Source organism: Rhizobium sp. P1_E1, from assembly GCF_056406015.1.
Genome location: NZ_JBFUAY010000046.1, coordinates 1 through 42,287, shown reverse-complemented (window position 1 = coordinate 42,287; position 42,287 = coordinate 1). Strand labels below are relative to the sequence as shown.

Below are 42,287 nucleotides of genomic sequence, written 5' to 3'. Positions count from 1 at the left end.
GTTTTGTTTGTCTGCTGGACAGTGGCGGGGGCGAACGTTAAAAGCCGATGAATTTAAATTTACCTGCCTCCGGCAGCATTGAAGGGCATAGCATGAGCGGTGTGAATGATATCCGGTCGACCTTCCTCGACTATTTCAAGAAGAACGGCCATGAGATCGTTCCGTCGAGCCCGCTCGTGCCGCGCAACGACCCGACGCTGATGTTCACCAATGCCGGCATGGTGCAATTCAAGAACGTCTTCACCGGCCTCGAAAAGCGTCCCTATTCGACGGCGACGACTTCGCAGAAATGCGTGCGGGCCGGCGGCAAGCACAACGACCTCGACAATGTCGGCTATACTGCACGCCACCTGACCTTCTTCGAGATGCTCGGCAACTTCTCCTTCGGCGACTATTTCAAGGAGAATGCGATCGAGCTTGCCTGGAAGCTCGTCACCGAAGGCTTCGACCTTCCGAAAAACCGCCTGCTGGTGACCGTCTATTCCGAGGATGAAGAAGCTGCGACGCTGTGGAAGAAGATCGCCGGCTTTTCCGACGACAAGATCATCCGCATCCCGACCTCTGACAATTTCTGGCAGATGGGCGATACCGGCCCCTGCGGCCCGTGCTCGGAAATCTTCATCGACCAGGGTGAGAATGTTTGGGGCGGCCCTCCGGGCTCACCGGAGGAAGATGGCGACCGGTTCCTGGAATTCTGGAACCTCGTCTTCATGCAGTTCGAGCAGACCGAACCCGGCGTTCGCAACCCGCTGCCCCGCCCGTCGATCGATACCGGCATGGGGCTGGAGCGCATGGCCTGCATTCTGCAGGGCGTTCAGAGCGTGTTCGACACCGATCTCTTCCGCACGCTGATCGGCACCATCGAGGACACGATGGGCGTCAAGGCGGAAGGCAGCGCCAGCCACCGCGTTATCGCCGACCACCTGCGCTCCTCGGCCTTCCTGATCGCCGACGGCGTGCTTCCGTCGAATGAGGGCCGCGGTTATGTGCTGCGCCGCATCATGCGCCGTGCCATGCGCCATGCACAGCTGCTCGGCGCCAAGGAACCGCTGGTCTACAAGCTGCTGCCGACGCTGGTGCAGCAGATGGGCCGCGCCTATCCGGAACTGGTGCGCGCCGAGGCGCTGATCTCGGAAACGCTGAAGCTGGAGGAAAACCGCTTCCGCAAGACGCTGGAACGCGGCCTGTCGCTTCTGTCGGACGCGACGACGGATCTTTCCAAGGGCGATATGCTGGATGGTGAGACCGCCTTCAAGCTCTACGACACCTACGGCTTCCCGCTCGATCTGACGCAGGATGCACTGCGTGCCCGTGAGATCGGTGTCGACATCTCCGGCTTCACCGATGCGATGCAGCGCCAGAAGGCCGAAGCCCGCTCGCACTGGGCCGGTTCCGGCGAGAAGGCGACGGAAACCGTCTGGTTCGAGCTTAGGGAAAAACACGGTGCAACCGAATTCCTGGGCTACGACACCGAAACGGCTGAAGGCGTCGTGCAGGCGATCGTCAAAGAGGGTGCGGTTTCGACCGAGGCCAAGGCCGGCGACAAGGTGCAGATCGTCGTCAGCCAGACGCCGTTCTACGGCGAATCCGGCGGCCAGATGGGCGATACCGGCGTGATCTCGTCCGACCACGCCAAGATCGAGATTTCAGATACGCAGAAGAGAGGCGAAGGCCTGTTCGTGCATCAGGGTATTGTCATCGACGGCGTGGTCAAGGACGGCGATGCGGTCGTGCTGACGGTCGATCATGCCCGCCGTTCGCGGCTGCGCGCCAACCACTCTGCGACCCACCTGCTGCACGAGGCTTTGCGCGAAGTGCTCGGCACCCATGTGGCGCAGAAGGGTTCGCTGGTCGCGCCCGAGCGCCTGCGTTTCGACGTCTCGCATCCGAAGCCGATGTCGGCTGAGGAACTGAAGATCGTCGAAGACATGGCGAACGAGATCGTGCTGCAGAATTCGCCGGTTACCACGAGGCTGATGAGTGTCGACGATGCGATCGCCGAAGGCGCGATGGCGCTGTTCGGCGAGAAATACGGCGATGAAGTCCGGGTCGTGGCGATGGGCGAGGGTGTACGCGGCGCCAAGGCCGGCAAGCCCTATTCGATCGAACTCTGTGGCGGCACGCATGTCGGGGCCACCGGCCATATCGGCCTGATCCGCGTTCTCGGTGAAAGCGCCGTCGGTGCCGGCGTTCGCCGTATCGAGGCCGTCACCGGCGAATCGGCGCGCGAATATCTGGCCGAACAGGACGAGCGTGTGAAGACGCTTGCCGCCTCGCTGAAGGTGCAGCCGGGCGAAGTTCTGTCGCGTGTCGAAGCGCTGATGGACGAGCGCCGCAAGCTCGAAAAGGAATTGGCTGACGCCAAGCGCAAACTCGCTATGGGCGGCGGGCAGGGCGGCTCGGTCGATGCCGTGCGCGAAGTTGCCGGCGTCAAGTTCCTCGGCAAGGCGATTTCGGGCGTCGATCCCAAGGATTTGAAGGGGCTTGCCGATGACGGCAAGACCAGCATCGGCTCCGGCGTCGTTGCTCTCGTCGGCGTGTCCGACGACGGCAAGGCAAGTGCTGTCGTGGCGGTGACACCGGATCTCGTGCAGCGCTACAGCGCCGTCGATCTCGTCCGCATCGCATCTGCCGCCCTCGGCGGCAAGGGCGGCGGCGGCCGCCCCGACATGGCGCAGGCCGGCGGCCCCGACGGATCGAAAGCCGATGAAGCGATCGAGGCGGTTGCCGTGGCACTTGCCGGCTGAACTGCAGCCTGACAACAGTTTGAAATTCAAACCGGCTGCGAGATCACGGATTTCGCAGCCGGTTTTGTTTTCAACGACGGTGGTCCCTCGATGTTCAGTTTCGCGGCTGCAACGCAAGGCGACAGGCGAGCCCGGTGAAGACCGTTGCCAGGATATATTGCGGCAACCTCGGGAAACGGCTCGCCGATTGAAGTCTCGAACGGATCGTGCTTCCGAGGAAAATCACGGCGCCATTCACGACGAGGCCGATACCGTTCAGGACGCTTGCAAGTATCAGCATCTGCATCGTCAGCGATCCGGCCGACGCATTCACGAATTGCGGAAAGAGCGCCATGACGAAGAGCGTCATCTTCGGATTGAGCAGATTGGTGGCAAGGCCCGCAAAGAAGATACGCCGGCCAGACAGCCGCTTCAGCGTCGATGCCGGCTGAAAGGCGGCGCCTTCCGAGCGGACCGTCTTGTAGGCGAGATAGAGAAGATAGCAACAGCCGGCCCAGCGCACTGTTTCATAGGCGGCAGGCACGGTCATGAAGAGCTGTGACAGCCCAAATGCTGCGGCAAGGGCGTGGCAATAGGTGCCGAGCGCGATGCCGGCATAGGTCAGGAAACCGGCAGCGCGTCCCTGGCCGATACTGCGGGAGGCGATCAGCAGCATGTCGGGGCCGGGCGTGGCTGTCAGCACCAGCGCTGCGGCGGCAAAGAGCATTAATGTTGAAAAATCCGGCATCTATCATTCCTTTTGGGTTCGAGCCGGAATTCCGGTCTACGCAGGATTCGCCGAAGGTTCAAGTCCGCAGGATTTGTCAAATCGGGTTATGGTTCTCTCAAGCCGATCGATTTGCACGAGGTTTTGACATGAATGGCGAAACGGCATGGGCACTTTATGAAAACCGTCTGAGACGGGTTTCGGCCTATATTCACGACCACTTGGATGAGGAGCTGGACATGGAGCGCCTTGCCGAGATCGCCTGCATGTCGAGCTATCACTGGCACAGGATCTACCGGGCGATCTACGGCGAGACGCTGGCGGCAACCGTCAAGCGGCTCAGGCTGCATCACGCGGCGGGCGAGATCGTCCGCACGGAACTTGCCGTCAGTGAAATTGCGAAGCGATCCGGCTATCCCAATCTCCAATCCTTCAATCGTATTTTCAAATCGGTCTACGGCATGCCGCCAGCCCGCTACCGGAAAGAGGGAAGCCACACAGCCTATGAGCCCTCACCTAACGGAAAGACCAAAGTCATGTTAGACGTTACCATACGCGAGATCGCGCCAATCGAGCTGATCGGCGTTGCCCATACCGGTTCCTACATGCACATCGACAAGGCCTTCGAGACGCTGTTCGGCACGCTTTACGCCCGCGGCCTCGCCAAGCCCGACATGCGGATGATCGGCGTCTATCTCGACGATCCCGATCTTGTGCCGGAGGAAAAGCTGCGCTCGATCGCCTGCGTCACCGGAGCTGCCGACGTGCCGGCCGATGCGCCGTTCGAGCGGCGCAAGATCGAGGGCGGCGATTATGCGGTGCTGCGCCACAAGGGCCCCTATGCCAATATGCCCAAGTCCTATCAGTGGCTGTTTGCCGAATGGCTGCCAAAATCCGGCCGGCAGCTGAAGGACAGGGTCATGTTCGAGGAGTATCTCAACAATCCGCGCGAGGTGCCGCCGACCGAGCTTCTGACGGATATTCACATGCCGCTCGTCTGAGGCCGTCGATGGGTCGCGGCGTATCAGCCGCGTCCCCAAGATGCTCAAGACCACGCTCAGGCGGCCTGCATGGTCTTGATGGCTTCGTCATCAAGGGCGTTGGCCCGCTTGTAGGCCTCACGCTCGCTGATGCGGCCGACATAGTCGAGGAAGGCCTGGCGTCTTTCGATGCCGCCGAATCCGAGGCCCCAGCCGATATGGGAGCCGACATAGACGTCGGCGGCGGTAAAGCGCTCGCCAGCGACGTAGGTGGAGCCGGAGACGGCTTTCTCAAGCGTGTTCATGACGTCTCCGAAACCGCCGCAGCCGGCCATGCGCAGGCGTTCCTTCGGAATTTCGAAGCCGAGAGCCTTCATCGTCACCGCCGATTCGAGAGGACCGGCGGCAAAGAACATCCAGCGGTAATAGCGGGCGCGCTCCTCCGGCCTCGGCGCCAGCGCCTTCTCAGGAAAGGTTTCGGCCAGATAGGCGCAGATCGCCGCGCATTCGGTGACGATAGTATCGCCGTGGCGGATCGCCGGCACCTTGCCCATCGGATTGACTGCGAGATATTCGGGCGCCTTCATGGTTTCGCCGAAGGTCAGGTATTCGGTGCGGTAGGGTTGGCCGATCTCCTCCAGCATCCAGCGCGCGATGCGGCCGCGCGACATGGGGTTCGTATAGAATACCAGTTCTTCAGTCATGACATCCTCCTCGTGTTCCCGTTATTCTACGGCCTTGCCGTTCCCCGGAATCAATAGTGCGGCCGGGCCTTTGTGCAACCCCAGGCCTTAAAGCGCCTTGCGGTACTGGATAAAACCCGAGCGCTCAGCGATCCTGTCGTAGAGCCGCCGCGCCGTTGCATTCGTTTCGTGCGTCATCCAATAGAGCCTGCCTGCGCCGTTTGCGCGGGCGAGGTCGGCGACGGCCTCGATCAAAGCGGCACCGGTGCCGAGCCCGCGCTGGCTGTTATCGACATAGAGATCCTGCAGATAGCAGGTCCATTGCGGCAGCCAGCAGGAACGGTGAAAGATGRCATGGACGATACCGACGAGACGGCCATCGTCGTCAAAGGCACCGAGCGCGTGCATCGGTTCTTCAGGATCGTGGAAGCGAGTCCAGGTGAGGTCCGTGGTTTCAGGCGGGATGACCACTTCGTAGAAGCGCTGATAGGCCTCCCACAGGGGCTCCCAAGCGGCGCGGTCCGAGGCTTCAAGCGGCCGCAGGATGACCGTCATCGGTTCATTCTCCCAAAATGAAAACGGCGGGGAAATCCCCGCCGCTTCGATGTTATCTTGGAAAGGCGGGCTTACGCCATGGCCTTCTGCAGGTTCTGGTCGATCTTGTCGAGGAAGGCGGTGGTCGAGAGCCACGGCTGGTCGGGGCCGATCAGCAGCGCCAGGTCCTTGGTCATGAAACCGGATTCGACAGTGTCGACGCAGACTTTTTCGAGCGTCGAGGCGAAGCGGGCGAGCTCGGCATTGTCGTCGAGCTTGGCGCGGTGCGCCAGGCCGCGGGTCCAGGCGAAGATCGAGGCGATTGAGTTCGTCGAGGTTTCCTGGCCCTTCTGATGCTGGCGGTAGTGACGGGTGACCGTGCCGTGAGCGGCTTCGGCTTCGACCGTCTTGCCGTCGGGCGTCAGCAGAACCGAGGTCATCAGGCCGAGCGAGCCGAAGCCTTGGGCGACGGTGTCGGACTGGACGTCGCCGTCGTAGTTCTTGCAGGCCCAGACGTAGCCGCCGGACCACTTGAGCGCCGAGGCGACCATGTCGTCGATCAGGCGGTGTTCGTAGGTGATGCCGGCTTCCTTGAACTGATCCTTGAATTCGGTCTCGTAGACTTCTTCGAAGATATCCTTGAAGCGGCCGTCATAGGCCTTGAGGATGGTGTTCTTGGTCGACAGATAGACCGGCCACTTGCGCATCAGGCCGTACATCATAGAGGCGCGAGCGAATTCGCGGATCGACTCGTCGAGGTTGTACATGGCCATGGCGACGCCGGCGCCCGGTGCGTTGAAGACTTCCTTCTCGATAACGGTGCCGTCCTCGCCGACGAACTTGATCGTCAGCTTGCCCTTGCCGGGGAACTTGAAATCGGTGGCGCGGTACTGGTCGCCGAAGGCGTGGCGGCCGACGACGATCGGCTTGGTCCAGCCGGGAACCAGGCGCGGCACGTTCTTGCAGATGATCGGCTCGCGGAAGATGACGCCGCCGAGAATGTTGCGGATCGTGCCGTTCGGGCTCTTCCACATTTCCTTGAGGTTGAATTCCTTGACGCGAGCTTCATCCGGCGTGATCGTCGCGCACTTTATGCCGACGCCGTACTTCTTGATGGCGTTGGCGGCATCGACGGTGACCTTGTCGTTGGTGGCGTCGCGGTTTTCGACGGAGAGGTCGAAATAGTCGATGTCGAGGTCAAGATACGGATGGATCAGCTTATCCTTGATGAGCTGCCAGATGATGCGCGTCATTTCATCGCCGTCGAGATCGGCGACGGGATTGGCGACCTTGATCTTGTTCATGTATCTGCCTCGTTCGAGCTTGAATGGGGACGGGGTCCCGGGTGGGTGATATGATCCGGAGCGCTATAGCATTGTGAACCGGGAACGCAAAGCTGCAAGGGGTTCGACAATGCGTTTTTGCCGCCATTGCCAAGCGCTGAAATTTAGCTAGTGTCCGCCGCGATCTGCCGCTCCGGACATTCGACCATGAAGACAATCGCCATTGTTATCGCAAGCCTTATGGCCTTTTCAGGCACCGGCCACGCCGCCGGCGGCATCGGTGATGCCGCCGACATTACCGCTCCTGTGAAGGAGATCATGGAGGCGACAAGGAGCAACTGGGCCGACAACAACAGCGACTGGACCGACATCTTCGATGCGGGCCGGCTAGAGCATCTCTATAGCCGCGATTTCGTCGCGAAATACCAGGCGGCGGCGCAGTTTCCCGCCATCGACGACGACGGCATATCGCCCTTCGACTACGATGTCATCGTCAACGGCCAGGATGCGTGCCCGCTGGAGGATCTGACGATGGCGGCAGCGCCTGTGGTCGACGGCGTGGCCGAGGTGACGGTGCGCTTCAAGAAATCCGCCTGCTCGGATGCGCCCGATGCCAAGGACTATACGACCGTTCATTTCGAAGTGGTCGAGGAAGGCGGCAAGCCCGTCATCGACGATATCGTCACCGAGAATATCGAAACGCAGGCGCGCGATTCCCTGAAGACGACGATGGCGCTGATTGCCAAGGGCCAATAGGCGCGCGACATTCGAGAGCATCGAGATTCGATCTCGGGCAGTTTGATTTCCGCTGTTGCGGCGGTATCTGTTGATCCCTGGGCGGCATGAGGGGCTCTCGCATTTGTTTTCCGGTTTTCAGTTCCGCGACTGGCTGCTTGCCAACGATCCGGCGCTTTCGCGTCTGCGCATGGCCTCGCGTGTAACGCTGACGATCGTTTTCTCGTTTTTAGTCCTTCTCGCCATCCAGATGTTCATTCTGCCTTTGCCGACGGCCGCCTTCGGTCTTGGTATCGTGCTGTCGATCGAGGGCGGGGTGGCGGTTCGCGACAAGGGCAATACGCGCCAGCTGGTGACGCGGCTCTTCGGTTGCGTCGCAAGCCTTGGTGTCGTCGCCATCGCGGCGGGCCTCGAAGATCAGCGTTTTCTCTCCGATCTCGTCTTCCTGGTGGTGATCGCGCTCGCATCGGCGGGCCGCGTGTTCGGGCCGCGCGGTTTTGCGATCGGCATGTTCGCCTTCACCTCTTATTTCATGGGGTCTTATTTCCGGCCTTCCCTTGCCGAGCTGCCTGATGTGGCGATCGGCCCCGTCGTCTCGGTGCTCGTCGGCCATCTGGTGAGAGCAGTGCTGCTGCCGGACGACTGGCGACGGGACCTGCTGCGCTCGCTCGAAAGCGTGCGCGGCCGGATCAACCAGGTCCTCTTCAAGCTCGCCGCCCTTGCCGGCGGCGCTGAGATCGGCGAAGCCGACCGGCAGGAGCTGCGCCAGCTGGAAGACCGGCTGAAGGAAGTGGTGCTGATGGCGGAGACCTTTATTCCGCGCCCGCCCGGCGGGGTTTTCGATGCCACCGCTGATCCCGCCGCAGAGCTGGCGATCCGGCTCTTCGATGCGCATCTTGCTGCCGAGAGCGCGATCGTGCTGAGCTTCCAGAGTCCGCCGCCCTTTGCGCTGGTGCATGCCGTGATCGAGGCGGATGCGGTGGAACTTGGAAGATATGAGGAAATGGCCGAAACCATCAAGGACCAGCCGCAGGGCGAGACCGTGCGTGCGCTTCTCTGGCTCGGTAAGGCCCGGCAGGAACTGACGCAGGCGATCGGCGAGGGGCAGGCCTCCGGTTTCTCCGGCATTGACGCCGTCATGGATACGGCGCAACCTCAGCCTATCGACTTTTCGTTCGCCAATCCGCTGCTGCGCTTGGCGCTACAGATCACGCTCGCCTCGGCGATCGCCATGGGTTTCGGTCTGCTGCTGTCGCGCGAGCGCTGGTTCTGGGCGGTGCTCGCCTCCTTCCTCGTATTCACCAATACCAATTCGCGCGGCGATACGGCGATGAGGGCCCTATCGCGCTCACTCGGCACGGTATTCGGCATCGCCATCGGCCTCGTGCTGGCAACGATGATTTCGGGCGAGCCTGATATCGCCATTCCGGTCGCCGCCATCTGCATCTTCCTCGCCTTCTATTTCCTGCAAGTTTCCTATGCGACGATGACCTTCTTCATCTCGATCGTGCTCTGCCTGGTCTACGGGATGACCGGCGTGCTGACGCTCGATCTGTTGAAGCTGCGCATCGGGGAGACCATGATCGGGGCGGCGGCCGGAACGGCGGTCGCCTTCGTCGTTTTCCCCACGCGCACGCGCGGCGCGCTCGATACTGCACTCGCGCACTGGTTCCAGGCGCTGCGCGACCTGCTTGCCGGGATCGGCGAGGGCAAAAGCGGTTTCGAGTTGATGGCGCTGTCGCAGACGATCGATGCCTGCTACCGCGACGTAACGGTGGCGGCGCGCCCGCTTGGCTCGTCCTGGTCGGTGGTGACGCGCCCAGGCCAGATCCGCCAGACGCTGGCGATCTTCCTCTCTTGCACCTATTGGGCGCGTATCCTGGCGAAGAGTTATGACGCGCCGGCCGCCGACGCCAATCTGAAGACGCTGATCGCGGCGGATCTGGCGCTGATCGACAATGCAGCGCCGCGCGGCTCGACCTGTTTCCTCATTCAGCGCAAGGCATCGCGGACAACAGGCCGGCACCTGCCGCTGTCGCGCGAGGGCGCGAGACTCGGGCTCGAAATGATCGGTTCGGCGCTGGAAAGGCTTTATCCTGACGCAGACGTCTTGCCGTTTGCAGCAGGCGAGGCTATTGCGCGCTCGAAACAGGGATAGGACCATGGCAGGCACGAACAGCGAGCGTCAACTTCTGGCCGAAGGCCCGGCCATCATCCTGGTCGAGCCGCAGATGGGCGAGAATATCGGCATGGTGGCGCGCGCCATGGCGAATTTCGGCCTTGCTGAACTGCGCCTCGTCAATCCACGCGACGGCTGGCCGAACGAGAAAGCCCTGGCGACTGCCTCCAAGGCCGATCACGTCATCGAGGCGACCAAGGTCTACGACACGCTGGAACAGGCGGTCGCCGATCTTAATTTTGTCTATGCGACGACCGCGCGCGAGCGCGACGGCTATAAGCCGGTGCGCTCTCCCGTCATCGCCGCCGAGACGCTCCGGGCGAGGTTCCGCGCCGGTGAGGGCACCGGCATCCTCTTCGGGCGTGAGCGTTGGGGGCTGACCAACGAGGAGGTGGCGCTTGCCGACGAGATCGTCACCTTTCCGGTCAATCCGGCCTTTGCCTCGCTGAACATCGCCCAGGCGGTGCTGCTGATGTCCTATGAATGGATGAAATCCGGCATGGAGGATCTCGGCGCCGTGCCTTTTCAGGCGATGGGGCAGACGCCTTCGACCAAGGACCAGCTGTTCGGCCTGTTCGATCAGCTGGAAGAGGCGCTCGATGCGCGCGGTTATTTCCATCCTGCCGGGAAAAAGCCGAAAATGGTCGACAATCTGCGCGCTGTTCTATCCCGCCGGGCCTTCACGGAGCAGGAAATCAGCGTGTTGCGCGGCGTCATCTCCTCTCTCGACCGCTTCTCGCGCAAGAGCCCACGCGGCGGCAGGTTCCCGACCGCGACCAAGGAAACACCGCCAGATGACAGCGCCGACGCATGAGCTGAAACCCGTCCTCGTCTTCGATTCCGGCATCGGCGGCCTGACCGTCTTGCGCGAAGCGCGCGTGCTGATGCCGGAACGCGGCTTCATCTATGTCGCCGACGACGCCGGCTTTCCCTATGGCGGCTGGGAGGAGCAGGCGCTGAAGGAACGGATCATCGGGCTTTTCGGCCGGCTGCTCGAACAACACGATCCCGAGGTCTGCATCATCGCCTGCAACACCGCCTTCACGCTGGTTGGCGCCGATCTCCGCGCCGCCTTTCCTCAGATGACCTTCGTCGGCACCGTGCCGGCGATCAAGCCGGCGGCGGAGCGCACGCGCTCCGGCCTGGTCTCGGTGCTCGCGACGCCGGGTACGGTCAAGCGGGCCTATACACGCGATCTCATCCAGTCCTTCGCCCAGCAATGCCATGTCCGCCTCGTCGGCTCGGAGAACCTTGCGCGCATGGCAGAGGCCTATATACGCGGTGACGCCGTCTCCGACGACGCCGTGCTTGCCGAAATCCACCAATGCTTCGTCGAGAAGGACAGTCAGAGGACCGATATCGTCGTGCTTGCCTGCACGCACTATCCCTTCATGGCCAATCTATTCCGCAGACTGGCGCCTTGGCCGGTGGACTGGCTGGATCCGGCAGAAGCCATTGCCCGGCGGGCGCGCACACTCGTTCCGCAGATCGCCGATGCCGTTCACCCCGATAATTTCGACTTTGCCGCCTTTACATCCGGCAATCCCGACTTTGCGACGCGCCGACTGATGCAGGGTTTTGGTCTCAGCACGCGATAAGGCTCTGCACGCTTTATTTCACTGATCTCATCGCGCAAGATCTCCGCGGGGAATCGCGGGCGGGTGTTTACCGCTCAAGACTTAAAAGGGATGCGCCGTGCCGCTGCAAAGACTTGTCATGCTGATCTTTTTTCTGCAGCCGATAGCCTTTGGCGCCTGGTTACCGCGCATTCCTGATATCCAGGCGAAGCTTGAACTCGGCACCGCCGATCTCGCCGTCGCACTTCTGGGATTGCCGATCGGCACGCTGATCACCCTGCCGTTTGCCGGCCGCCTCGTCTCGCGCATCGGCGGGCGCATGGCGATCATCTATGGTTTCATCTTCTTTCTTGCCGTGGTTTCGCTTCCAGCCTTCGCGCCCAGCGCCATGCTTCTATTCTTCGCCTTGATTGTCGTTGGGGTCGCGCTTTCGACGGTGGAACTCGGCATGAATGTCGAGGCCGATGTGACGGAGAAGGCGACGGGGCTGATCATCATGAGCCGCTGCCACGGCTTCTGGAGCTTTGGCATCATGGCCGGCAGCCTGATCGGCGTTGGTGCCATAGCCATCGGGCTTTCGCCGCACTGGTCGATTCTGATCACGGCGCTCGTCATCCTGCCGGCTGCGCTGATTGCCAGCCTGCGCCTGCCGAAATTGCCGGAAAGTCACCATGCGGAGAATTCGCAGGCAATGACCGGCTTCAAGCTGCCCAGTCTCGCTCTGCTCGGGATCTGCGCCTTCGTCTTCGGCGTGACGATGACGGAAGGTGCGATGGCCGATTGGTCGGCGGTCTACCTCCGCGATGTCATGAATGCAGAAGGCGCGCAAACCGGCCTCGGTTATTCGGTTTTCGCTTTCATGGTTGCGGCGGGGCGCTTCAGCGGTGATTACATGAAAGGCCGTTTCGGCGCGATTGCCATTGCCCGTGGCTGCGGCATCGCCTCGCTTGCCGGCATGCTCGTCGTTCTCCTTGCACCGGCGACGCCGCTTGCGCTACTCGGCTTTGCCGCAGTTGGTGTCGGTGTCTCGGTCGGGTTTCCGCTTGCGGTGACGGCCGTTGCTTCGCTGACTGACCGCCCGCCCGCTTCAAGCGTTGCGACGCTCTCCTTCGCAGCCCTGACCGGTTTTCTCATCGGGCCGCCGATTATCGGCTTTCTCGGCGAACTCCTGGGCTTGCGCGCGGGGCTTGCGGTCTTGCTGGTACCGCTTTTCGTCAGCCTGCTCTGCACACGTTTGCTGATTCCGACGCAGAAGGACATGGCGGGCGACCTCATCGAGCGCGAGGCGGTGTGAAGCCTTATGTCCCTAGAGCGCAGAGCCGATGCTATAGGGCTGGGTTTCCCTGTGGGTTCTTGAAGGTTTGACGACAACAGTGCCTGCGAATCTGCTACAGACGGGCCGGGAATTTGTAAGGGGAATGGGACGTGCAGGTTGGCATCGATATGGGATTGGCGTCCGGCAGCCCGGCGACGCTCGATATCGAGGAGCTGCTGGCGACCCGTCTGCTCGTGCAGGGCAATTCCGGATCGGGCAAGTCACATCTGTTGCGCCGCCTGCTCGAGCAATCGGCACAATGGGTACAGCAGGTCATCATCGATCCCGAGGGTGATTTCGTCACGCTCAGCGACAGGTTTGGCCACGTCGTCGTCGACGGTGAGCGCACAGAGGCGGAGTTGGCCGGCATTGCCAACCGCATCCGCCAGCATCGCGTTTCCTGCGTGCTGACGCTCGAAGGCCTCGATCTCGAAGATCAGATGCGTGCTGCCGCCGCTTTCCTCAACGGCATGTTCGATGCCGATCGCGAATTCTGGTATCCGGTTCTCGTCGTGGTCGACGAGGCGCAGATGTTTGCGCCGTCGGTTGGCGGCGATGTCTCGGAGGATGCGCGCAAGATGTCGCTCGGCGCGATGACCAACCTGATGTGTCGGGGCCGCAAGCGCGGCCTTGCCGGCGTAATCGCGACACAGCGGCTTGCCAAGCTCGCCAAGAACGTCGCCGCCGAGGCCTCGAACTTCCTGATGGGCCGCACCTTTCTCGATATCGACATGGCGCGCGCTGCCGACCTGCTCGGCATGGACCGGCGCCAGGCCGAGATGTTCCGCGATCTCAAGCGCGGCAATTTCGTCGCTCTCGGACCGGCGCTGTCACGCCGGCCGCTGCCGATCCAGATCGGCGCCGTGGAGACCTCGGCGCGCTCTTCCAGCCCGAAACTGATGCCGCTGCCGGATGCGCCTCAGGATGTCGAGGACCTGATCTTCACGCCCGATCCCGAGGAATTCCAGCGCCCGCCCGTGCGCCGCGCCCCGCCGGCGCCGCGGCCGACGACCGACATACTGGCCGAGCTCTCGCGCTCGACGCCGGCGGCATCGGCAGCACCTGCCGAGGCGAGGGCGAGCCAGGTGGAAGTCTCCGCCGAGGAGCGGGAGGAGCGCCTAGCCGGCGTTCTTGCCGAAATAATCGACGATCCCACCTCCGCCTTCCGCACCGATTCGGTGCTCTACCAGGATTTTCTCGTGCGGCTGCGCATGCGCCGCGTGCCGGGACCGCCGATCGCGCTGCCGGATTTCCGTCGGCGGGTGGCGATCTCACGTTCCGGCGTCGATGCGACGACAGCTGCGACTGTTGCCTGGGCGACGGCGCTGTCGCTGTCATCGGGTGTCACCGACGACCTGCAGGGCGTCTTCCTGATGCTCGCCAAGGCCGCCGTCTGCGGCGAGCCGTGCCCGTCGGATGCGCGGATCGCCCGCGCCTACGGCACCCATTCCGCCCGCCGCGCCCGCCGCCTGCTTGGTTATTTCGAGGAGCAGGGCATCATCGTCGTGCACGCCGATTTTTCCGGCAAGCGTATCGTCGCTTTTCCTGATATGGACTGCCAGACGGCGCCGGGCGACGCCAACGCCCCCGACACGGGCGACCAGCCGCTGGCGGCGGAATAGTGGCGCTTTCGGGGGTTGCCGCTGTTGACATTTTCATGACGGCCCTCTAAAGACCGCCGCAAGCACCGGGCAGCAATGTCCGGTGTTTCATTTGACATGTCCCGTGGATCGTTCCTGTTCGCTAACCGGAACATCCTGTCAGATCTCGGCAGAGATCAGAGGAGGGCGTGTTTCCTTCGTGCGGTTTGGTAACAAGCCGTCATAAACCTTTGAAAGGAAATACGATGAGCAAGCGCGAATCGTCCAAGTACAAAATTGACCGCCGTATGGGCGAAAACATCTGGGGCCGTCCGAAGTCCCCGGTGAACCGCCGCGAATACGGCCCGGGCCAGCATGGCCAGCGCCGCAAGGGCAAGCTTTCGGATTTCGGTGTGCAGCTGCGCGCCAAGCAGAAGCTCAAGGGTTACTACGGTGACCTGCGCGAGAAGCAGTTCCGCGCGATCTTCGCCGAAGCCGACCGCCGCAAGGGCGACACCTCTGAAAACCTGATCGGCCTGCTGGAGTCGCGCCTCGACGCAATCGTCTATCGCGCCAAGTTCGTTCCGACGGTCTTTGCTGCCCGTCAGTTCGTCAATCATGGCCACGTCACCGTCAACGGTGTGCGCGTCAACATCGGTTCCTACCGTTGCAAGGCTGGCGACGTCATCGAAGTTCGCGAAAAGTCGAAGCAGCTGGTGACCGTTCTGGAAGCCGTCAGCCTCGCAGAGCGCGACGTTCCCGACTATATCGAAGTCGATCACAACAAGATGGTCGCAACCTTCGGCCGCGTTCCGACGCTCAGCGACGTTCCGTTCCCGGTCGTCATGGAACCGCACCTGGTCGTCGAATTCTATTCGCGTTAATGCATTCGTCTCGCAGTCGAAACCGATTGCGAGACAACAGCATGCGTCGATATACGGAAAGCCGCTCTTTCGAGCGGCTTTTTTGCGATCTGGAGAGAAGCGATGGCAGATTTGCAGGCGATCCTCGATAGCATCTACGCCGATATCCAGCCGCGGATCGGCGAGGGCAAGGTCGCGGACTATATTCCCGAGCTCGCCAAGGTCGACCCGAAGCAGTTCGGCATGGCGATCGTCACTGTCGACGGCAAAGTCTATCGCGTCGGCGATGCCGACACTGCCTTCTCGATCCAGAGCATATCGAAGGTCTTCATGCTGACGCTGGCGCTCGGCAAGGTCGGCGAGGGGCTGTGGAAGCGGGTCGGGCGCGAACCCTCCGGATCGGCTTTCAACTCGATCGTCCAGCTCGAGCATGAGAGCGGCATCCCCCGCAACCCCTTCATCAATGCCGGCGCGATCGCCGTCAGCGACGTCGTCATGGCCGGCCATGCGCCGCGCGAGGCAATCGGGGAGCTGCTGCGCTTCGTGCGTTATCTGGCCGATGACGAGTCGATTACCATCGATGACAAGGTGGCGCGCTCGGAAACGCAGACGGGATACCGCAATTTCGCGCTTGCCAATTTCATGCGCGCCTATCGCAATCTCGACCATCCCGTCGACCACGTGCTCGGCGTTTATTTCCATCAATGCGCCTTGTCGATGAGCTGCGAGCAGTTGGCCCGCGCCGGGCTGTTCCTGGCGGCGCGCGGGAGCAATCCGACGACCGGCCATTCGGTGGTTTCGCCGAAGCGGGCGCGGCGTATCAATGCGCTGATGCTGACCTGCGGCCATTACGACGGCTCGGGCGACTTCGCCTATCATGTCGGCCTGCCCGGCAAGAGCGGCGTCGGCGGCGGCATCTTCGCAGTGGCGCCCGGTATTGCCTCGATCGCGGTGTGGTCGCCGGGGCTGAACAAGGTCGGCAATTCGCAGCTCGGCGCCGCGGCGCTGGAAATGCTCGCAGCGCGCACCGGCTGGTCGGTTTTCGGCGATTGATGCTGTGTTGCGAGGCGCGTTTCTGCTAGAGCAAATGTGGAATTTCTGTAGGACGAAGCAATGAATATCGCAGCCAATATTGCCGACGAGTTGGAGAGTGGCGAGGCCGATAGCAGCGGCCATGCGCTGTTTGCCGACGCGCCGCGTTCGGTCTCCTTCAACAAGCTGCGCAAGCGGCTGCTGCGGCAGGTGCGCCAGGCCTTCGACGATTTCGACATGCTGAAGGGCCAGAAGCGCTGGCTGGTCGGCCTTTCCGGCGGCAAGGATTCCTACGGGCTGCTGGCGCTGCTGCTCGATCTCAAATGGCGCGGCCTGTTGCCGGTCGAACTCATCGCCTGCAATCTCGACCAGGGCCAGCCGAACTTCCCCAAGCACGTGCTGCCGGATTATCTCACCAAGATCGGCGTTCAGCACCGGATCGAGTATCGGGATACCTATTCGATCGTGAAGGAGAAGGTGCCTGAAGGCGCCACCTATTGCTCGCTCTGTTCGCGGCTGCGCCGCGGCAATCTCTACCGCGTCGCGCGGGAAGAGGGTTGCGATGCGCTGGTGCTTGGCCACCACCGCGAGGACATTCTCGAAACCTTCTTCATGAATTTCTTCCATGGTGGCCGGCTCGCCTCGATGCCGGCGAAGCTTCTGAACGACGAGGGCGATCTGATGGTGCTCCGGCCGCTCGCCTATGCCGCTGAGGACGATCTCGCGAAATTCGCCGTCGCCATGCAGTTTCCGATCATCCCCTGCGATCTCTGCGGATCGCAGGACGGGCTGCAACGCAATGCGATGAAGGACATGCTCGCCGATATCGAGCGGCGGATGCCGGGCCGCAAGGAAACAATGCTGCGGGCGCTTTCGCATGTGAACCCGTCGCATCTGCTCGACCCAAAACTCTTCAACTTTTCCACCCTTGGTGTCACCGATCCTTCATGAAGGGCCGGCTATGGAGGCTGGCTATTGAATGAAGGCAGGATTTCGCATGACTATTTCAGACCAGGATATTCTCTTTCTCGGCGACTGCGTCAGGGAGGCCGCGCGTGCCGAGATCATGCCGCGTTTCCGCAATCTCGGCGCTGCCGATGTTTCGGAAAAGACTTCGGCAATTGATCTGGTGACGCAGGCGGACGTGCTTGCCGAACACCGGATCACCGCGGCGCTGAGAGAGCGCTTTCCCGCAGCACTCGTCGTCGGCGAGGAGGCTTATGATGCCGACCGGTCGGTCGTGCCGGCCCTTGCCGATGCGGAGCTCGCCTTCGTCATCGACCCTGTCGACGGGACGTTCAATTTCGCCGCCGGGCTTCCCGTTTTCGGGACGATGCTGGCGGTGACGATCAAGGGCGAGACGGTCGCCGGCATCATTCACGATCCCGTTCTCGGCGATACAGTGACCGCGATCAGGGGCGCAGGCGCCTTTCTGACGCGTCGGGACGGGCAGTCGACAAAGCTGAAGGTCGCTGAGCCTGCTAGCCTGAACCAGATGGTCGGTGGCCTGTCATGGAGCCACATGGACGAACCGGATCGCGCGCGTATCTGCGCCAACATGGCAAAGATCCGGATGACCTTCGCCTTCAACTGCTCGGCCTACGAATATTGGATGGTCGCCTCCGGCAAGATGCATTTCATCGGCCATGCGAAGCTGATGCCCTGGGATCACCTGGCCGGCGTGCTCGCGCATCAGGAGGCCGGTGGCCATACGGCGAAATTCGACGGTACGCCCTATCGCCCCGGCGAGACGACGGGTGGCATCATCTCTGCGCCCGACCGGGAGTGCTGGCAGCTCATCCGGCGCGAGATCGTCGGCATCTGATTCAAGGTTCTCCGGAGAGACCTAAGCGTGAGGATTTGACATGACTTCGACTGTTGACGTGACCGTTCTGGCCGATCTGCTGCGCCGCGCGGCGAAGGCAGAGATCCTGCCACGCTTCCGCCGGCTCGGTCAGGACGATGTGCGCGCCAAGAGCGAGGCGACCGATCTCGTCACCGAGGCAGATGAGCAGGCCGAGCGGATGATCAAGGCGGAAGCTCAGCGGCTCTGGCCGGGCGCGCTGTTCCTTGGCGAAGAATCGGTCGCGGCCGATCCTGATTTGCTCGGCAGCCTCGAACATGCCGATCTTGCGATCGTCGTCGATCCGGTCGACGGCACGTTCAATTTTGCCGCCGGTATCCCGGCCTTCGGCGTCATGGCGTCCGTCATCTCCGGCGGCGAGACGGTTGCCGGTATCATCTACGATCCGATGGGCGACGACTGGGTGATGGCGGAAAAGGGCGGCGGCGCCTGGCTGCGGCGGCCGGAAGGCGGCGCCGAGCGGCTCTCGGTCGCAGCGCCCGTGGGACTGGAGCATATGGTCGGCATGGCCTCGACCGGCTACCTGCCGAAGGAGAAACGCGCCGAAGTGCTCGGCAATCTCGCCAAGGTGCGCTTCCTCACCAATTACCGCTGTGCGGCCCACGAATACCGCGCCTTTGCCGGCGGCCATGTGCATTACCTCATGTACAACAAGCTGATGCCCTGGGATCACCTTGCCGGTACGCTGATCTCGCAGGAGGCAGGCGCTTATGTGGCGCGCTTCGACGGCTCGCCCTACCTGCCGCATCATCTCGATGGCGGGCTGCTGATTACCCCCGACAAGGCCTGCTGGGAGGTGCTGCGGCGTGAGGTGTTCACGGTCTGAACAACCGCTCGACCTGCCGCATACTACTGGTAGAGCTTTTCCATGAGAAAGTTTTCCAGGCCTTGCCCACGCTTCTCGACGATTTGCTTCATTATGACGCGGAATCCTTTGCGCTCAAAAAACGGTCGGGCCGTTCGGCTGGCTTCGGTATAGATTCGGCAAAACCCCAGTTTCAGAGCTTCGCCTTCGACCCTGCTTAACAGGTGGCTTGCTATTCCAAGCCCCTGAAACTCGGGGTGCACAAACATCATGTCCAGGCATCCGTCGCCGGTCAGGTCGGAAAAGCCGGCAGGCTGTCCGTCAAATTCTGCGATCCAGGCAGGCCTGCTTGTCCTTCGCTCTGCCCATAGTCCGCGATCTTCCACCTTTGCCCAAGCCTGGATCTGAGCGGGTGAGTAGTCTTTCGACGCGACCTCTCGTATGGCGCTCAGAAAAATTTCAATCGTCGCGTCCACGTCGCCTGGCGCGTAAGGCCTGATCAGAATTCGGTCGTCCATCGAGAGCGCCTTTCGCGCAATGCTGCGCCAATCCGATGGATTGAACCATCGATCAAATCACTGCAGCGCTCACGCTATAGCATCTCAAGAATATGTTCCCAGGCGAGTCGTCCCAATTTGGCGTCGGCCTCGTCACTTCCACCATGAGCGCGCAGCGATGATCGGGGAGTGGTTTCGCCCGGCAGCAGAATGCGATGGCCCGCATCTTCTCCCAACACAAGCTGGGTGAGTAAGCCCGAAGCTGCGCGCCGCCGAACAAGTGACGCGGCAAATTTGTCTGATGGCCAGAGCGCGTCATCGCATCCTGCTACGAGCAGAATTTCGGCATTCGTTCTCTCCAAAGGGATAGCCGCTGCTTCGATCTCAGACTCCTGCACCTGAAGGCATCGTTCGAACAGGCCTCGATAGGCGACCAACTCGTCTCTGTATTCTCGCACCCATTCTGGGTCCGACGAAACAAAGGGAAGCGGTGTGCCTCGCAATGTCCACGACGAGCGTTCCGGCCAGCTAATGCCATCAAGCCCTGGACCAATATTTCCCCAGACGACTGACGAAGGGCTCATCGCGACGACCGCGCTGATGCGCGCATCGTATACGGCCGTGAGCAGCGCGGCTTCGGCGCCTTTCGATGTCCCCACCAGGACGATGCGTTTGCAACCGAGTTCGATCAAATAATCAGTAGCAGCGAAGACGGTTTCCAGCGGCACCTCGCAAATGCCTGATGCCTGGCCTTCGCCGCCGAACCAGCGAAGCGCTATGACCGTTGCCCCTTGGCTGGCAAACAGCGTGGCACGGGCCACATCCACCCGGCCACTGGAGCCCCCGAGCACCACAACGCCAGTGCCGGTATCTGGTTTGACTTGAAATATCTCGCCCTGCAATGGCGGGGGGAGACGTTGATATCCTGCATCCAAAACCAGGCTCCTTCTTCCAGGGGCATCCAGATTTAGGAACGTGCCGAGTTGCCATCTAATGCAATGCCGCCGGGGATCAACCGCTCCGGCAGATTTCCTATTTCAGAAGTGGGCCGCTCCCGGATCGAGCTGCGGGCTGTCTCCCGGATGGGTGAAGAGCTTGCCGTTTTCGGCCCAAAGGGTGGCTGCGATCGTCACCGCGCCGAAGAGCGCGAAGCCGCCGAAGAGCGGCTGCACCGTGCCGTTGAACATCTGGCCGACCAGGCCGCCGAGGATGGCGCCGAATGTGGTGGAGACGAAACCGGTGATGGCGGTCGCCGTGCCGGCGAGATTGCCCATCGGCTCGAGGCTGATGGCGGTGAAATTGGTGGCGATCACGGCAAACATCATTAGCACGATGGTGAAGATGCCGTAGGCGACGGCGAAATCCGGCTTGCCGGCCAGTGAGAGGAAAAAGCCGGCGGCCGACAGGGCCGTGAAGATCAGCAGGGCGGCGTGCGAGATGCGGCGCATGCCGAATTTGCGCACGAAGAAGCCGTTGGCGAAATTGGCGACGGCGATGCCGCCTGCTGTGGCCGCAAAGGCGATCGGCAGCCACTCGCCAAGGCCATAGACCTCGCCGAAGACTTGCTGCACCGAGATCACATAGGCGCTGATGACGCCGGTGAACATGGTGAGGCCGATCATGTAGCCGCAGGTGATGCGGTTGGTGAGCACGGTCTTGAAACCGTCCACGACAGAGCCGACCGACAACGGCAGCCGCTCTTCCGGCGGTAACGATTCCTTCAGCCGCAGAAGAGCCCAGACGAACAGGATGGTAGCGATGATGCCGAGCAGGATGAAGATCCAATGCCAGTTGGCATAGAGGATGATCAGTTGGCCAACGGAAGGGGCAACGATCGGCACGATCATGAAGACGATCATGACATAGGACATCACGCGGGCCATTTCACGGCCGCCGAAGCAGTCGCGGACGATGGCCATGGTGGTGATGCGCACCGCCGCACCGCCCACGCCCTGAACGAAGCGCATGACCAGCAGCATTTCGAAGCTGCCGGTTGCTGCTGTGGCAAACATTCCGACAATGTAGCAAGCCAAGCCGCCGAGCAGGATGTTGCGGCGGCCGAACGTATCCGAAAGGCTACCGAAGAAGATCTGCGAGACACCGAAGCCTAAGAAGAACACGCCGATGATGAGCTGGGCGTCGTTGGTATTGGTGACGCCGAGGGAATGGCCGATATTGGGCAATGCCGGCAGCATGCTGTCGATCGCCATGGCGATGCTCGCGGTCATGATTGCGATGGTGACGATGAATTCGCCAAAGCCCATGCCGATGCGGCGAGAGCCCTGGTTTTCCTGGTGCGGTTTATGCGGCGGCGTCATGTGATTGGAAATCCCGGATGCGGAGGAGGGCGGCCGTTCAGACGGCCGGGTTCTGCGATTGGAAGAGGCGCCCCTTTTCGGCGATCAGCACGAAGACGAGCCCGATGATCGACACGGTGAAATAACCGGCGACCATCGGCAGCGCTGTGCCGTCGAAGGCCTGGCCGATGCCGGCGCCGATGATGGCGCCGCCGACCGTGCTCATGAAGCCGAGCACGGAAGAGGCGGTGCCGGCGACGTGGCCAAGCGGCTCCATGGCGAGCGAATTGAAGTTCGAGCCGATCCAACCGAACTGGAACATGGCAAGGCCGAAGAAGGAGATGAACAGAGCGAAGGGCATCGGCTCGGTGCTGGCCATCTGGACGACCAGCCAGATGGTGTTGATGGCGATGAAGCCGATGAGCGAGCCATGCGACAGGCGGCGCATGCCGAGCTTGCCGACGAAGCGCGAATTGAAGAAGGACGACAGCGACATGAAGATCGCCACACCGGCGAATGCGAAGGGGAAATAGACGCCGAGATCGTAGATGCCGACATAGACCTGCTGGGCCGAATTGATGAAGCCGAACAGCGCGCCGAAGATAAAGGTGCTGGCAATGGTGTAACAGAGCGCGACGCGATTGGTCAGCACCAGCTTGAAGGCGCCGAAGATCGAGCGGGCGGTAAATGGGCGGACATTCTGCGGATGCAGGGTTTCCGGCAGACGGAGATAGGCCCAGACGGTGATGCCAGTCGCCATGGTGGCGATGAAAAGGAAGATCAGGTGCCAGTTGCCGAAAAACATGACGATCTGGCCAGTGCCGGGCGCAATGACCGGCACGATCATGAAGACCATCATGATGAGCGACATGACCTCGGCCATCTGCCGGCCGCCATAGATATCGCGAACGATGGACACAGTGATGACGCGGGTTGCGGCTGAGCCGACACCCTGGATGAAACGCAGCATCAGCAAGCCGGCGAAGGTGGGGACGAAGACGATGCCGATGGCGGAAACGATATAGATGACGAGACCGACCAGAAGCGGCGTGCGGCGGCCGAAGCGATCGGAGAGCGGGCCGTAGAACAGCTGGGCGCAGCCAAAGCCGAGCAGATAGGTGGAGACGACGAACTGCCGGTGATTCTCACTCTCGACGCCGAGGCTCGCGCCGATCTGCTGCAGGGCCGGAAGCATGATGTCGATCGCCAGCGAGTTGACGGCCATCAGGAAGGCTGCGAGCGCGATGAATTCACGCTTGCCCATGGGCAGGCGGCCCGCGGACACGGCTTGTGATGAATCTGTCACAATGAAATTCCCATAAACAGGTCAAGGCGCTGCTGGCCGCAGCGCCTCGAACTCAAGAAACAGATTTGGAAACCGGGCGGACGTCCGGTGACCGGTCAGGCGGCGCCGCGAACGGTGATGCCATTTTCCTGGAGATGCTGCTGCAGCTCACCAGCCTGGAACATTTCCCGGACGATGTCACAGCCGCCGACGAACTCGCCTTTTATGTAAAGCTGCGGGATTGTCGGCCAGTTGGAATATTCCTTGATGCCCTGGCGGATTTCCGAATCGGCGAGCACGTTGACGCTCTTGTAGTCGACACCGATGTAATCAAGAATCTGCACGACCTGACCGGAGAAACCGCACTGCGGAAACTGCGGCGTGCCCTTCATGAAGAGGACGACGTCGTTGGTCTTGATTTCGTTGCCGATGAATTCGTGAATGCCGCTCATGGGACCTAATCCTTTCAACAGGCGGGTTAAAGGCCCACCGTTTCAATCGTTGCCTTTAGATAGCATGCGACGGCAGGAATTCCAGCCGCCCGAACCAAAAAAAGACCAGTTCGCGCAGGCCGTTGCCGGGGTTGTTGCCGTTGCGTTACGGTCGAATGGCGAGATAGGTCTGAATCTGTTCGATTTCGACATCGGTGAAATGGCTGAAATCCCATTGGGAAACCTGTGTCATCACGCCGAGATCCCGGCCGCCGACGCCCTTGCCGGTGCGCAGCAGCGTCTTGAAATCGGCAGCTGAATAGGATTGCGCCAAGGGCTTAAGCGCCGGCGCCAGGAAGGCTTCCGACTGCTTTGCCGTATCGAGATTATGACAGTGGCTGCAATCGGTCCTGAAGGCGTATTCGCCGATATCGGTCGGACGCGTCGCGGCAGGGGTGACGACGGCAGGCACCAGATCGGCCTCGAAGGGGATCTTGTCGAGGGCCAGGCCGATTCGCCCGAGCGGTCCCCATTGCGTCGTTCCGGCCACAGCATCGGGAAGCTGCTTCAAACTGCGCATCCACGCAATGATCGCCGCCATATCGTCATCGGTGATATTGGCGAAGTTGCTTGCCGGCATGATGAAGGCGCCGGTACCGTCCTTCTTGACGCCATGGCGGATGAGGCGCACGAGTTCAGCATCGCTGTACATGGGCACGAAGCGGGTCAGGTTCGGCGCGACGATGCGGCCGATGCCCGGCTCGTCGATGAGCACGTTGCCGGCATCGTGATGACAGCCGCCGCACATCAGCGTGCGGGCACGACGTTCGGCTTCCTCGGCAGGCAGCGTCGTCTTGACGGTGAAATCGGCAACCGCAACGTCATAGGTCCTGGAAAGGCGCATCTCCGACAGGGCGTAGACGCCGGCGACGGCGATGAGACAGATCGCGACGACGGCCGCGAGAGTGATTTTCAGAATGCGTTTCATCGGTTCAGTCCCCCAGTGTCCCGAAGATGCAGCTTTTGCTCGAAAGATATCAGCTGCGTCGCTGACGGCTGCGGCCAGCGGCGGTGCGGCGCTTGCTGACCTGTTTGCGGGCGGGCTTAGGCTTGGCCGAGGTCGTCTTGCGCGCAACCTTCGTCGTCGCGGCGGGGCGTGTCTTACGCCTCCTGCGCTTCGTCGTGGCGCGGCCGGTGGTTTTTTTCAGGATCTCCTTCAGCACGCTGTCGACGACGCCTGATATCAATTCTTTGACTAGGTCGACCACAAAACCCCTCCGTTCGTGATGGAAACGACATGGATGCTATTGAATTCCGGAAGAGTTCGGTTAGCAAGACCGCTTCGAGACCATAGCTGCTTTTTTGCCCCTATCAGCGGCGCAGCAGCCGGATCGCAGCAACATGCCGGCCATTTGCCCGGCCGGAAGAGTGGAATGAAACTGATCGAGAAGCGGGTCGTCCTGCATTTCACGGGCTTCGAGCCGCTCGACGGCGTTGCCCACAGGGCGCGCTACGAGCGTTCGGCCAGGCAGAGTGCCGCCGTCTGGGGCTATTCGCTTGAAACGGGCGCGCCGGAGGCGGGAAGTGATCCCCTCAGTTTCGTGGTCACGACGGGCGAACGGGCAGCCAAAGCGGCGCCCGCGGCAGCGCCGGTGGCAGCCGACAAGGCGGCGATCGGGGAAGGGACCGGTTCCCACGGCTGGCAGACGAAGAGCCGGATCCACATGGTCGATCATGATACGCTGGTTAGCAGGCTGCGCGGCGGCAACACGCTGAGCCAGATCATGGCAGGCTTCCGGAGCTGCGCCGAGATCATGCTCGAAGGCGGCATGCGCGGATATTTCCGCCACGCCTGGCGCTTCGGCCTGTTCTTCCTCTTCCCGTTCCTGCTGACGGCGCTGGCGATCGCACTGACGGCGCAGATTGCCATCCTGCCCTATGGTCTCGGCTTTTCGCCGTGGCACATGCTCTGGAGCGAACCGCTGGCGCTTTGTTTCTTCATCTTCGCCTTCCTGCCGTTTTCCGAACGCTTCCATACGCTGCATCTGTTCGCCGATTGGGCAATGGCCGTGGCGCTCGGCCGCATGGACCGGACAGATTTCAACGACTGGCTGGAAGGCCGGGCCACTGCCGTGCGCAAGGCGCTTGACGAACAGGCGGACGAATATGTGATCTCCTCGCACAGCATGGGATCGAGCGTCGCCGCCCATGTCATCGGCATATTGCTGGAAAGGGAGCCGGAGATCTTCAAGGGCAAGCGTGTGGTGTTTGCCACCCTCGGCAGCGCCATCCTGCAATGTGCGCTCATGTCATCGGCAACACTGCTTCGCGCCCGCGTCGGGCTGATCGCTCGCTGTCCAGACATTTCCTGGCTCGATGTGCAGTGCCTGACGGATTCGATCAATTTCTACAAGGTGCCGGTCGTTGCCGTCTCCGGCCATAGGGATGCGCCTCAGGCGAAGATGATCCTGATCCGCGTCAAGCAGATGCTGACGCGCGAGCACTACCGCAAGATCCGTAAGGACCAGCTACGCGTCCACCGGCAATATGTGCTTGGGCCTGATCTGCAGGCACCCTTCGACTTCACGCTGCTGACATCTGGGCCGATGCCGGCCTCGGTCTTTGCCAATCCCGACGAAAAGAGAATGCCCGGCTGAGGGCCGGGCATCGTCATCGGGATCGCGTCGGGCTCTATTCCGGCGCGGAGGTCTGCAACGCCAGCGCGTGCAGTATGCCGCCCATATTGCCCTTCAGCGCCTCGTAGACCATCTGGTGCTGCTGCACGCGGCTCTTGCCGCGGAAGGCTTCGGCGACGACTTCGGCGGCGTAGTGATCGCCGTCGCCCGCCAGATCGCGGATCGTCACCTTGGCACCGGGAATCCCAGCCTTGATCATGTCTTCGATATCGCCGGGTTTCATGGCCATGATCGTTACTCCTTGCGCATCATTCCGCAGCAAGTTCGCCGCGGCCTTCCATGAAATCAGGGAACCACGATTCATGGGCATCGCGCAATTGCTGAATCGGCAGCGAGATGAGATCGCCGACGATGAGCGCCGTTCCCCCGACCGTGCCGAGACGGCGGAAGGGAACGCCGCCACCTTCTGCATTGACGCAGACGAAATCGGCGACATCGGCAGGCAACGTCAGGACGTAGCGCGCCTGATCCTCGCCAAAGAGCAGCGCATGCGGCGCACCCTTGCCTTCGCTCAGATCAATCGTCAGGCCTTTGCCCGAGGCCATCGCCATTTCGGCGAGCGCCACGGCAAGTCCGCCCGAGGAGATGTCGTGGCAGGCGGTCGCCTGACCGTTGCGGATCACGGAGCGAACGAAATCGCCGTTGCGGCGCTCGGCAAACAGATCCACCTCCGGCGCCGGACCCTCGCGGCTGGAAAGCACATCGCGGAGATAGACGGACTGGCCGAGATGGCTGCCGTCGACGCCGATCATGATGACCTTATCGCCGTCGTTGGCAGCGCCGATGCGAGCCATTTTGCGCCAGTCCGGCAGCAGGCCGACGCCTGCGATCGTCGGGGTCGGCAGGATGGCGACGCCGTTGGTCTCGTTGTAGAGCGAGACGTTGCCGGAGACGATCGGGAAGTCGAGCGCGCGGCAGGCCTCGCCGATGCCCTTCACCGCCTGAACGAACTGGCCCATGATCTCGGGCTTTTCGGGATTGCCGAAATTGAGGTTGTCGGTGGCGGCGAGCGGTTCGGCGCCTGTCGCGGTGATGTTGCGCCAGCATTCGGCGACCGCCTGCTTGCCGCCTTCGAAGGGGTCTGCCTCGACATAACGCGGGGTGACGTCGGAAGAGAAGGCGAGCGCCTTGGAGGGATGGCCGTCGACGCGCACGACGCCGGCATCGCCGCCCGGAAGCTGCAGCGAATTGCCCTGGATCAGCGTATCGTATTGCTCATAGACCCAGCGGCGGCTCGACTGGTTGGCGGAACCGACGAGCTGAAGCAGCGCCTGGCCATAATCCTCGGGTGCGGCGACGAGATTTGCCGGCAGGGGGCCGTGCTTGCCGGATTCGCGCCAGGGGCGGTCATATTCCGGCGCCTGGTCGCCGAGATCCTTGATCGGTAGGTTGGCGACTTCCTCGCCCTGATGCATAACGCGGAAGCGCAGATCGTCGGTCGTCTTGCCGACGATGGCGAAATCGAGGCCCCACTTGACGAAGATCGCCTTGGCTTCCTCTTCCTTTTCCGGCTGCAGCACCATGAGCATGCGCTCCTGGCTTTCCGACAGCATCATTTCGTAGGCCGTCATTCTCTCTTCGCGCACCGGCACCTTGTCGAGCTCGAGCAGGATGCCGAGATCGCCCTTGGCGCCCATTTCGACGGCCGAGCAGGTCAGGCCGGCTGCACCCATATCCTGGATGGCGATGACGGCGCCGGTCTTCATCAGCTCGAGGCAGGCTTCCAGCAGGCACTTTTCGGTGAAGGGGTCGCCGACCTGAACGGTCGGGCGCTTCTCCTCGATCGATTCGTCGAATTCGGCCGATGCCATCGTCGCGCCACCGACGCCGTCGCGGCCGGTCTTGGCGCCGAGATAGACGACCGGAAGACCGACGCCCTTGGCTTCGGACAGGAAGATGGCGTTAGACTTCGCAATACCGGCGGCAAAGGCGTTGACGAGGATGTTGCCGTTGTAGCGAGCGTCGAATTCGACTTCGCCGCCGACCGTCGGCACGCCGAAGGAATTGCCGTAGCCGCCGACGCCGGAGACGACGCCGGAGACGAGATGGCGGGTCTTCGGATGATCCGGCTCGCCGAAGCGCAGGGCGTTCATCGCGGCAATCGGGCGCGCACCCATGGTGAAGACGTCGCGCAGGATGCCGCCGACGCCGGTCGCAGCACCTTGATAAGGCTCGATATAGGAGGGGTGGTTGTGGCTCTCCATCTTGAAGACGACGCAATCGCCGTCATCGATGTCGACCACCCCGGCATTTTCACCCGGGCCCTGGATGACGCGCGGCCCCTTGGTCGGCAGCGTGCGCAACCATTTCTTCGAGGATTTGTAGGAGCAGTGCTCGTTCCACATGGCCGAGAAGATGCCGAGCTCGGTGAAGGTCGGTTCGCGGCCGATCAGATCCAGAATACGCTGGTATTCGTCGGGCTTCAGGCCATGACCCGCGATGAGTTCCGGCGTGATCGGGATGGTGTTTGGAATGGTCATGAGCTCTCGAAAGTCCCTGCCGTTGCGCGTTTTCCGCTCTTTAGCCTATGTAGGGACGGCGCGCGACAGGAAAATGCCCGCCGTCAACAGCGGGCGGTCAACTTCTTCCTGACGATGAAATGCGGTCGCTGCCTAGAATTTGTAGCCGATCTGCAGACGGGCACGTGTCATGCCGTCGTTCGGCCCATCGCAGAGATTGGCATGCGAGGAGTGGGCGATCTGGGCCATGATGTTCCAGTGGGCGTTGAAACGATAGCCGGCGCCCAGATATTCGTGGAAGTGGACGCGACAGCCGAGTTCCGGGCAGTCACCATCGCCCTCGAGATCGCCGGTATGAATGACGCCGCCGAAGCCGGCTTCGGCAAAAAAGCTTCTCGTTGAAATCGCCGGTCCAGGTGAAGTCGGTGAAGAACTGGCTGGCCTCGCCTGACGTGCCGATCGAGGTGCCGAGATGCACACGAGGTGCCATACCCAAAAAACGCAACGGGATCTTTCCGAAGTCGACCTCATTTGCTGTCCGTTGATTCGCGTCAGACGGGAACAACAAGGAGGTAATATGGAGGTTGAGTCGGTGAAGCGCTCCGAATAGGCTCCGGCGTTTTTTCCAAATTATGACGTGTAATTGCAACACGTMATATTTCGCCGTCATAGGCGGAGCCGCCATTTTCCAGCAGCCGGCGCAGGATCATCAAGCCCGAGATCAGTTCCTGCCCCGTCTTCGGCGAGGAAAAGCCGATGCGAACGCGATGATAGGGTCTCTCTCCGCGCGCCGACTTGAACTCGTCCTCATCGTCGACGAGCACGCCGTCGCGGAAGGCGGCATTTTTGAATGTGCCGGACATCCAGGGCTCCGGCAGTTTCAGCCAGAGGAAGGGCGCGTGTACGTGCGATTCGAAATCGAAGCCCTGCAGCTGCTCGCGGGCGAGACGGACGCGCCGTGAAAGTTCCTCAACACTTGCCTTGCGGATCTCGTGCGCCATGCCGCTTTCGACGAGGCGCGCACAGGTCTCGGCCAGGATGAAGGGCAGGCCGCCAGTAATCATCCTATGCGTCACCTTGATGCGCTGGGCAAAATGCGGCGGGCAGGCGACCCAGCCGCCGCGCACGCCGGCGGCGACCGATTTCGACAGGCCGTTGACGAGGAAGGTGCGATCGGGCGCAATCGAGGCGAGCAGCGGCGTATCGTCGTCGGCCATGCCGCCGTAGAGGTCGTCCTCGATCAGCCAGACACTGTGTTTCCTGGCGATTGCGGCGATATCAGCGCGCCGCTCATAGGGCATGATCGCCAGCGTCGGATTGTGGACGGTCGGCATCAGGAAGGCGATCTTCGGATGCTGCTGCTGACAGAGCCGCTCGAAATCCTCGGGGATCACGCCGAGCTCATCGGAATCGACCGTCAGTGTGCGGCGGCCGAGCAGGCGGGCGCTGCGGCTGACCTGCGTGTAGGTGAGATCTTCGAAGACGATCTTGTCGCCCGGCGCAGAAACGGCGGCGATAACTGATATCGCCGCCGCATGGGCGCCGAGCGTTGGTACGATGTTTTCGACCTCCGGCGTCCAGCCGCTGCGGGCAAGCCAGAGGCGACCGGCCTCGAACCAGTTGCGCGGGAAACTGCGGGAATAAGAGGAGATTTCAGAAAGATGCTGCTCGCCGATCTCGGCGAGAATGCCTGCTATGATCTTGCCCTGGCCGAGATCGGGCGCGGCTGTCGTGTCGAAGCGGATCTTGTTCGCCGGCGCATCCTGGACGCGGGTGCCGCCGAGCGAGACGGTCAGCGGATCGATCTGTTCGCCGGGCGCCGTCTCCGAGCGGTTCAGCACATAGGTGCCGCGCCCCACTTCGCCGGCGACCAGACCCCGCTCATGCACCAGCGCATAGGCGCGGCCGATCGTGCCGATTGTCACGCCGATATCATAGGCGAGGTTGCGCTGCGGCGGCAGTTTGCTGCCAGCGGGCAGGGCGCCGCTTGATATGGCGGATTCGATGCTGTCGGCAAGCCGGAGATAGACCGGCCCGGAACCGCGGGAAATATCAGGAAGCCAATTTGTCATGGTGACAATTGTATATATTGGCACATTGTATCGGTCAAGCGTATGAGTCAATTCCAACGGCACGCCGAGAGGATTCCTGGAATGTCTGCCTTGCCTGAGATCAAAATGCCGATTGTACCGATTGTCTCTTATGAAGACAGGAGACAGATTGTCCTTCCCGTCGCGCCCGCCGAGGCGACGACGCGTTTGGGCCGAATCTGGGCTGCCATTCTTCTCTGGCATCAGAAGCGGGAAGGCCGGCGCGCTCTGAGGGGCCTGACGGCGACCGAGCTCAAGGATATCGGAGTGTCACAGTCCGAAGCCGCGCGCGAAGTCAGCAAGTCGTTTTTCTGGGACTGATCATGCTTCCGGGCAGATCATTCTTTCAGGGCTGATGGGCGATCAGCTGCAGGCCTTGTTGCCTGCCGACCAGCGATTGACGTCGGTGGTGATGCGGCCAGCGACCGGCTCCTGCATCATGGGACCGAAGGCCTGCAGGCGCGACGGGCTTCCCTCGGCCTGAACGACGAGCAGCGGCCGGCTTTCCGGGCTGCCCTTGTGGACAAGCAGGATGCGTGGACGGCCGGAGAAGGAGTTGAGCTCCGGCGCCAGCTTGTAGGCTGCAAAGGCCGGATCGCCCGATTTGAACCAGCAGGCATTGGCGCCGAGCGCCACGCGTTCCATCGTCGGTAGTGCGGCGCGGTTCGGGCCTGTCGTCGGCGCCGGCGTCTGGCAGGCTGTCACCATGGTTGCGAGAGCGGTCAACAGGGCGGCGTTTGCGAGGCGAGGGCGCATTAATCTTGCTCCAGATCCGGACGGAAGGATTTTCGGGTGCATGCCGTTGCCCAAGACCGCTGCGCGGTTTTTGGGCGACGTGCAGGGCTCAGGCGGCGATGACGTCGAGCGCCGAGGCAAACAGGCCACGGCCGTCCGAACCGCCATGGGYGGCCTCGATCAGGTTTTCGGGATGTGGCATCATGCCGAGCACGTTGCCCTTTTCATTCATCACGGCGGCGATATTGTTGATCGAGCCATTGGGATTGGTGCCCTCGGCATAACGGAACACCACCTGGCCATTGCCTTCGATTGCAGCCAGTGTCGCTTCGTCGGCGAAATAATTGCCGTCGTGATGGGCGACCGGGCAGCGGATGACCTGACCCTGCGCATAGGCGCGGGTGAAATCCGTCTCGGCATTGACGACTTCCAGCTTGATCTCGCGGCAGACGAATTTCAGCGAGGAATTGCGCATCAGCGCGCCGGGCAGCAGGCCGGCCTCGACGAGGATCTGGAAGCCATTGCAGACGCCGAGCACCTTCACACCCTTCGCAGCCTTGTCGATGATTGCCTGCATGACCGGCATGCGGGCGGCGATCGCACCGCAGCGCAGATAATCGCCATAGGAAAAGCCGCCGGGAATGACGATCAGATCGACATCGGGGATCTCGGTTTCCGTCTGCCAGATCGTCACCGGTGGCTGGCCGGAGATCTTGGTCAAGGCGGCGATCATGTCGCGGTCGCGGTTGAGGCCCGGAAGTTGAACGACGGCTGATTTCATGGGGTCCCTGCGTTTCGCGAAAGATATTGAACTGGAACGCTTTCGGCGAGCCATACTCCATTGTCGGAGACAAAGAAAGAATGACCCTCTGAAAACATGCGGGCCGCGTCTACGCATAGGATGAGATGTTCACCCTTGCGGCGCATTGCGACGATTTTCGCCGTTTCGACATCTGCTGACAGATGAACGTGGTGCCGTTGCATCTTCTTCAAGCCTTCGCGCTCGATCGACTGCCAGTTCGTCAGAGACGTGCCGTGAAAAAGAGCGGCAGGCGGCTCGAGCTGGTTCAATGCGAGATCGACGTCGACACTATGACCTTGGTTTGCGCGAATTCTATTATCGGCGAGCGAGAAGCGCTTCTTTGGATTGTTTTCGACAATCTCGATGATCTCGGCGCGGGAAACGTCGTATTTCGACGACAACGCTTTTTCGAGTTCGTCGAACGCCACCCAACCCTCGCTATCAAGCGTCAAGCCCGAAGATTCCGGCGCATGACGCAAAACATAGCTCATATATTTCGAGACTTCCGTCTCCAGCTTTGCTTTCATCATGACGCCAAATCCTCAAAGTCCGCCAGACGACGGGTCTGTGATCATCAGTCGATCGCGATTGCGTAGTTCTCGATCACCGTGTTGGCGAGCAGTTTTTCGCACATGGCCTTGAGGTCGGCCTCGGCCTTGCCCTTGTCTGCGCCTTCCAGCTCCAGGTCGAAGACCTTGCCCTGTCTTATATGGCCGACGCCCGAGAAGCCGAGGGCGCCAAGCGCACCCTCGATAGCCTTGCCCTGCGGATCGAGAACGCCGTTTTTCAGCGTGACGGTGACACGAGCCTTGATCACTTTGTCTTTCCTGCCTTACTTGACGAGAACCGGGCCGGTGCCGCGCACGGGCTCGTTTTCATTGATGATGCCGAGACGGCGCGCAACTTCGGAATAGGCTTCGAGCAACCCGCCGAGGTCACGGCGGAAGCGGTCCTTGTCCATCTTCTCGTGGGTTTCGATATCCCAGAGCCGGCAGCTGTCCGGCGAGATTTCGTCGGCAAGGATGATGCGCATCATATCGCCTTCGAAGAGGCGGCCGCATTCGATCTTGAAATCGACGAGCTGGATGCCGACGCCGAGGAAGAGGCCGGTCATGAAGTCGTTGACGCGGATGGCAAGCGCCATGATGTCATCGAGTTCGGCGGGATTTGCCCAGCCGAAGGCAGTGATGTGCTCTTCGGAGACCATCGGATCGTCGAGCGCGTCGGACTTGTAATAGAATTCGATGATCGAGCGCGGCAGCACGACGCCCTCGTCGATGCCGAGGCGCTTGGCGAGAGAACCGGCCGCGACATTGCGCACGACGATCTCAAGCGGGATCATCTCTACTTCCTTGATCAACTGCTCGCGCATGTTGAGCCGGCGGATGAAATGAGTGGGGATGCCGATCTTGTTCAGATGGCTGAAGATATACTCGGAAATGCGGTTGTTGAGGACGCCCTTGCCATCGATGACTTCGTGTTTCTTCTTGTTGAAGGCAGTGGCATCGTCCTTGAAGAACTGGATCAAAGTGCCCGGTTCCGGGCCTTCATACAGAATCTTTGCCTTGCCCTCGTAAATACGGCGGCGACGGTTCATCGTGGTCATTCTCTGTTGTTGGCGCTCTTGGGATAGCGCGAGTGGATCGATCTCGTGGCGTCCCCTTAAAGGAAAAGAGAGGGTTTCACAATCCGCCTGTCGCTCCTTCCCTGGTTTCCGGATTTCGCGGCCTGGTATCCAATTTTACGGAATACCGCCAAGAGAATCGAATGAATTCGCAAGACAAGTGTAGCGCCTTTTCCTCTACCGTGGAATGAAGGCAAAATGGCGGGCCGCTTATGCAGGTTTTTATTTGGCGGCTCTGCTTCGCAGCGCGCGACGAAGTTGCGTCTGCAAGGCGCGAGCGGCGATTTGCCCGTGGCGCCAGCTTCCGGCGCGGATGAAGGAGGGGATCTGCATGGCCGGCATCGGCCGGGCAAGCGCGTAGCCCTGCAGTGTGTCACAGTCGAGTTCTTCGAGAATGCGGATATGATCCACCGTCTCGACGCCCTCGGCGATGACCAGGATGTTCAGCGAGCGGCCGATATCGATGATCGAGCCGACCAGTTTGCGCTGCTCGGACGATTGCGGCAGCATGCGGATCAGTTCGCGGTCGATCTTCAGCGTCTTCGGGCTCAGGCGCAGCAGGCTGACGATCGAGGCATGGCCGGTGCCGAAATCGTCGATCTGGATGTCGATGCCGAGCTTGCGCAACTTTTTCAGGTTGGCGGCCACCGCCTCGTCGCAATCGTCGAGCGAGATCGATTCCAGCAGCTCGAAGGAGATGGTACCGGGCTCGATCTTCAGGGCGCGAAGCTTCTTGCCGAGATCTGGGTCGGCGAGCCGCCTGGCGGAGACGTTGACCGATATCTTCGGGATCGACAACCCGTCCTTGATCCAGACGCTGCGGTCGGCCAGCGCTCGCTCCAGGATCAGGGCGTCGATGGTCGAGACGACGTCGAGATCCTCGGCGATATCGAGGAAGCGGTCGGGCGTCAGCAGCCCGTGCACCGGGTGCTGCCAGCGGGCAAGCGTTTCAATGCCTGCGACATCGAGCGTGCGGGCATCGAACTGCAGCTGATAGAAGGGCACGAATTCATTGCGCTCGAGGCCGATCAGGATCTCGTCGGCGAGGTGCTTGGCGGAGATGATGTCGCGGCGGGCAGAGGCCGAGAAGAATTCGAAGCGGTTGCGGCCCAGGCCCTTGGCCCGATAAAGCGCGATATCGGCGTCGAGCAGCATCTGCTTGGCGTCGAGCGTCGATCCGCTATCGATGGCGATGCCGATGCTGGCGCCGAAACGGCAATCGTGACCCTCATATCTGACGGGTTTGCGCAATTCGCGGATAACACGTTCGGCAAGGCCGGCGATCTTCTTCGACGCGGGATCGACGGCGCAGAGGATGACGAATTCATCGCCGCCAATGCGGGCGACGAAATCGGTGGCGCGGACGGAATTTCTCAGCACGCTTGCGGCATGCTGGAGCATGGCGTCGCCAGCCCGGTGGCCAAGCGTGTCGTTGATCTGCTTGAAGCGGTCGAGATCGATATGCAGGATCGCCAGCGCCAGGCCCTTTGCCCGGCATTCGGCCGAACGCTCGCCCAGCATCTTGTCGAGATAGCGGCGGTTCGGCAGGCCGGTGAGATAATCGTGCAGCGCCAGGTGCTCGATGCTCTCCTTGGCGGCTTCGAGCTCGCGGTTGCGCGCCTCGGCCAGATCCTTGGCGCGCTGCAGCTCGTTGCGGAGCGCGACTTCCTCGGTGACGTCCCAGTTGGCGCCGATCAGCTTGCGGTGGCCGTTGCCGTCGATGAAGAAGGCCGAGCGGGCACGGATGACGCGTTCGACGCCGTCGCCGCGAATGATGCGGTATTCCTGCTGGAAATCACTGCCGCTTTCGACGCTACGGTCGGACAAGCCAAGCACGCGCTCGCGGTCGTCGGGATGCAGGCTTTTCGCCCAGGCGTCGCTGCCGATCTGCCGCGAGGCGCCCTGCAGGCCGTAAATGGCAATGAGGCGCTCGTCCCATTCGACGACATCATGCTCGATATCCGCCTCGAAGACGCCGATGCGGGAAATCTCCAGCGCCAGATCGAGCCGGCGCGACAAACGCGACAGCGTCTCCTCGGCCTGCTTGCGGGCGGTGATATCCGTATCCGTGCCGACGATGCGCGTCGGCACGCCACTCTCGTCCCATTCCACGCAGGCGCCGCGACACTCGATCCAGACCCAGTGGCCATCCTTATGGCGCTCGCGATACTCGAAGATCTGATAATTGGGATCGCCGGCATTCTGCCGGTCGATCGCATGGACGACGAAATCGCGATCATCGGGATGGACCAGTTGCAGCCAGGCATCGTAATCGCCGGCGGCTTCCTCATCGGGCGCCATGCCGCGGATAGTTTTCCACGTCTGCGAGTAATATTTTCGGTCGAGACGGTAGTTGTGATCCCATACGCCAAGGCCCGAGCCGACGAGCGCATGGTTCCAGCGGCTTTCCCGCTCTGCCAGGTCGCAATCGTCGGTCGCCCCATTGCCGATACCTGCCTCAGCCGCTGCGGCATCGCCATGCGGATCACCGGCCTCTGAATGGGCTTTCTTCACGGGCATTCTCGCTTATCTCACCTCGGCGCAGTCTGCGGTCATTCCATTAAGAAAGACTTAGAAAGCACTTGCTCAACAAGCGGGATAGCGCCTTTTCCTCGATCAGGGGGAGAGCCGGCCGAGGAACTGGGCAAAGACCATGGTGCCTTCCGGCCAGGGACCGTGACCGGAATCGGCATTGATATGACCGGACTCGCCGGCATCGACGAGGAAGGAGCCCCAACTGCTGGCAATCTCGTCGGCATGCTCGTAGCTGCCGAACGGATCGTTGCGGCTGGCGACCGTGATCGACGGGAAGGGCAGCGGATCACGCGGATAGGGACCGAAAGTCATCAGGTGCTTTGGGCGGATGTCGGGATTGGCCACATCGGGCGGGGCGACCAAGAAAGCGCCTGCCACGCGGTTGCGGAAATGCGGGATGGCGTGGATCACCGAGGGCACGCCCAGCGAATGGGCGACCAGGACGACCGGACGGGTCGACGCGTTCACCTCCTCGGCGATGCGGGCGATCCAATCCTCGCGAACCGGCTTCGTCCATTCGGCCTGTTCGACGCGCCGCGCCGTGCTGAGCTTTGCCTCCCAGCGGCTTTGCCAGTGGCTCGGGCCGGAATTGGTGTAACCGGGGATGATGAGGATATCTGCGTCTGAGGCTTTCATAGTGTCGCCGATGTGAGAAAGCTGGTCCAAGATGTCAAGAGGGGGTGCCAAGGGAGAGAGCGACACGGGCGTTGAAAGTTGCTATATTGCTCCAGTGCCGGTTGCGGATTTCGTGTCGGCTTGCCCGCCGATGCTGTCCGCCGCCGATCAGGTCTCGGCTGAGGAGGAGAAAACCATGGCGGCATTTCATGTCATGACGGGTGCTAGCGAAAGCTTGGCGCGGCCCGTCGTCAATCGCATCGGTATAGCTGACGTCTTCGACGCGCTGAAGCGCGGATACGAGGATTTCATGGAGAAACCGTCCCACTATGTGTTCCTGTGCCTGATGTATCCGATCGCCGGCGTCTTCCTGACGCTGTGGACCTCGGGCGCCAACCTTTTGCCGATGGTCTTCCCGCTTATGGCGGGTTTTGTGCTGATCGGCCCGATCGCTGCGATTGGCCTCTATGAAATCAGCCGCCGGCGCGAGGCCGGCCTCGACGCGTCCTGGACGCATGCGCTCGATGTGCGCCATTCGCCGGCACTGCCGTCGATTGTGGCGGTCGGGCTGATGCTCTGCGGCCTCTTCGTCGTCTGGCTGGTGACCGCACAGACGCTCTACAGCAATCTGCTCGGCGAGGTCTTTCCGCGCAGCATGGCGGATTTCTTCCGCCAGGTCTTCGGCACGTCAGAGGGCATGCAGCTGATCATCTGGGGCAATCTCATCGGCTTCGTCTTTGCGCTCGTGGTGCTGGCGATGACCGTCATCACCTTTCCGCTGCTGCTCGACCGCGATGTCGGGGCGGTAGCCGCCGTCACGGCGTCAATCCGCGCGACGATTCTCAATCCGGTGCCGGTGCTGCTCTGGGGCCTGATCGTCGCAGCACTCCTCGTCATCGGCACCATCCCGGTCTTTGCCGGGCTTGCGCTGGTTATCCCGATCCTCGGCCATGCGACCTGGCATCTCTATCGCAAGCTGATTGCGCGGGAAACCACAGCGTAACCACAGCCCTTTCAGCAGGGAATCTCGGATCCCTGGGGAACCTCGAACCTGCCTCGGAGTTTGTTTAGCCAGAGCATGATGTCCGTCGACCTCATGCTCCGGAGACTTCGAGGGAGGATCTTTGAGGTGACGATGAAGCATCTGTTTGCCCACTTCGCAACCAAGGTATCGGAATGGGCGGGCAAACCCATCATCTTCATCCTGGCACTGATCGCCGTCGCTATCTGGGCGGCCCTCGGCCCCTTCTTCGATTATTCGGAAACCTGGCAGCTGGTCATCAATACCGGCACGACGATCATCACCTTCCTGATGGTTTTCGTGCTGCAGAACGCCCAGACACGCGACACGCGGGCGATCCAGGCCAAGCTCAATGAAATCATCCTGACCAGCCATGCCGAGAACCGTTTCATCGGTATCGAGAATCTCGACGAGGAAGAGCTGAAACGTCTCGACGAGCTGGTCGCCAAGGCCGCCAAAGGCAGGGGCGAGACGGAGGCTTGCCGGACAGCGGAGACAGTGAAAGCGGCGCCGTTGAAAAAGGCGGAGGCACGCAAGCGTCCTGTGGCTGCCAAAGCACCGAAGCAAAAACAACGGCCGCTTGAGAAAAGCTAGACATAAAAACGGCGCCTGCAAGGGCGCCGCCATATCGTTGATCTCGAACCGCTCACGCGTTGCCAAACACCCGTCGGAAAATCGTGTCGACATGTTTGGTGTGGTAGCCGAGGTCGAATTTTTCGCGGATGTCCTCTTCCGACAGAGCAGCGCGGACTTCGGCGTCGGCAAGCAGTTCTTCCAGGAAGTCCTTGCCCTGTTCCCACACTTTCATGGCGTTGCGCTGGACGAGGCGGTAGGCATCCTCGCGGGAGGTGCCGGCCTGGGTCAGCGCCAGCAGGACGCGCTGCGAATGGACGAGGCCGCGGAATTTGTTGAGGTTCTTCTCCATATTCTCGGGATAGACCAGCAGCTTTTCGATGACGCCGGCAAGCCGCGACAGGGCGAAATCGAGCGTCACGGTGGCATCTGGGCCAATCATGCGCTCGACCGAGGAATGCGAGATATCGCGCTCGTGCCAGAGGGCGACGTTTTCCATCGCTGGCATTGCGTAAGAGCGGACCATGCGGGCAAGGCCGGTCAGGTTTTCGGTCAGAACCGGGTTGCGCTTGTGCGGCATGGCCGAGGAGCCCTTCTGGCCAGGCGAGAAATATTCCTCGGCTTCCAGCACCTCGGTGCGCTGCAGGTGGCGGATCTCGGTCGCTAACCGCTCGATCGACGAGGCAACGACGCCAAGCGTGGCGAAATACATGGCGTGGCGGTCACGCGGGATGACTTGCGTCGAGACCGGCTCGGTCTTCAGGCCAAGCGCCTCGGCGACATGTTCCTCAACGCGCGGATCGATATTGGCGAAGGTGCCGACGGCGCCCGATATGGCGCAGGTCGCGACTTCCTCGCGGGCGGCGACGAGGCGCTGGCGGCAGCGTTCGAATTCGGCATAGGCGAGCGCCAGCTTCACGCCGAAGGTGGTGGGCTCGGCATGGATGCCATGCGATCGGCCGATAGTGACGGTGTCCTTGTGTTCGAAGGCGCGGCTTTTCAGCGCTTCGAGCAGCCGGTCGATATCGGCAATCAGGATGTCGGTGGCGCGTACCAGCTGGACGTTGAAGCAGGTGTCGAGCACGTCGGACGAGGTCATGCCCTGGTGGACGAAGCGCGCATCCGGGCCGACGATCTCGGCGAGATGGGTGAGGAAGGCGATGACGTCATGTTTGGTGACGGCCTCGATCTCATCGATGCGGTCGACGTCGAAGGTGGCGGCGCCGCCTTTCTCCCAGATCGTCTTTGCCGCCGATTTTGGGATGACGCCGAGTTCGGCCAACGCGTCGCAAGCATGCGCCTCGATCTCGAACCAGATGCGGAACTTGGTTTCGGGAGACCAGATGGCGACCATTTCGGGCCGGGAATAACGCGGGATCATGAGCGGCTGCCTTCACTTCAAGAGGTTTGCTTTATCGAGGTTAGCGCCCCTGTAGCAAAGACGGGCGGCAATCTCAACGCATGCGTTTGGCAAGATGATAGCTGCTTGCGACAAGGCAGACGAGGCCAAGCGGCAGGAAAAGGCGCAGGCCGATCACCAGGAACTGGTAGACGGCGCTGGCACCGGTGAAGACGAACTGGAAAGCCCAGACGACGCTGCCGAAGGGCGCATGCCAGCGCGAATAGAACATCCGGTATTCCATGGCGAAGAGGAAGGCGGTCATCAGGATCGTTGCTGCTGTCAGCGTCACGAAAAAAGCGGCAAAACGCGCTTCCGGCGGCCTGCCATAAGCAAAGAAACGGGCGACCGGCAGGGCAAATGGCCAAGCGAACAGACCGCCGGCGAAATAGAGTGCTGCGACCTCGGCAAGGCGGCTCGTCTGCAGGCCGTTGCGCAGGTAAAGGCCGAGCATGGCGGCGGCAAGCATCTGCATGCCCCAAAGCAACGCGCCGGCGATCAGATCGGGGTAGGGCGGCCGTGCAGCTCTTAGACGATCCATCCTGGGGCGATCCGTCCTCGGGTGGTCCGTGCTCAGGGATGAACCGGAACGGCGATCCAGCGGCCGTTCCGTTCGGCATCGAAGGCCAGGACGAGGGCGATATGGACCTGGTTTCCGGTTTCGGGCTGGTAGACCACAGCGCCGCCGATTCGGTATTCGACGGAACATGCGCGCTCGGCCGGAACCGCCATCGCCTGGCGCGCCGCCTGCCGGTTCGGAGCGCCTTCCTTTTCGATCATTTGCAGGCTGAAGCCGATGACCCGCTTGTTGGAAGCAGCGCAGTCCTTCGGCGTCGGTACTAGCATCTCGCCGAGCGAGAGCGTATAGGGCGATTTCGGAGGACCGTCGGTCGCAAGTGTCGTGTAGCGGATCGTCTTCGAAGGGGAGCCGAGTTCGGTCGGCGGATTGAAGGCGGCGATCAGGCCCGGATTGGTCAGAAGATCGTATTTGTCCATCTGGCTGCGCGCCGCCGTCAGGTTCTGCCGCCGCGCCTTGGAAAGATTGGCGTCCTTATCGGTCAGTTCCGTGTGGAAGGGCGTGCCCTCCAGATATTGGCCGCTGTCGGTATCGACAAAATAAGTGTTGGAGTAGGGGACGTCGCCGCTCTGCTCGATGCCGAATTCCTGGAATCCGAAAACCTTGCCGTCGGCGGAAAAGCCGATCGGCTGGATATTGGCGATGTCGCCGGCAAGTGACAGGCCGGGCAGGCCGGCAAATGCAACGGCAAGCATGCCGCCGATGATCAGACGTTTTTTCATGCTCGTGCCCCTTCGGCTGCCTGACGCAGATCGGCGACAGTCCGGCGATAATCCTCGACCGTATCGCCCTTGAAAATTGCCGAGCCGGCGACGAGAACGTTGCCGCCCGCCCGGGCGATATCAGGCGCCGTTTCCACTGTGACGCCGCCGTCGACCTGGAGTTCGATCGGCCGGTCACCAATCAGTGACTTCGCCGCGGCAATCTTTGCCGCCATCGCAGGAATGAACTTCTGTCCACCGAAACCGGGATTGACCGACATGATCAGGATGAGGTCGACATCGTCGAGCACGTTCTCGATGGCGCTGAGCGATGTCGCCGGATTGATCGTCACGCCGACCTTCTTGCCGAGATTGCGGACGGTCTGCAGCGAGCGGTGCAGATGCGGTCCGGCCTCGGCATGGACGGTAATTCGGTCGCAGCCGGCCTTGGCGAAGGCTTCGAGATAGTCGTCGACCGGCGAGATCATCAGGTGGCAGTCGAAGGTGGCTGATGTATAGGAGCGCAGCGACTTGATGACATCGGGGCCGAAGGAGATGTTCGGCACGAAATGCCCGTCCATGACGTCGAGATGGATCCAGTCGGCGCCAGCGGCCGTCACGTCGCGCACCTCCTCGCCAAGCCTGGCGAAATCCGCCGCGAGGATCGAGGGGGCAATGCGAATGGGCAGCGTCATCGAATCTTACTCCGTATGGGCCGCCATTTGACCGCGGCGCCCGAATTCAAGGCTGGCGCGCCGCTCATTGTGTCGGCGCGCCAGGTGGAAAAAAGCCGTTGCCCCGCCATTCGAGCAGGCGGTAGGGGTTTTGCGAAAGCTCATGCGCATCGGTGAAGACGATGGCGCCGACCGGCGTTTGGAATGTCGTGCCGAGAAGCGTCTCCTGCAGGGGCTTGCCCGCCGCAGCGGCGGCTTGCCCCGCCTGGCCGGCAATGAGTGCCGCGGCCAGCGACGGCAGGACATAACCTTCCGGCTCGATGCCTTTGGCGCGCAGCGCGTCGGCCGCAGCCGTGCCTTCCGGTAGAACGGCGTATTCGGGCAGGGCGACAG

General features: G+C 61.7%; 41 protein-coding genes and 3 pseudogenes. 17 read left to right on the top strand and 27 right to left on the bottom strand.

Features of this window, described 5'->3' with window-relative positions; genetic code table 11:
• Positions 1 to 92 precede the first annotated feature (92 nt).
• The gene (gene alaS, locus AC1D1Z_RS17320) at positions 93 to 2,747 is read left to right on the top strand and encodes an alanine--tRNA ligase (protein WP_130758811.1); all 2,655 of its coding nucleotides are present in this window, start codon (positions 93 to 95) and stop codon (positions 2,745 to 2,747) included.
• Between the two features lie 94 nt (positions 2,748 to 2,841).
• Here alaS and AC1D1Z_RS17315 read toward each other — a convergent pair whose 3' ends face one another.
• The gene (locus AC1D1Z_RS17315; RefSeq protein ID WP_032994238.1) at positions 2,842 to 3,474 is read right to left on the bottom strand and encodes a LysE family translocator; all 633 of its coding nucleotides are present in this window, start codon (positions 3,472 to 3,474) and stop codon (positions 2,842 to 2,844) included.
• 128 nt (positions 3,475 to 3,602) lie between these two features.
• Here AC1D1Z_RS17315 and AC1D1Z_RS17310 point away from each other — a divergent pair, with 128 nt between their 5' ends.
• A complete protein-coding gene (locus AC1D1Z_RS17310; RefSeq protein ID WP_018445189.1) occupies positions 3,603 to 4,454 on the top strand; it encodes an AraC family transcriptional regulator in 852 nt (283 codons plus the stop codon).
• A gap of 56 nt (positions 4,455 to 4,510) precedes the next feature.
• Here the strand turns inward: AC1D1Z_RS17310 and AC1D1Z_RS17305 are convergent, their stop codons facing one another.
• The 3 genes from AC1D1Z_RS17305 to AC1D1Z_RS17295 all read right to left on the bottom strand — a co-directional run bounded on the left by AC1D1Z_RS17305 (position 4,511) and on the right by AC1D1Z_RS17295 (position 6,954).
• Entirely contained in the window at positions 4,511 to 5,137 is a 627-nt protein-coding gene (locus AC1D1Z_RS17305) for a glutathione S-transferase family protein (RefSeq protein ID WP_115157483.1), read from the bottom strand.
• 87 nt (positions 5,138 to 5,224) lie between these two features.
• Positions 5,225 to 5,671, bottom strand: a complete 447-nt coding sequence (locus tag AC1D1Z_RS17300) for an N-acetyltransferase family protein (RefSeq protein ID WP_477851351.1) — start codon at positions 5,669 to 5,671, stop codon at positions 5,225 to 5,227.
• A 71-nt stretch (positions 5,672 to 5,742) separates the two neighbouring features.
• Positions 5,743 to 6,954: an NADP-dependent isocitrate dehydrogenase gene (locus tag AC1D1Z_RS17295; RefSeq protein ID WP_047621290.1), complete on the bottom strand. Its 1,212-nt coding sequence runs from the start codon at positions 6,952 to 6,954 to the stop codon at positions 5,743 to 5,745.
• A 186-nt stretch (positions 6,955 to 7,140) separates the two neighbouring features.
• Here AC1D1Z_RS17295 and AC1D1Z_RS17290 point away from each other — a divergent pair, with 186 nt between their 5' ends.
• The 11 genes from AC1D1Z_RS17290 (at position 7,141) to AC1D1Z_RS17240 (ending at position 18,904) form a co-directional block, all read left to right on the top strand.
• The gene (locus AC1D1Z_RS17290) at positions 7,141 to 7,689 is read left to right on the top strand and encodes a hypothetical protein (RefSeq protein WP_130758810.1); all 549 of its coding nucleotides are present in this window, start codon (positions 7,141 to 7,143) and stop codon (positions 7,687 to 7,689) included.
• Positions 7,690 to 7,792: 103 nt separating this feature from the next.
• On the top strand, positions 7,793 to 9,826 hold the full coding sequence (locus AC1D1Z_RS17285; protein ID WP_028733792.1) for an FUSC family protein: 2,034 nt from the start codon (positions 7,793 to 7,795) through the stop codon (positions 9,824 to 9,826).
• Between the two features lie 4 nt (positions 9,827 to 9,830).
• The gene (locus tag AC1D1Z_RS17280) at positions 9,831 to 10,661 is read left to right on the top strand and encodes an RNA methyltransferase (protein WP_018242212.1); all 831 of its coding nucleotides are present in this window, start codon (positions 9,831 to 9,833) and stop codon (positions 10,659 to 10,661) included.
• Entirely contained in the window at positions 10,642 to 11,445 is an 804-nt protein-coding gene (gene murI, locus AC1D1Z_RS17275; RefSeq protein ID WP_018242211.1) for a glutamate racemase, read from the top strand. The genes AC1D1Z_RS17280 and murI overlap by 20 nt, the downstream gene beginning before the upstream one ends.
• Positions 11,446 to 11,542: 97 nt before the next feature.
• Positions 11,543 to 12,718: an MFS transporter gene (locus tag AC1D1Z_RS17270; protein WP_028733791.1), complete on the top strand. Its 1,176-nt coding sequence runs from the start codon at positions 11,543 to 11,545 to the stop codon at positions 12,716 to 12,718.
• Positions 12,719 to 12,849: 131 nt separating this feature from the next.
• Positions 12,850 to 14,361 (top strand): helicase HerA domain-containing protein, encoded by a 1,512-nt coding sequence (locus AC1D1Z_RS17265; RefSeq protein ID WP_047621287.1) that lies wholly within the window; start codon positions 12,850 to 12,852, stop codon positions 14,359 to 14,361.
• Between the two features lie 224 nt (positions 14,362 to 14,585).
• Positions 14,586 to 15,203, top strand: a complete 618-nt coding sequence (gene rpsD / locus AC1D1Z_RS17260) for a 30S ribosomal protein S4 (RefSeq protein ID WP_004676212.1) — start codon at positions 14,586 to 14,588, stop codon at positions 15,201 to 15,203.
• 102 nt (positions 15,204 to 15,305) lie between these two features.
• On the top strand, positions 15,306 to 16,235 hold the full coding sequence (locus tag AC1D1Z_RS17255; protein ID WP_018242209.1) for a glutaminase: 930 nt from the start codon (positions 15,306 to 15,308) through the stop codon (positions 16,233 to 16,235).
• Positions 16,236 to 16,295: 60 nt separating this feature from the next.
• Positions 16,296 to 17,165, top strand: a complete 870-nt coding sequence (gene ttcA / locus AC1D1Z_RS17250) for a tRNA 2-thiocytidine(32) synthetase TtcA (RefSeq protein WP_047621286.1) — start codon at positions 16,296 to 16,298, stop codon at positions 17,163 to 17,165.
• 46 nt (positions 17,166 to 17,211) lie between these two features.
• Entirely contained in the window at positions 17,212 to 18,039 is an 828-nt protein-coding gene (locus AC1D1Z_RS17245; RefSeq protein ID WP_047621459.1) for an inositol monophosphatase family protein, read from the top strand.
• 40 nt (positions 18,040 to 18,079) lie between these two features.
• Positions 18,080 to 18,904, top strand: a complete 825-nt coding sequence (locus tag AC1D1Z_RS17240) for an inositol monophosphatase family protein (RefSeq protein WP_047621285.1) — start codon at positions 18,080 to 18,082, stop codon at positions 18,902 to 18,904.
• Positions 18,905 to 18,927: 23 nt separating this feature from the next.
• Here AC1D1Z_RS17240 and AC1D1Z_RS17235 read toward each other — a convergent pair whose 3' ends face one another.
• From AC1D1Z_RS17235 to AC1D1Z_RS17205, 7 genes are all read right to left on the bottom strand, one after another.
• Entirely contained in the window at positions 18,928 to 19,401 is a 474-nt protein-coding gene (locus AC1D1Z_RS17235) for a GNAT family N-acetyltransferase (protein ID WP_115157488.1), read from the bottom strand.
• Between the two features lie 74 nt (positions 19,402 to 19,475).
• Positions 19,476 to 20,315: an alpha/beta hydrolase gene (locus AC1D1Z_RS17230; protein WP_130758809.1), complete on the bottom strand. Its 840-nt coding sequence runs from the start codon at positions 20,313 to 20,315 to the stop codon at positions 19,476 to 19,478.
• Positions 20,316 to 20,417: 102 nt separating this feature from the next.
• On the bottom strand, positions 20,418 to 21,698 hold the full coding sequence (locus AC1D1Z_RS17225; protein ID WP_130758808.1) for a multidrug effflux MFS transporter: 1,281 nt from the start codon (positions 21,696 to 21,698) through the stop codon (positions 20,418 to 20,420).
• 37 nt (positions 21,699 to 21,735) lie between these two features.
• Positions 21,736 to 22,941, bottom strand: coding sequence for a multidrug effflux MFS transporter (locus AC1D1Z_RS17220; RefSeq protein WP_032994241.1), 1,206 nt, complete (start codon positions 22,939 to 22,941; stop codon positions 21,736 to 21,738).
• Between the two features lie 137 nt (positions 22,942 to 23,078).
• Positions 23,079 to 23,414, bottom strand: a complete 336-nt coding sequence (gene grxD, locus AC1D1Z_RS17215) for a Grx4 family monothiol glutaredoxin (RefSeq protein WP_018242201.1) — start codon at positions 23,412 to 23,414, stop codon at positions 23,079 to 23,081.
• Positions 23,415 to 23,559: 145 nt separating this feature from the next.
• Positions 23,560 to 24,381, bottom strand: a complete 822-nt coding sequence (locus AC1D1Z_RS17210) for a c-type cytochrome (RefSeq protein WP_130758806.1) — start codon at positions 24,379 to 24,381, stop codon at positions 23,560 to 23,562.
• Between the two features lie 49 nt (positions 24,382 to 24,430).
• Positions 24,431 to 24,661: a hypothetical protein gene (locus AC1D1Z_RS17205; protein WP_018242199.1), complete on the bottom strand. Its 231-nt coding sequence runs from the start codon at positions 24,659 to 24,661 to the stop codon at positions 24,431 to 24,433.
• Between the two features lie 165 nt (positions 24,662 to 24,826).
• Between AC1D1Z_RS17205 and AC1D1Z_RS17200 the strand changes: the two genes are divergently transcribed.
• The gene (locus AC1D1Z_RS17200; RefSeq protein WP_130758805.1) at positions 24,827 to 26,050 is read left to right on the top strand and encodes a hypothetical protein; all 1,224 of its coding nucleotides are present in this window, start codon (positions 24,827 to 24,829) and stop codon (positions 26,048 to 26,050) included.
• 34 nt (positions 26,051 to 26,084) lie between these two features.
• Here the strand turns inward: AC1D1Z_RS17200 and AC1D1Z_RS17195 are convergent, their stop codons facing one another.
• The 4 genes and pseudogenes from AC1D1Z_RS17195 to AC1D1Z_RS17180 all read right to left on the bottom strand — a co-directional run.
• Positions 26,085 to 26,318, bottom strand: a complete 234-nt coding sequence (locus tag AC1D1Z_RS17195; protein ID WP_003579540.1) for a BolA/IbaG family iron-sulfur metabolism protein — start codon at positions 26,316 to 26,318, stop codon at positions 26,085 to 26,087.
• 19 nt (positions 26,319 to 26,337) lie between these two features.
• Entirely contained in the window at positions 26,338 to 28,569 is a 2,232-nt protein-coding gene (gene purL / locus AC1D1Z_RS17190) for a phosphoribosylformylglycinamidine synthase subunit PurL (RefSeq protein WP_018242197.1), read from the bottom strand.
• Positions 28,570 to 28,701: 132 nt separating this feature from the next.
• Positions 28,702 to 29,032, bottom strand: a pseudogene (locus AC1D1Z_RS17185) (acyloxyacyl hydrolase); the annotation flags it as partial.
• A 172-nt stretch (positions 29,033 to 29,204) separates the two neighbouring features.
• Positions 29,205 to 30,620, bottom strand: a pseudogene (locus AC1D1Z_RS17180) (aminotransferase-like domain-containing protein); the annotation flags it as partial.
• Positions 30,621 to 30,701: 81 nt separating this feature from the next.
• Here AC1D1Z_RS17180 and AC1D1Z_RS17175 point away from each other — a divergent pair.
• On the top strand, positions 30,702 to 30,959 hold the full coding sequence (locus tag AC1D1Z_RS17175; RefSeq protein WP_026230498.1) for a DUF1127 domain-containing protein: 258 nt from the start codon (positions 30,702 to 30,704) through the stop codon (positions 30,957 to 30,959).
• Between the two features lie 42 nt (positions 30,960 to 31,001).
• On the opposite strand, the gene AC1D1Z_RS17170 is transcribed toward AC1D1Z_RS17175, so the two are convergent.
• From AC1D1Z_RS17170 to AC1D1Z_RS17140, 7 genes are all read right to left on the bottom strand, one after another.
• Positions 31,002 to 31,394 carry a hypothetical protein gene (locus AC1D1Z_RS17170; RefSeq protein ID WP_047621278.1) on the bottom strand — a complete coding sequence of 131 codons (393 nt, stop codon included), beginning with the start codon at positions 31,392 to 31,394 and terminating at the stop codon, positions 31,002 to 31,004.
• Positions 31,395 to 31,482: 88 nt separating this feature from the next.
• Positions 31,483 to 32,154: a phosphoribosylformylglycinamidine synthase subunit PurQ gene (purQ, locus tag AC1D1Z_RS17165; protein ID WP_477851339.1), complete on the bottom strand. Its 672-nt coding sequence runs from the start codon at positions 32,152 to 32,154 to the stop codon at positions 31,483 to 31,485.
• On the bottom strand, positions 32,151 to 32,705 hold the full coding sequence (locus AC1D1Z_RS17160) for an RNA 2'-phosphotransferase (protein ID WP_047621276.1): 555 nt from the start codon (positions 32,703 to 32,705) through the stop codon (positions 32,151 to 32,153). Before AC1D1Z_RS17160 ends, purQ begins: the two co-directional genes overlap by 4 nt.
• A 44-nt stretch (positions 32,706 to 32,749) precedes the next feature.
• The gene (purS, locus tag AC1D1Z_RS17155) at positions 32,750 to 32,992 is read right to left on the bottom strand and encodes a phosphoribosylformylglycinamidine synthase subunit PurS (RefSeq protein ID WP_018072257.1); all 243 of its coding nucleotides are present in this window, start codon (positions 32,990 to 32,992) and stop codon (positions 32,750 to 32,752) included.
• A gap of 15 nt (positions 32,993 to 33,007) precedes the next feature.
• A complete protein-coding gene (gene purC / locus AC1D1Z_RS17150) occupies positions 33,008 to 33,772 on the bottom strand; it encodes a phosphoribosylaminoimidazolesuccinocarboxamide synthase (RefSeq protein WP_018242191.1) in 765 nt (254 codons plus the stop codon).
• A 249-nt stretch (positions 33,773 to 34,021) separates the two neighbouring features.
• Entirely contained in the window at positions 34,022 to 36,319 is a 2,298-nt protein-coding gene (locus AC1D1Z_RS17145; RefSeq protein ID WP_047621274.1) for a putative bifunctional diguanylate cyclase/phosphodiesterase, read from the bottom strand.
• Positions 36,320 to 36,415: 96 nt separating this feature from the next.
• Positions 36,416 to 36,970 (bottom strand): RBBP9/YdeN family alpha/beta hydrolase, encoded by a 555-nt coding sequence (locus tag AC1D1Z_RS17140; RefSeq protein WP_003559738.1) that lies wholly within the window; start codon positions 36,968 to 36,970, stop codon positions 36,416 to 36,418.
• A 175-nt stretch (positions 36,971 to 37,145) separates the two neighbouring features.
• Between AC1D1Z_RS17140 and AC1D1Z_RS17135 the strand changes: the two genes are divergently transcribed.
• The gene (locus AC1D1Z_RS17135) at positions 37,146 to 37,952 is read left to right on the top strand and encodes a DUF2189 domain-containing protein (protein ID WP_026188409.1); all 807 of its coding nucleotides are present in this window, start codon (positions 37,146 to 37,148) and stop codon (positions 37,950 to 37,952) included.
• A gap of 132 nt (positions 37,953 to 38,084) precedes the next feature.
• The gene (locus tag AC1D1Z_RS17130) at positions 38,085 to 38,564 is read left to right on the top strand and encodes a low affinity iron permease family protein (protein WP_047621273.1); all 480 of its coding nucleotides are present in this window, start codon (positions 38,085 to 38,087) and stop codon (positions 38,562 to 38,564) included.
• Positions 38,565 to 38,616: 52 nt separating this feature from the next.
• On the opposite strand, the gene purB is transcribed toward AC1D1Z_RS17130, so the two are convergent.
• The 5 genes and pseudogenes from purB to AC1D1Z_RS17105 form a co-directional block, all read right to left on the bottom strand.
• Positions 38,617 to 39,924 (bottom strand): adenylosuccinate lyase, encoded by a 1,308-nt coding sequence (purB, locus tag AC1D1Z_RS17125; RefSeq protein ID WP_477851333.1) that lies wholly within the window; start codon positions 39,922 to 39,924, stop codon positions 38,617 to 38,619.
• 73 nt (positions 39,925 to 39,997) lie between these two features.
• Positions 39,998 to 40,483, bottom strand: coding sequence for a hypothetical protein (locus tag AC1D1Z_RS17120; RefSeq protein WP_047621271.1), 486 nt, complete (start codon positions 40,481 to 40,483; stop codon positions 39,998 to 40,000).
• 32 nt (positions 40,484 to 40,515) lie between these two features.
• Positions 40,516 to 41,241 carry a DUF2259 domain-containing protein gene (locus AC1D1Z_RS17115; RefSeq protein WP_047621270.1) on the bottom strand — a complete coding sequence of 242 codons (726 nt, stop codon included), beginning with the start codon at positions 41,239 to 41,241 and terminating at the stop codon, positions 40,516 to 40,518.
• On the bottom strand, positions 41,238 to 41,915 hold the full coding sequence (rpe, locus tag AC1D1Z_RS17110) for a ribulose-phosphate 3-epimerase (RefSeq protein WP_018242183.1): 678 nt from the start codon (positions 41,913 to 41,915) through the stop codon (positions 41,238 to 41,240). Before rpe ends, AC1D1Z_RS17115 begins: the two co-directional genes overlap by 4 nt.
• A 64-nt stretch (positions 41,916 to 41,979) precedes the next feature.
• Positions 41,980 to 42,287: pseudogene (locus AC1D1Z_RS17105) on the bottom strand (ABC transporter substrate-binding protein); the annotation flags it as partial.

Coding starts and splice junctions, on each gene's coding strand:
- AC1D1Z_RS17245 (WP_047621459.1), top strand. CDS start 17,212: ATGACTATTTCAGACCAGGATATTCTCTTTCTCGGCGACTGCGTCAGG.
- AC1D1Z_RS17160 (WP_047621276.1), bottom strand. CDS start 32,705: ATGATGAAAGCAAAGCTGGAGACGGAAGTCTCGAAATATATGAGCTAT.
- AC1D1Z_RS17235 (WP_115157488.1), bottom strand. CDS start 19,401: ATGGACGACCGAATTCTGATCAGGCCTTACGCGCCAGGCGACGTGGAC.
- AC1D1Z_RS17305 (WP_115157483.1), bottom strand. CDS start 5,137: ATGACTGAAGAACTGGTATTCTATACGAACCCCATGTCGCGCGGCCGC.
- AC1D1Z_RS17310 (WP_018445189.1), top strand. CDS start 3,603: ATGAATGGCGAAACGGCATGGGCACTTTATGAAAACCGTCTGAGACGG.
- rpe (WP_018242183.1), bottom strand. CDS start 41,915: ATGACGCTGCCCATTCGCATTGCCCCCTCGATCCTCGCGGCGGATTTC.
- AC1D1Z_RS17170 (WP_047621278.1), bottom strand. CDS start 31,394: ATGCGCCCTCGCCTCGCAAACGCCGCCCTGTTGACCGCTCTCGCAACC.
- ttcA (WP_047621286.1), top strand. CDS start 16,296: ATGAATATCGCAGCCAATATTGCCGACGAGTTGGAGAGTGGCGAGGCC.
- AC1D1Z_RS17115 (WP_047621270.1), bottom strand. CDS start 41,241: ATGAAAAAACGTCTGATCATCGGCGGCATGCTTGCCGTTGCATTTGCC.
- murI (WP_018242211.1), top strand. CDS start 10,642: ATGACAGCGCCGACGCATGAGCTGAAACCCGTCCTCGTCTTCGATTCC.
- AC1D1Z_RS17135 (WP_026188409.1), top strand. CDS start 37,146: ATGGCGGCATTTCATGTCATGACGGGTGCTAGCGAAAGCTTGGCGCGG.
- AC1D1Z_RS17210 (WP_130758806.1), bottom strand. CDS start 24,381: ATGAAACGCATTCTGAAAATCACTCTCGCGGCCGTCGTCGCGATCTGT.
- rpsD (WP_004676212.1), top strand. CDS start 14,586: ATGAGCAAGCGCGAATCGTCCAAGTACAAAATTGACCGCCGTATGGGC.
- AC1D1Z_RS17120 (WP_047621271.1), bottom strand. CDS start 40,483: ATGGATCGTCTAAGAGCTGCACGGCCGCCCTACCCCGATCTGATCGCC.
- AC1D1Z_RS17130 (WP_047621273.1), top strand. CDS start 38,085: ATGAAGCATCTGTTTGCCCACTTCGCAACCAAGGTATCGGAATGGGCG.
- purL (WP_018242197.1), bottom strand. CDS start 28,569: ATGACCATTCCAAACACCATCCCGATCACGCCGGAACTCATCGCGGGT.
- purC (WP_018242191.1), bottom strand. CDS start 33,772: ATGAACCGTCGCCGCCGTATTTACGAGGGCAAGGCAAAGATTCTGTAT.
- AC1D1Z_RS17220 (WP_032994241.1), bottom strand. CDS start 22,941: ATGGGCAAGCGTGAATTCATCGCGCTCGCAGCCTTCCTGATGGCCGTC.
- AC1D1Z_RS17240 (WP_047621285.1), top strand. CDS start 18,080: ATGACTTCGACTGTTGACGTGACCGTTCTGGCCGATCTGCTGCGCCGC.
- AC1D1Z_RS17175 (WP_026230498.1), top strand. CDS start 30,702: ATGTCTGCCTTGCCTGAGATCAAAATGCCGATTGTACCGATTGTCTCT.
- grxD (WP_018242201.1), bottom strand. CDS start 23,414: ATGAGCGGCATTCACGAATTCATCGGCAACGAAATCAAGACCAACGAC.
- AC1D1Z_RS17295 (WP_047621290.1), bottom strand. CDS start 6,954: ATGAACAAGATCAAGGTCGCCAATCCCGTCGCCGATCTCGACGGCGAT.
- AC1D1Z_RS17255 (WP_018242209.1), top strand. CDS start 15,306: ATGGCAGATTTGCAGGCGATCCTCGATAGCATCTACGCCGATATCCAG.
- purB (WP_477851333.1), bottom strand. CDS start 39,924: ATGATCCCGCGTTATTCCCGGCCCGAAATGGTCGCCATCTGGTCTCCC.
- AC1D1Z_RS17290 (WP_130758810.1), top strand. CDS start 7,141: ATGAAGACAATCGCCATTGTTATCGCAAGCCTTATGGCCTTTTCAGGC.
- AC1D1Z_RS17280 (WP_018242212.1), top strand. CDS start 9,831: ATGGCAGGCACGAACAGCGAGCGTCAACTTCTGGCCGAAGGCCCGGCC.
- AC1D1Z_RS17140 (WP_003559738.1), bottom strand. CDS start 36,970: ATGAAAGCCTCAGACGCAGATATCCTCATCATCCCCGGTTACACCAAT.
- AC1D1Z_RS17200 (WP_130758805.1), top strand. CDS start 24,827: ATGAAACTGATCGAGAAGCGGGTCGTCCTGCATTTCACGGGCTTCGAG.
- AC1D1Z_RS17195 (WP_003579540.1), bottom strand. CDS start 26,318: ATGGCCATGAAACCCGGCGATATCGAAGACATGATCAAGGCTGGGATT.
- AC1D1Z_RS17315 (WP_032994238.1), bottom strand. CDS start 3,474: ATGCCGGATTTTTCAACATTAATGCTCTTTGCCGCCGCAGCGCTGGTG.
- AC1D1Z_RS17225 (WP_130758808.1), bottom strand. CDS start 21,698: ATGACGCCGCCGCATAAACCGCACCAGGAAAACCAGGGCTCTCGCCGC.
- AC1D1Z_RS17145 (WP_047621274.1), bottom strand. CDS start 36,319: ATGCCCGTGAAGAAAGCCCATTCAGAGGCCGGTGATCCGCATGGCGAT.
- alaS (WP_130758811.1), top strand. CDS start 93: ATGAGCGGTGTGAATGATATCCGGTCGACCTTCCTCGACTATTTCAAG.